The organism is Mesorhizobium sp. CA4, from assembly GCF_020165075.1.
GTDB lineage: Bacteria > Pseudomonadota > Alphaproteobacteria > Rhizobiales > Rhizobiaceae > Mesorhizobium.
In genome coordinates, this window is sequence record NZ_JAIUHK010000028.1 from 1 (window position 1) to 56604 (window position 56604).

Sequence of the window (56604 nt, forward strand, 5' to 3'; positions counted from 1 at the left end):
GATTATTATCTCTGGTCGATCCAGATCTCCGGCGTCGGCACGCTACTCACCGGCGTCAACCTAGTGACGACGATCCTCAAGATTCGCGCACCCGGCATGGGCTATCTGCGCATGCCTATGTTCTGCTGGACGTCACTCGCCTCCAACCTGCTGATCGTTGCGGCCTTCCCGATCCTGACCGCCACGCTCGCCATGCTGACGCTCGACCGCTATGTCGGCTTTCACTTTTTCACCAACGAAGCCGGCGGCAACCAGATGATGTTCGTCAACCTCATCTGGGCCTGGGGCCATCCGGAAGTCTACATCCTCGTGCTGCCCGCCTTCGGCATCTATTCGGAGATCTTCTCCACCTTCTCGTCGAAGCCGCTCTTCGGCTACCGCTCCATGGTCGCCGCGACGATGTTCATCTGCATCGTCTCCTTCACGGTGTGGCTGCATCATTTCTTCACCATGGGCGCCGGGGCCGACGTCAACGCAGCCTTCGGCATCGCCACCTCGGTCATCGCCGTCGGCACCGGGGTCAAGATCTACAACTGGCTTTTCACCATGTATGGCGGGCGGGTGCGCTTCGACACGCCGATGCTGTGGGCGCTGGCCTTTGTCACCACGTTCATCATCGGCGGCATGACGGGCGTGCTGCTCGCCGTTCCGCCGGCCGACTTCATGCTGCACAACTCGCTCTTCCTCGTGGCGCATTTCCACAACGTCATCATCTCGGGCGTCCTGTTCGCCGCGTTCGCCGGGTTCACCTACTGGTTCCCGAAGGCCTTCGGCTTCCGCTTGCATGAAGGCTGGGGCAAGGCGGCATTCTGGTTCACGCTTGCCGGTTACGTGCTGGTCTTCGTGCCGCTCTACATTGTCGGGCTGCTCGGCATGACCCGGCGCCTGCAGCACATCGACATGGACCTCTGGACGCCATGGTTGATGGTGGCGGCTTTCGGCATTGCGGTGATGATCCTCGGCGCCGCGTGCCAGGTCACGCAGCTCATCGTTTCGTTCAGGCATCGCGACGCGTTGCGCGACGAGACGGGCGACCCTTGGGACGGACGCTCGCTGGAGTGGTCGACGCCCTCCCCGCCACCCGTGTTCAACTATTCGCGGCTGCCGCATGTCGAAAACGAGGAGCCCTACTGGACCATCAAGCAAAGGGCTGTCGACGCGCAGACGCCAGAAACCGAAGAGGACTACGAACCGATCGAGATGCCGCGCAACAGCCCGACGGGATTCGTCACCGCCTTCTTCAGCACGGCGATCGGCTTTGCGCTGATCTGGCACATCTGGTGGCTGGCCATCCTCGGCTTCATCGGCGCCTACATCACTTTCGTCGTGTTCGCGTGGCGCGAGCATGGCGACTATGAAATTCCCGCCAGCGAGGTTGAACGCATCGATCGCGGCAGCCGGGCGGCGCAGCTTGCCTGGATGCGAAGCCGGGAGCGTCCGGCATGAGCGACATCACGGCTGGCAGCGCACCGCGCGATCCTTATCGGCTGGGCCGCAGCCACGGGCTTGGCCTGTTCTCGGCGACCGGGCACGGCGAGGGCGGCCCGGCCTCGAAGTTCGTCACCGTGGCCTACGGATTCTGGATCTTCCTCCTGTCCGACATCATCATGTTCTCGGCTTTCTTTGCGGCTTACGCTGTCCTCTCCAAGGCGACGGCCGACGGACCGACAGGCAAGGACCTGTTCGACCTCACGCGCGTCGCGGCGCAGACGGGTCTGCTGCTCACGTCGAGCTTCACCGGTGGCCTGGCAATGTTGGCGACTCGTCGCCGGTCGATGGCCGCCGCTCAATTCTGGCTGCTTATCACCGGCTTCTTCGGCGCGGCCTTCCTGTTCCTTGAAGTGCAGGAGTTCGCAACGATGGTGAACGAGCAGGCCGGCCCGTCGCGCAGCGCCTTCCTCTCCGCCTTCTTCGCCCTTGTCGGCTGCCACGGCACCCATGTCGCGCTCGGCCTGCTGTGGCTCGGCACAATGATGGCTCAGCTTTGGGTGAAGGGGTTCCGGCCGGAGATCTTGCGCCGGGTGCATTGCTTCAGCCTTTTCTGGCACGCGCTAGACATCATCTGGGTCGCCATCTTCACGCTGGTCTACCTGCTGGGAGCATCGTGATGAGCGAAACGGACACTCGCAACGACCAGCCGCTCGATCATCGCGACGTGGCACCGGGTGAAGAGCGCATCGAGGAACATGAGCTCGCGGGCGGCCTTACGGGTTACCTGCTCGGCTTCGGCCTGGCGATCCTGTTGACCGTCGCCTCCTTCCTCGCCGCGCAAACCGACCTGATCTACCAGCCGGCGGTGATCTCAGCCCTGACGGTGCTCGCCATCGCGCAGATGGGCGTGCACCTCGTCTTCTTCCTGCACCTCACCACAGGCCCCGACAATACCAACAATGTGCTGGCCCTCGCCTTCGGCGTCCTGATCGTGGCGCTGGTGGTTTTGGGTTCAATCTGGATCATGGGCCACCTGAACATGAACATGGCCGCCATGACGGCCCATCAGGCAGCAACGATGCCTTAGCTGAAAGTGATCAAGGTCGGCGAAGAGCAAGCTGCGCAGCATTAAGGTCGACCCAAAGCTTCATCTGCCCAGGCTTCCGGCGCGGTCGCTCCGCATCCTGGCCGAACCGTAATGGCACAGAGAGCCCAGGCCAAACGGTTCAATCCTGCGGCTTCACCGCCCACTGATTGCGACCAGCACAGCTATTGCCCCTCCGTGCGGGTAAATTCGACCGGGGATCGGGCACTAGCGATTAGTCTCGCATTTGCAGTTCAGCAGACCTTCTTGAACCGCCCCCATTCTATTCGAAAGGCACCGCGACAACCGCCCTGCCTTTCGAAGTCATCCTGCAACTCCTCCCACGTTCCAAGATATTCTCCGCAGTCACTGCAGACGATCGGAGTGCTTAGGGACACATCTTTTGGGATCCGCAGCCTGATTTTCAGGCAGCGGGGGGCACTCCAACCGTTCATTGAGATATTGATCCTGAGACATGTTGCCAGCACTCCATTGTAATTCTTATCGGGCTGTGCGGACGCGAACGTTCCCGCTTCAGAACACGCTCCTTGCAGCTGCGATTCCTGGATCCCACTGCGCTTTCGGCCAAAGCGGAGCCCCGCCCCTGAACAGTATTCGTCGAGCGCAAAAGGTCGTGAAAGCACTGCGTCCGGCCGGGAATGATCGGTGACCGTTCCCATACGGAACTTAGGTCATGCGATGTAGGGATGTAGGCCGGTAACCGCCGAACACGCAGAATTGACGGGCCAAGCGATAGCGCCCATGCAACTCTGCCAGCGCCTCAGCGCCACCACCATCTATGTCACCCACGACCAGGTCGAGGCGCTCGCTACTGGCACGTCCGCTTTGAACAGGAAGCTGGCCAGCAAGTCGAGGGCTGCTCGCGGTTTACCGGCCCGCGGCTACATCTTTTCCTTGATGCCGGCCTTGAGCAGCCACCAGTTTACGGGATAGCTGGTCAAGAAACCAGCGATCATGGCGAATTGCATCATGAACCAGAACTCGACCGAGTCAGCTGCCAGCGAGAAGCCGAGAACCGGCCGAAAGACTCCGAACTGGGCGAATGCCATGAAACCGTACATGCCGACTTGCCATGCCGTCAGCGACAGCGCGTCGGCCTTCAGCGCCTCAATCAGGCCATCCCTCACCGAGAGACCCCGCATCGGCCTGATGGTGAAATATTGAAAGGCGACGCCGAGGAGGAAGGCGAGCATGTAGTCCAAGATCCAGACAGCGAACATCTTCTCGTCAAACAAATTGCGCCATCCGAACCAGAGCGCCACGCCGGGAAAAAACGTTGCGAGCGATTCCGCCACGATGTCACCCAAGGTGCAACCGGCCCCACAATGCAGCGCGCCCTTGCCGACCATCACAGAGAAGGGTGTGTCGGGCGTGCTCCGCCGAGACTTGGTCGCGCTGCCGGCAGGAGATCTTCCGAATTTCAAGTAGCCCCACAACAACAGCACCGTTCCGAAAAGCGCGGCGACGGGCCAGACGATGTTCATGATCCACATTGGTTGCGGGCGGCGCGTCTCATCCCACCCAATCCAGCCTGCCACCAGAACGCCGCTGACCAGCGAAAGCACACAGCCAGATGGGTACCAGGTCGTTCCGGACCTTTCGCAAGCCCAATTCAGGTGGAGGTCCAAGCCGAATCCGGCTTGCGACCGCATAACCCCAGCCCTCGCGTCGGCAATCAATCGCCCACCAGGCCGGGGATCTCGTGTCACGGTGCAGCCGGCTGAACAGCAGATGCGTCGTAGCGGCCGGGCCGTTTCGTTGACGAGTGCTCACGCGTTTGGGAGCCAAGCGCCTAAAGATAGCGGCCGGATTTGTTCCAGAGAGTGTCACTCTCGAGCTGTCGTTGCACTGCATCGAAAGCAGGCCGCAACGGCACTGCCCAACCATATAGCAGCGCAACCCTGGGGCGGAATTTCGACAATGAAGGGATGCGACCGCTTCCACAGCATGATCGGGGCCAGAGGAAAAATGGTCAAATAAACTTGAGCGGTCGAACGGAACAAACGCAATCCTCTCTGGTTCGCCCCTTATAGAGCGGTATCGGGAGGAACTCATGTTAACTCGTTCTACAATCATCGGCGGCCTTGTCGTGTGCCTGCTTCTGGCACAACCCGTCGGTTCAGCTGTCGCTGCGCCGGCCGTTATCTCGAGCGCGCCGGTCCCTTCTTATGTGACGCAGGCGCGGTACCACCATAGCCATCGCTTCATACTGCGACGGAACCATGCATACTGGCACGGCCACAGAGGCTACCGGCATTATCGGCCGGGTTATCGCCGATATAGTGGATGGTGGTTTCCACCAGCGGCATTCGCCTTGGGCGCCATTGTCGGCGGCGCCCTCAACCAGCATGGCCCCGTATCCAGCCGGCACGTCCAATGGTGCTATGACCACTACCGATCTTACCGAGCATCGGACAATACATTCCGGCCCTACCACGGCCCTCGCCGGCAGTGCCGATCCCCTTATGAATAGGCTTGTAGACCGCCAAGATCAGCTGGTGGACCTCAGGCCAAGCAGGTGTGGAGCCGAACGTGACTCGCGGAATAGCAATTGCCCTGATTGTGGTCGTCGTCCTGATCGCCGGCTTTGTCGTGCTTGGGGGCGCCGGGTCTTCCGCGGGCGGATCGGGCGGAGAGACCCCGCACGCCCTTGATACGCGCCCATAGCAGCAAGTTCGCCGGCTAGCCTGGCGCACATTGCCCTTCGCCCCGCCGCGGATCGGGGCCGATCAATCATTTCCAACAGGAGGCTGCCCGATGTATCGGCTTGTGCTTTCGGCAATCATCATATTGACAGGCGCTGTCCTTGTCCTCGGAGGCCTCTGGTTGGCTGCCCTGGGCGGTAGCTGGTTTTATGTTGTGCTGGGCGCGATGCTCGCCGCGTCCGGGGTGTTGATCGCGATGCGCAGACCGGCTGGAGCGGGCCTTTACGCGGTGGCGATCCTGGCCACGCTGTGTTGGGCCTTATGGGAAGTTGGCTTCAACTGGTGGGCGCTAGCACCGCGGGGCGGGATGCTGCTGGTTCTCGGTATCCTCGTACTCCTGCCGGCCATCATAAATGGCTTCAACGCGCCCTATCGGATCACGGCCGGGTTTGACGCCAACAATGCAGCGCTCGCCGCAGTCATCGTGTTGGCGGCAGCTGTAGGCGTCTATTCGATGTTTCAGGATCCAGACGACGTTTCTGGCACATTCAATCAGGAGCGCATGGCGGCGGCGGCGGCGGCAACGGACGAGGGAATTCCGCCCGGGCAATGGGTCGCCTATGGCCGCACCTCGATGGGCCAGCGCTTCTCGCCGCTCGCTCAAATCACGCCGGCGAACGTCGACAAGCTAAAAGTCGCGTGGACCTACAAGACCGGACAGATACGTGACCAGAACGATCCCCAGGAAACGACCTATGAGGTCACTCCGCTTATGGTCAACGGCACGGTCTACATTTGCACTCCGTTCAGCACGGTGATAGCCCTCGATCCCGAGACAGGCAAAGAGAAATGGCGGTTCGACCCCAAGCTCAAGCAGCCGCCTCGGGACACCACCCAGCATATGACCTGCCGAGGCGTGGCCTACCAGGAGGTCACACCGGCCGGCCTGCCGCCGGAAGTCTCCCTCGCGCCTGACTCGGCCGCGGCCGGCGCCAAGGCTGCCGCCGATCTCCAGCAGAGCGTCGACGAAGTGACGACCCAGGCCGCTGGCGTACCGCAGAATGTGGTGACCGGGCACGCGCAAGCTGGAGCTCCCAATCCGGTGGTCGACCGCGAGCAGGCTCCAGCGCACGTGACCCTGAGCGCCGAATGTACCAGGCGACTTTTCGTCCCCACGTCGGATGGCCGACTGATCTCGATCAGCGCCGACTCCGGCAAGCTTTGTCCCGGTTTCGGCGGTGCGGACGGCACGGTAAACCTATGGGCCAACATGCCCAACGTCACGCCCGGCTCGTTTTATTCGACGTCTCCTCCAGTTGTCGCTGGGAACCTGATCGTCGTCGCCGGAGCAGTCAACGACAATGTTGCGACGACGTCGCCATCAGGCGTGATCAGGGCCTTCAACGCCTATACGGGGGCACTGGTTTGGAATTTCGACAGCAAAAACCCGGATGCGACCGCTCCAATTCCCAACGGCCAGACCTATTCCCACAATGCTCCCAACTCGTGGAGTGTCGCCAGTTATGACCCCAAGCTCGGGCTGATCTATTTTCCAATGGGGAACGAGTCGCCCGATCAGTTCGGCGCCAACCGCGGACCGAATAGCGAGCGGTTTTCGTCCTCGATCCTGGCGCTGCATGCCGACACGGGACAGGTGGCGTGGGTCTTCCAGACCGTTCATCACGACCTATGGGACTACGACGTGCCAGCTCAGCCGAGTCTGGTTGATCTGACGATCAACGGGCGAGAGGTCCCGGCCCTGGTGGCTCCCACCAAGCAGGGAGAGGTGTTCGTCCTGAACCGCCTTACCGGCGAACCCGTTTTGCCGGTCAAGGAAGAGCCTGCGCCGCAGGGCGCTGTCGGCGGGGACCACACATCGCCAACGCAGCCACACTCCGCGGTGTCGTTCAGGCCAAAACCACTTACCGGAGCAGACATGTGGGGCGCCACCCCCATAGACCAGCTTTACTGCCGCATTCGCTTCCATCAACTCCGATACGACGGTGCGTTCACCCCGCCTTCGCTCCGGGGCAGCATCGTCTATCCGGGCAACTTCGGCGTCTTCAACTGGGGCGCTCTTGCCGTCGATCCACAACACGACATTGCCTTCGCCATGCCGGTCTATCTGGCTTTCACCTCGCAACTGCTGCCCAGGCCAGACGCCACAACCCGCGTTGTCAGCAAAAAGGGCGCGCCGGTGTTCAATGAAAACTTCGGCGCTCCATTCGCCGCCAAGATGGGCCCGTTTTACTCCTTTCTCGATCTGCCGTGCCAGCGGCCACCCTGGGGGTACGTCGCTGGCGTGGATTTAAGAACGGGCAAGACGGTATACCGCCATGTCAACGGCACCGTTCGCGACCTTTCTCCTGTCCCGCTGCCGTTCAAGATGGGAGTCCCAGGCATTGGCGGCCCCATTGTCACCGCGGGCGGTGTCGCCTTCCTCAGCGGCACGATGGACAACTACGTCCGAGGCTATGATCTTCGCACAGGCCGCGAAATTTGGCGCGATCGTCTGCCGGCGGGCGGGCAGGCTACGCCGTCCACGTATCAAGCTGCGGATGGCCGGCAGTATCTGGTGGTGGTGGCCGGCGGTCATGGGTCGACTGGCACAAAGGCAGGCGATTCGATCATTGCCTACGCGCTGCCTCGTTGACTGCTGCAGTTTCAGGCTAAGGCGCGCCCCCGAGCGGCGTCCAGGCTCCGCGGTCGGCCGGGATGCATCTGCGGGCGCGGACTAGCCGGAGCCTGACGATCCCGCCGTTGAGCGAGGTTTCATCGTGCGATCCACCGAAAGCCACTTCAACCTCTCGCTCGACAACCCCGCCCCAACAGGATGCATAGGCCTCGCGGCCAGGTGGCATCCGCTCCGGACCGAGTTCGGGCGCGTAGTCGCGCACTCGTTCCAGCAGCGCCTGCCAGGGCAGCCAGCCAACAATCCAAACCGGATTTGTATGAGGGCGGCACAAGCAGAGGCAGAGAAACCGCCCCACGCCGCGAATCTGGCTTCACGCCCATCTTGTTGAAGTGCCGCCTTCGCTTCGGGACCGGTAATTCATCCACGAAGCGGGCGCTATCGAAGTCGGGGCGAGCTTTGGCAAGCTCACCGGCAAGTTCGACCAGCACTTCGTTGCGCGCAACATTGCGCCCTTCGAGCATCAGTGCTCGCCGGACCTGACGGAGATAAAGATCGCCGGCGGCGGGCGACTGCAGCCCCGCGGCGTTGACCGCAAGGCAAGCAGGCCATGAAGAGGCGGGCGGGTCGTTTGCCCAGATCATCGGCTCGACGGGCATTCCGGTCACCGCGCTGGCCTGGACCCATAGCGGCGCCATCTGGATCGGCCGATGGATGCCAATCATGCCGCCCATCCGCAGCCGCAAGGCTACCTTGCCCCGAAACCCGTAACGCAGTCGCCGTAGCTGGGCCCTTGAGCCCAGCTACGGCGACACAGCGGATCGGTGAAATAGGAAATCAATGACCGGTCGCTGCCCCGGCGGCTCGCGGTCTGCCATGGCAGTGTGCGTCACGCCATCTCAGACCTGGGAAGTGTCTGGCTTCACTGGACTCTCCAGTTTGTCCTGCGGGTATGAGGACCATTGTGCTGCGACGGAAGCCGTCTTGGATTTGACCTCTTCACTGCGATTTTTCGACATCTCCTCGTTTTTTGCGGCGACTTGCTCTGCGTCGATTTCACCCCTTTGCGACGCCCGGCTCGTCCGGTCGCGGCGAACGTGAAAACCAAACTCACAGCGCCGATCTGCGGAGCTGCGGCCGAAAAGTGCGTCGACATTCTTGGTGGGCACACGTGCTCTGCCCATGGATCCGCTTTAAGAAATCGTTACGGCAGATGAGCCAACGTAGCGGCCGGTTCGCACAGCTCCCAAATGAATATCAAACCGAGCGCAAGTAAAAATCCAGCATTGCTGCAAGTGGCTCGGGGCTTTTCCTTAGGCGGCTGCGAAGCGCGGCCCCCTCCCAGCAATCCACCAGGAGATCCGCCATCCTTGCTGTGTCGACGTCGGGCGCGATGGCGCCCTCTTCCTTGGCCGCATCGAGGCAGAGCTGGAGCCTTTGTGCAATCGAGGAGAAGCACCATTCAATCTTCTCCCTGAAGACGTCACTGATGCCTGAGAGCTCCTGTCCGAGCCCGCCCATGAGGCAGCCCAGATAGCCTTCCTGCCGATAGCTCTGCTCCACCTGCCGGAAGAAGGAGCGAATGCGTTCCAGCGGCGGCAATGCAACATCGGCAATGCAAGCATCAAGCGTGGCGTGAACGTCGGCGATGTAGGTGTCAACCTCACTTCGGGCGGCAGCGTGATCAATTGGGCTAATTTCCTATCGCAATGCTTCAACGGTCTGGTGCTTGGCGGGCTGCTGGCGCTGATTTCGTCCGGCCTGACGATCATCTACGGCACCCTCGGCGTCCTGAACCTGGCGCATGGTGCGATGTTCATGCTCGGCGGATATGCCGGCTGGGTGGCCTATGACTACACAGGCTCTTTCATCGTCGCGCTGATCGCCGGCTCGCTTTTCGTCATGCTGGTCGGCGTGCTGATGGAGAGGCTGATCATTCGCTATTTCTACTCGCGTCCGCAGGAGGATCAGATCCTGGTTACCTTCGGTCTCGGCATCGTCTTCGTCGAGACGGTACGCTTCTTCTTCGGCAGCCTGTCGAAGACGGTGCCGCCGCCGGCGCTGTTCCAGGGCATCACCAATCTCGGTTTCATGGTTTATCCGACCTATCGCCTCGCCTCGCTCGGCATTGTCACGGTGGCGCTGCTGGCGCTCTATCTCGTCCTCTACCGCACCCGCCTCGGCATGATCGTGCGTGCCGGCATAGAGGACTCCGTCATGGTCGGATCGCTGGGGATCGACGTCTACAAGGTGTTCATGCTGGTGTTCGGCATTGGCGCCATGGCGGCTGGCTTCGCCGGCATCGTCAATGCGCCGGTGGTGTCGATCGCGCCGGACGTTGGCGAGGCAATCCTGGTACAGACCTTCGTCGTCGTCGTCATCGGCGGTGTCGGATCGTTCCCGGGTGCGGTGCTGGGCGGCATCATCGCCGGCGAGATCATCTCCATCACCTCGATGTTCAACCCTGGCTATGCGTATGTCATGCTTTTCGTGGCGATGACCGTCGTGCTGGTATGGCGTCCTTACGGACTGCTTGGCGCGGCAGGGCGCGAGTGAACGCGGTCCGCTGATGAACCAGAAGCATCCCTTTCTCGTCGTCGAGGTGCTGACAGCGATCGCGTTGATCGCCGCACCCTTCATCCTGCCGCACCTCGGCTTCGCACCGACAACCATCAATCGCATCCTGATCTGGGGGCTGTTCGGGCTCGGATTCGACATCCTTTTCGGCTACACTGGCCTGCTTTCCTTCGGTCAGTCCGCCTTCTTCGGTACCGGCGGCATGTTCGCTGCCTATCTGTTGACCGAACTGGACTTTCCTTACGTCATGGGCGCAATCATCTTAGGCGCCATCGTCGCCGGCCTGGTCGGCTACCTTGTTGGGCTTGTCGCGCTCAGGCGGACAGGCATCTATTTCGCCATGATCACTGTGGCGATTTCGGAAGTTTTCTTTTTCGTCGAATTCAACCCGCTGTCTCGCTACACCGGAGGCGAGAATGGCCTGCCGGGCGTGCCGACGCCGAGTGTATTTCTTGGGTTCACCACGCTGACGTTCCATTCCGACAGGGCCATGTACGTTTTCCTGGCGTTCTGGTATTTCGTCGGCCTGGTGGTAGCGCTTCGCATCGTGCGTTCGCCGGTTGGGGCGATCCTTTCTGCCATCCGCGACAATCCGCTGCGTGCGGCGGCACTCGGCCACAACATCCACGCCTATAAGCACACTGCCTTCGTGGCAGCCGCGATCTACGCCGGCTTTGCCGGCGGACTGCTTGGCGTGATGCAGGGATTCATGCCGCCGGACGCTTTCATGTTCGACACTTCAGGCCAACTCGTCATGCAAACTGCAATAGGCGGAGCCGGGTCGTTGTTCGGGCCGCTGATCGGCGCGACGGTGTGGCTTTTCCTCAGCGATTTCTTCCAGAACACACTACACCTAGGCGCGACATGGAAGCTGGTTCTCGGCATCGTGTTCGTGCTGCTTGTCGTTTTTCTGAGGCGCGGCATCGTCGGCGCCATTGCGGATCTCTACCGCATGGCTAAAGGCGCAAGGAACGCGACGGAACCGGCCGAGAAGCCGATGGCCGCCCCGGTGATCACGCCGGTTGCCACCGAGGCGTTGCTGCCGCCACCCCGTCCGACGCACAGCGCTTCCAGCCCTATCCTTCGGGCTACGGGTTTGAGCAAGCGCTACGGTGGTCTGATGGCCAATAGCGATATCGATTTCACGGTCAATCATGGGGAAATCCGCGGTATCATCGGTCCCAACGGCGCCGGTAAAAGCACGTTCTTCAAGATGCTTACCTGTGAGGTCCCGCCAAGCTCGGGCAAGATCATGTTCGAGGATCGTGACATTACCGGCATGAGCGTGACGGACGTCTGCCAACTCGGACTGACCAAAAGCTATCAGATCAACCAGCTCTTCGATCGGCTGACCGTCGGTCAAAACCTCACGATTGCTGCACTCGGCGAAATCCGAGGCAAATTCAGACTGGACCTTTTCCGCAACATCCACAAAATCCCTGGCCTTGCCGAGCAGGTGGAGCGCACGCTGGCTCTGGTGAACCTGATGCACCGCCTGGACACGCCGGTTTCGGATCTCGCCTATGGCGAGAAGCGGCGGCTGGAGATCGGGCTAGCGCTCGCGACCTCGCCGAGCCTGCTGTTGCTGGACGAGCCGCTTGCCGGCATGAGCCCGAGCGAACGCATCGAGACGGTGGCCCTGTTGAAGTCGATCGCGCGCGGTCGCACGATGATCATCATCGATCATGACGTAGATTCCCTGTTCGAACTGGTCGAAACGGTCACTGTTCTGCAAGAGGGCCGCGTGCTCGTTCATGGCACGCCCCAAGAGATTAAGTTCAATCCCCAGGTTCAGGAAGCCTATCTCGGCGGCGTCCACGGAGAGATGGCATGAGCCTTCTCGAAGTCAAAGGACTGAATAGCTACTACGGGGACAGCCATATTCTGTTCGACGTATCGCTACGCGTGGAGAAGAACGAGGTTGTCGCGCTTCTCGGCCGCAACGGCGCCGGAAAGTCCACGACCCTCAAGAGTCTGATGGGTATCGTCGCGCCGCGTTCAGGCAGCCTCAAGCTCGGCGGCGAGGAACTGGCGGGCAAAAAGGCGCACAGCATCGCCCGGATCGGTATGCAGCTGGTGCACGAGGAGCGGCGCATTTTCGGCAGCCTGAATGTTGAGGAGAACCTGATCCTCGCCGGCCTGACAGCCGAGAACAGGTGGCCCCTCGAGAGAATTTACGAGATGTTTCCGCGTCTGAAAGAGCGGCGCGCCAGCCGCGGGACTGACCTCTCCGGCGGCGAACAGCAGATGCTGGCGATTGCCCGCGCGCTCGTACGTGACCCCAAGATCATACTGCTCGACGAGCCGTTCGAAGGGCTTGCGCCGGTGATCGTCCAGGATCTCGTCAAAGCTTGTCGCGAACTTGCCGAGGCCGGGCGGACCATGGTCCTGGTGGAACAGAATCTTGCCGCAACGCTGGCGCTTGCACAGCGCGTTTATATCATCAACAACGGGCACATCGCCCAGGAATGGACGGCAGCCGAGGTCAAGGCCAGGCCCGAACTCCTGCAACGCTACCTCGGGGTTTGATGGGAGCTGTCCGCGCAAGTAGCGGAAAACCAATTCGCTCGCAGGTCGCGTAACGCGAGTTTCCCAACCAGGCCCGAGCTTTTGCCGTGGTGTTCTTTGGAGAAGCAGGCCAGCTGTCTATCCACAGGCCTGGACCGATCCGATGAGAGCGGAAATTCTCCTTCCTGCTGTAATTCCATTCAATAGTCCCGAACGTCGACGAGACGGCTGCCTCGGACAGTAGCCACCACGAGCCGGCCGTTCGGATGGTATTTCGGTAATGCCGCCGCCTGATCTTCTATGGTTGCACCATCAATTCCGCATAACGCACCCCGAGCAACCAATTCTGGCCAATCCTGTCGCCCACGACGGCAATGTAGTCCCCGTCGGCCGGGTAACCCATCAAGCCTATCTGCTCATATTCTTCCAGTTCGCGCATGTTCGTTTACATCTCTCCGAAGGACATCGATTTCAAATCTATGGGTGGCAAGATCCCGCGCCTGTCGTGGGCGACCCGGCACCACCCCAACGGGTGCCGGGCCGCAAGGAAGTGCCCGCGCGGTCGCACTTCCTCGAACACACCTGGTGGGTCATCGAGAGCTGCTCGACCGAGGCATCGACGACTCGTTGGCGCAAGCCACGAGCGCAAGTTGTCGCGTGGCTCCGGCTTGTTGCCGGGCTTGAGACAGCGATACGGCTCTATGCTCCTGAGCAAGACCTCTCATGGCGGAGCGCGCCGCGGGGGTGATCTCGTACGCGCCGCAAAAGGCGCATTGGAACTCTGCCTGCCGGTGCGGCAGATCGGCTTCCAGGGTGGCTCCCTCACAAATCGGGCAAGTTGATGGATAATATTTACGGCCTTTGTCAAACGGCAAAACGTTCATTCGCGGGCACCGCTTTTTTAGGATTAAGTTCTGTCGTACACTTGCGCACCCTCTAGCGGCCCAGCGGTTGCATGGAGACAACAACCGCTGGGCTGACGGGAGCGTCGTTCCGAACGCAAAGCGCTCGCCGTCATGGCTCGGTCCGTTACCCCCGGTACCTCCTCCGACAGGCATGCTGGGTTTGTCGGACAGGCCGAAGGTTCGCCCTTGCTGTTCGACTTACCAGGCAGGCGGGCGAACTATTCCCGGCCTGACGACGTTTTCTTGAAAATCTTTTGCAAGGAGAGCGCCGGGCCTGATCGCAGACGCCGAGGCCGACATGAAGGCCTGGACGGCTTCCGGGCCGGCGAATAGCGAACGGTACCTTCCGGAACAGCGATGTTGCGGAGTCTCACATAATCGCGGCGGCATGGAATAGTTTCGGATCGAGCTCGGTATATGCGGCAATGAGGTGAAGTTTGTCCGTGCTCGCCACTTTGTGCAATTTTCAGGTGCTCAGGCATAGCGTTTCTGGCGCTGCAATGTGGGACACGAACCCACGAGGATCTCCATCGACGCGCTCGAGATCGAAAGTTCTGCCACTCGGACCCGGCATCCCCCTGCCCCGCCTCTTGATCTGGGTCGCCCCCGCCAAGAAGACCTCACCATGTCGGTCGCTAGGCCGATCGCCACATGATCAGCGTCCACCCGGGCGCTGGAAACCAACCTGAAACACAGGCGTCTCAAAGGGAGGAAACTATGGAACAACCGCTTTCACAACGCTTCGACGCTTACCGACCGTCCAAGACCCTGTGGTTCTGGACGGTCGTGTGTGCCGTTGTGCTGACGATGATCATCGGCTTCACGGCCGGAGGCTGGACGACGGCTGGAACGGCAGCCGAGATGGCCAAGACATCCGCCCTCAAGGCAAAGGCCGAGCTGGCAGCTAATCTCTGCGTCCAGAAATTCATTACAGCCTCCGATGCCAGCGACAACCTCGCCAAGCTGAAGGAAACCTCTTCTTATCAGCGAGACAGCTTCATCAGCGACGGCGGATGGGTGAAACTGGCCGGGATAAGGAGCGATGTGCCGGGTGCGGCGGATCTGTGTGCCGATAAACTGTCAGCGATGGACACTATCCCGACGAACGGCGTGGCTCAGGAGAACACCAAGAGCTGATGAGTTTGGTTTCGCCCGGCGGACGTTTGTCGCCGGGCGCAACTCGCGACGGAGGCGCAGCCATGTATGAAGCGTGGTTTTCAAGGCCCGTGCCAGTGGCCACCGGCGTGTCCGGTGAGATCAACAACCTTTCCAATGCCAGGCAGGCCGTCGACCTCCTTTCCAACCACTGGCGAAGTGCGGGAAGCCCGAAGCATATGGCGGCGCTCAGGGCTTGCCGGCAAGCGATGAACGGTGGTATCGCGGCTGACGTCGCCAGGGACGCCTTGGTCGACGCGGCTCGAGAGGCCCATATGCTCGTCGAGTAAGTTGCGCGTCGCCATGGCAAAACGCGGAGCTCCGTTCGGCTTCCTGCCGGCCAGACGGCAAATTAGACCTCGCGGGCGGCTTGGTTTCGTCCGTGTCACCCTTGCTATTCTGTTGGTCGCAGCGTCGGCCAACGCCACGGGGGGCCGAGCAGAAGCTGGCTCGTTTCCCCTGCCTCGTTTTGTCTCGCTAAAGGCTTCCTCCGCCAATCTGCGTGTTGGGCCAGGTGTGGGCTATAGCATCAAATGGGTCTTCAAACGACGTGGCATCCCCCTGGAGATCTATCAGGAGTACGGCAATTGGCGCCGGGTGAGAGATTGGGACGGAAGCTCCGGCTGGATCCATCACTCGCTCCTGTCAGGACGCAGAACTGGCATCGTCGCTCCCTGGTCAAAAGATCGCCTCGCTTTGTATGCGAAGCCGGCGGCGGACAGCGCCATCGTTGCTTGGCTCGAGCCTCGCGTTGAGCTCAGGCTGAGCTGGTGCGACGGACAGTGGTGCGCGGTCGCGGCCGGTCCCTCAATGGGCTTTATCAAACAAGCGGGGCTGTGGGGCGTCTACCCCGGTGAAGTGCTCTAGATTGGTGACTCTACGTGGCGGACCGAACGGTGTTGATTTCAGGTGGAGGAATTGCCGGACCGGCACTGGCCTTTTGGCTTGCAGCCGCCGGATTCCGGCCGACGCTGATCGAACAGGCGCCCCAACTGCGCACCGGGGGGTATGTCATTGATTTTTGGGGTCTTGGCTATGACATCGCCTCGTGGATGGGCCTTGAGGCAGAGATCAATCGCATAGGATATCACGTGCGCGAAATGCGCATCGTGGGTGAGAACGGCAAGCGTGTCGCAGGCTTTGGCACAGACGTCCTCAGCGAGCTGACAAACGGCCGCTACGTGACCATCGCACGCAGCGATCTCTCGCGATTGCTCTTCGAAAAGATCAAAGACACCACCGAGGTCATTTTCGGCGATGAGATCGTCGGGCTCGAACAAAACTCGGACGGTGTTCGGGCGCAATTGAAACGTGGAGGCGAACGCGACTACTCCCTGATAGTCGGCGCCGATGGCTTGCATTCAGGCGTTCGGCGGCTCGCGTTCGGGCCCCAGCACCAGTTTGAGAGGAAACTCGGCTACGCCGTCGCGGCGTTCGAGGTCGAGGGTTACCGGCCGCGCGATGAAGATCTGTATTTGATGTACGGCCTGCCGGGGCGGATGCTCGGCCGTTTTACGCTGCATGGCAACCGCACCCTTTTCCTGTTCGTCTTCACTGTTGGTGAGAGTCCTCTGCCAAGGGCCCTGGACCTGCAAAAGGAGATGCTGCGCAACGAGTATGCCGACGGCGGATGGGAATGCCCTCGCCTCCTGGAGGAACTGGGCCATACCGATGAGCTCTACTTCGACAGCGTCAGCCAGATCGCGATGAGCAGATGGTCCAAAGGTCGCGTAGCGTTGACCGGCGATGCCGCATTTTGCGTTTCCCTGCTAGCCGGACAGGGTTCGGCCCTGGCCATGATTTCCGCCTACGTCCTGGCAGGGGAGCTCTTAAAAGCCGATGCTCGACATGAAGAGGCTTTCGGCAGCTACGAAGCGCTTCTACGGAACTACATACGGACCAAGCAGCACGGAGCAGCGAGATTCGCCAGCGCCCTGGCGCCCAGAACGCGGCTCGGACTTTTGTTCCGCAATCTGGTGACAAATGCATTTATAATACCCGGCCTGGCGCGTCTGGTGGTCGGAAAAGAAATTACTGACGCACTGCACCTCCCCGACTATCACTGGCGTTAGCCGGTCCTAGCTCCGCCAGCACCGAACATCTCTCTTGGAAAGCGACTCCCAAGCCGTTGCCTGGCGGTAGATCGGGCTGCAAGCCTCCACTTCTCGGAAGGCAGGTTGCCGCTGCTCTGGTCGGTGCCCGGCATGGGTAACTCACGCGGACGACTGCCTCCAAGAGCCCAGCTGCTGAGACGGGTATTTGATCCTCGTTTCCCTTCTTTGGTCCGCTAGTTCGGCTCGGCCGATTTGATCAGCGCCGTGCCTGTGTTAGGGCAGGTTTTCCCACGAGGACAGGCATGGCAGGCATCTCACGAAAATACCCCATGCTGCGGCGCTCGCGGGCAAAGTGGACCTCGCGTCGCATCTGGCAACCGCGGCTTGTCTTCTGGGCTGGAGCCATCTCGATCGGATTGATCAGCGTGCTGTTCGCGGCACTCGCAGATCAGGCACAGGGGCTGTTTCGTGCTCTTGTCGGCAGGGACACCGGCTGGCGCTCTTACCTGCCGTTGGTGATGACGCCGCTCGGCTTCGTGCTCTGCGCCTGGTTGGCGCATGTATTCTTCCCGGGCTCGCAAGGCAGTGGCATCCCGCAGGCGATCGCCGCCCGGCACTTGCGCGACGAACACGATCGCAGCCGTATCCTGTCGCTGCGGCTGGCAGCCGGCAAGATCGCGCTTACGGTGATAGGTCTGTTCTGCGGGGCCTCGATCGGACGAGAGGGGCCGACGGTACAGGTTGGCGCCTCGCTGATGCTGCAAGCTGCGCGCTGGGGTGGCATGGCACAGGCACGCGGCCTCATCCTGGCCGGATCGGCCGCAGGCATTGCCGCGGCCTTCAATACACCACTTGCCGGCATCGTGTTTGCCATAGAGGAGATGGGGCGGACCTACGAGGCGCGTACCAACGGACTTGTGCTTACCGCGGTGATACTCGCCGGCCTTGCCTCACTCGGCCTCGTCGGCAACTACAGCTATTTTGGCATCGCCAAGGACACGGTGGCATTCGCCGCCGACTGGCCGTTGGTGATCGCCTGTGGTGTCATCGGCGGTGGCTTCGGCGCGCTGTTTTCGCTGCTTGCTTTGACGGCCACACGCCGGATCCGGCGCTGGAACGCGCTGCAACCTCTCTGGCGAACACTGGTCGTGGCAGGTGTTTGCGGGCTTGCTGTGGCGGTAACAGGAATCGCATCGGGCGGACTCACCTTCGGCACTGGCTACACGCAGGCCCGCGTGGCTATCGAGGGAACCCCTTTGCCTGCATTCTTCTTCCTGGAGAAATTCGCGGCCGGCGTCCTGTCGATGATGTCCGGTATCCGGGAGGCATCTTCGCGCCGTCGCTTGCGGTCGGAGCAGGGATCGGCAGCACACTCGGACTGGTCCTGGGCACCGGTACGGGCATCGCGGCCCTGCTCGGCATGGCTGGCTATTTCGCCGGCGTGGTGCAGGCACCAATGACGGCTTTCGTCATCATCCTCGAAATGACCGGCAACCACGACAACGTCATTGCCCTGATGTGCGCGGCGATGTTGGGCTACGGCACGGCTCGCCTCGTCTCACGCGAGCCGCTCTATCACGCGCTATCGCGTGTTCGTGGCCGAGGCGATCCGGAGGCGCAGGCTGGATGGTGCTGACGATGCAGTCAAACCTTAGCCGCCAGGGGCAATATAGTTGCGCACGAGCGATCGAAAGCCCGCACCAACCCGGGCTTCGAGGAACGGCGTCGATGGCGCCGAAGGCTGTCGGCGCGGCAGTCAACAACAGCGTGATTTTCTACCAGCCAGCGCCCGCGTCTCACTTCCAATCAAATGACGTAAAGCCTCACAGCACCCAGCGGAACGCCCGCCTCAACTCGGCAGTGCCGTCTTTGTCATACCATCGGCCATGCGAGATGATGACACGCTCCGGATGCCAGGCGAGCATCTCTTGCACTGCCATGCGCAGCGCCCTGCGGCGTCGGAAGAAGCTCAGCCGCATGTCGATGGGTGCCTTGCCGTCCGGGTCGGCGGCGCCTGCGAGTCTTACGAGCAGTCTCAAGAACCAGCTGTGCACCCGCTTTGGCTCGAAGTTCTCGATCAGGTCGGTGAGGATCAGGGTTCGCGTGGCGCGGTGGAACAAAACAGCTTCGGTGAGCACGGCGCCGCGAACCACCAAAACGTCGACTTCGCCAGGCCATGGCGAGTGCCGCCCGACCAGAAGCCGGTCCACGGCTATCGGACGTTTCGCCCGCTTCTGCAAACGGCGCACGGCCAGAACTTCGGCGCTGGGAATGGCGGCCTTCCAGTCCGGCACCCACCGGTAGTGCAATGAGTTCGGAGCAATCAGAAAACGGACCGGGCCGAGCACATCGACGGCGGATCGCAGCGCCGGGGTCAGAGGTACCGGCGAGTGGAGCGCCAGATCGCCATTGCGGAGCCGCATAACCGTCATGCGGGTACTGAAGGGAAATTTCATCAAGCCGAGGTCAAAGTCTATCCGCGGTCCATCCACGATCCACACGTCCGGTGCGACCGGCTTGAGAACATTGATCGGCTCATACAAGTTCAACGCGGACCGACCGTTCAGAGACTCCTCAGACCTCGGCATCAGCTCTCAATCCTCGGGAATGTCCCGGCGTGGTCAGCAGCCGGTTCCGCGCTGGCGCCCGCCAGCCATTCACGAACAGCAAGGCGGACGATCTCCGATTTTGCGACCCTCATTTCAGCGGCGGCTGCGACCAACGCCGCTTCGACGCCGGCGTCGAACGACATCGACCCGGATTCTCGCAGCATTGCCGCGGCGCGGATCTCGGAAGGCGCATCAAGGGCGAGCGCATCTCGGGCGTCTGATCCGGTGGTCATGACGGCAACTCCGGCCGCTCGTTGGCCTGAGTGTCATCGTAACTCCGGATGGCGACAACCCAGTCCTTCCTGATCGTGGCGAGCACGAGGCGGCAGCCTTGCGGATAATAGCGTGGCAGCGCCGCTGCCTGTTCGGCAATAACAGCACCGTTCAAGCCGCAAAGCTCGCCTCCGAGCAGCCAGTCTTCACGGGCCTTGGCGCCAACCACCGCGATGTAATCTCCATCGCAGGGATACCCGATGAGCCCAACTTCCTCGTAGTCTTCAAGCTTGCGGATCGCGTTTGCTGCACTCAAGCCAGATACCTTCGGTAGTTCAATCGGACACAACAACATCTCGAACGGCCCGGCACCACCCCACAAGGAAAGTGCCCACGCGGGCGCGCACTTCCGCACTGTCGCGGGGCGGATTCACGATCCACCCCGCGACAGCGTTTCGTTTGCACAGGCAAGGACCGGGATTGTCGAATTCTGTTGCCGAGCCTGCGACAGCCACATCCTTCGGTTCTCCTCGGAGAGCCCTTTCATTGCGGTGCGCGCTGGCGAAGTGATTTCAAAGGGGCCGCAAGAAGCGCATTGGAACTCGACCTTGCGCAGCGCGATATCTGCCTCCAAGCCGGCTCCAGCGCAGATCGGACATTTTGAGGGATAATATCTTCTCTCGAACGACAAAACGTTCATCACACGAGCTTCTTTCGGATCTTGTCGAGAGCGACGCATCGAGACTGAGGCAGCGGCGGCAGCCGATCGGTAGGACTGGAACGCGGGTCAAATGTTAGGCGACGATCAACCTCTTGTCTTCGGGGCAACATTCCTGCGCGTGGCGACTTCAATCTGCTTTGCTTCCACTTCAAGCCGGTCCGGCGCAGCGGATCCCATCAAGGCATAGGCGGTGCCTCCAGATTGCCAGTAGACCGTTGGCACGCGGCCGTCCGTCGCCGGGGTGGGAGGCACTGCGTCCTCGCCATTCATCGGGGCTGCCACCAGCGTGATGCGACCAACGCTTGGCGTATCGGCCGTGACGACGAGGCTTTGTTTCCCGTTCCACGGCTGCACCTGAACATCCCTCACCACCCACACCGACGGCAGGGTCGGCATGCTGACGTTGACGGCGCCAACCAGTCGTTCGATCTTGTCCTGCTTCGGCTCGACGCCTCTGTCCGGGCCCGCATTCAGTTGCGCGACCCGCAACGCGTCTCGCGCGGCCAAAATGAAGGTCTCATCAGCCGTCTTGCCGCCTTGGCGGAGCGGCACGGTCAAAGAGTTCGCGCCCCAGCCGATCGCAACCAGCAACACGGCGGCGACTTGGAGCCTCAGTAGGGCAAACATCTTTCCGCGGCGAAACGCACTCTCCAGGCGCTTCGCCTTCTCCACGCTCGCGGCAGGCGGAAACAGCCGCTGTGGCTGTGAGGCGCGCAACGCCTCCATGCGTTGTGCATGAGCAAAGACCTCCGCCGCCAGCTCCGGCTCACGTGCGAGGCGGGCTTGCAGCTCCGATCTCTGCGACGCGGAAAGCTCACCATCCAGAAGACGACCGATATCCTCTTCGGAAATCCCATCAGTAGGCCGCATCGCGCCCTCCCACGATCTTGAGACGGGAAGACCCGCCGTCTTTGTCTTCCAGGTTGTGCTTCAGCGCCGCTCGGGCGCGGCTGAGGCGCGACATCACGGTCCCTGCCGGCACACCCAAAAGATTGGCGGTCTCTGAATATGTGAAACCCAGCACCGCGACCAGATGCAATATCTCGGCTTGCTCGGCCGGCATTCGCGTCAACGCCCTTTGCACCTTCGCGAGTTCAGCCGAATGCTCCTGCGAGGGCGGCAAGGCCGACTCCGCTACATCTGCAATGGACGCCATGCGCTGCCGGGTGGCAACGGCCCGGCTGGCATTCGTGAGGAACGTGTTGCGGACGATGGTGATGAGCCAGGGCAGCAAGGGACGTGAGGTGTCGTAGCTGGCGGCCATCGTCAGTGCGCGGGCAAGCGCCTCCTGGACCAAATCGTCCGCGTCAGAATCGTTGCCGGTGAGGACGCGACCGTAACGCCAAAGATCCTCGAGGTGCGGTATGACGTCCAACCTGGTCTTCATATCACCAAAGATATACTCTTTTGCGTCACTTCAGGATCTCCACTTTGCATCTCGCTGACAGGTAGACGGCCCAGCGGGCAGGGACAGCTTCCGCTGGGCCGACTGGGAGCGTGCTCCTCCCGGTTCCAAGATCTGGGTGCCATGTATCCTCAGATGCTTGCGCCGCTCCCGTGTCCGATATTGGCTTGGACAGGTCTTGTGCTCCCCCTCCTTGCACCAATTACCAAGGCTGGCCGGAAACTATTCCAGGCGACAACGAAAATATTTGGAAGCGCGAGCCGACGCTCGTCGGTGTAGCAAGCTGAAATAGAATCCGCTGCTCGACGGTATCAACGTGGAGCCGGCTCGTCGACAACCCCGGCTGGAGCAAGAGTGAGGCGGGTCGGGATGCGGCTGGGCGAGATCATTGCAAACACGTTCGCCGCTATGTTGCTAATATGTGGCGTCGCCCTGATTTTCCTCGTCGGCGGCAGACCGCTCTTCCCGAGGCGCCAAGCACGAGTGGTCGTCCTTCTGCCGGCCGATCCGGACAAGACGGCTTCGATCCGCGACGCGCGCCAGCAACTGCCAGGTTACTTCGACGTTGCGCTCGCACCAAGAAGACCAACGGCGTTGCGATAGACCGTCTCCTGCGGCCAGGGGAGCGTTTGGCTGCACGCACGCATAACGCCCTACCTCCGCCGGGCGGGCAGGAAGCCGACGGCGGCACTTGCCGTCTTGGAGGCGCCGTGCGTGCGAAGGCACCGGTACCCGGCTGCATTCGCCGACGTCGGTGTCGCGTCATCAGACGGCAGGTTAAGCCGTCCTCGACGGCGAAATCGGTCGAGACCTTTCTGGCCTGTCCACGCTCTCGTGTCCACAGCTGGCGCCCATCCACGACCGCGCTTGTTGGTGACAACGGCTTTTGCTTGCCGAATCCATTCCCACCTAGCCATAATCCGGAATGGACGAACTCTCCATTCCAACGCTCGGGCTCATACTCCTGACGGCCTCGCTTGTCGCGATGATCTCGAGCCGGCTGCGCCTTCCCTACAGCGTCGGGCTGGTAGCTGCCGGCATAGCGCTCGGCTTTGTCCCGGGTGGAACCGAGCTGCCACTCAGCCGGGACCTGATCTTCACGGTATTTCTGCCGCCGCTGATTTTCCAGGCGGCGCTTGAAATCGAATGGCGCCATTTCCGCGTCAACCTGCCGGTGACTGCTTTGCTTGCCTTTCCGGGAGTGGCGATCGCTGCTGCTGTTGTAGCACTCGGGATGCATTGGCTGCTCGGATGGAGCTGGATTGGCGCAAGCCTCTTTGGCGTGCTGATCGCGGCGACGGATCCGGTCTCGGTGTTGGCTGCCTTCAAGGCGATGAAGGTGCAGCCGCGGCTTGGGCTTCTGGTCGAATCCGAAAGCCTGCTCAACGATGGCGCGGCGGCCGTCGGTTTTGCCATCCTGATTGCGATCGCATCAGGCGCAAGCGCCACGCCCGTGGCCATCGCCTCTTCCTTCGTCTGGATTGTCGCGGGCGGCATCGCGATCGGTGCGGCCGTCGCAGCGGTGCTCCTTCTCATCGCGGGGCGGACGGAGGACCATCTGGTGGAAATTACGCTAACGACGATCGCGGCCTATGGGTCATTTCTAATCGCCGAGAAATTCGGCATGTCGGGCGTTCTTGCAACGCTCACCTCCGGGCTTCTGGTTGGCAATGTGGGCTGGAAAGGCGCCATATCGGCCAACGCGCGAAGCCACGTGCTGGCATTCTGGGGCTATGCCGCCTTCCTCGCCAACTCGATCGTGTTCATCCTGATTGGCGGCCATGAGGCGCACCAGCCGCTCGGGATCTTTGCGGGTAGCTCGGCGGTCGCCGTCGTACTCGTACTGCTCGGCCGGATACTGGCCATCTACCCGCTCTGCGCGCTCCTCAAGCCGACTTCGCTGAAGGTGGATCTCAAGTACCAGCATGTCCTCGTTTGGGGCGGCCTGCGCGGCGCGCTCGCGCTTGCCCTGTCCCTTGCGCTGCCACAGGACATAGCCGAGCGTGGGGATATCATTGTCACGGCGTTTGCCGCGGTGGCATTCTCGATCTTCGTCCAGGGCCTGACAATGCCATGGCTTATCAAGAAGCTGGGACTGACTGCCGAGCAAGCTGCATGAGGGCGCGCCGGCTGCCGCGAAGGGGGACTTCGTGCTTCGGCAGCCGGCACTGCACGGGCCATGCGGGACGGCCATCCCTCCCGTGGCGGGGAGGACGAGCGTGAATTGCTTTTTCATCAAGGTCTCCCCTCGCCTAATCATAGCTGCTTTGCCTGAGGTTGAAGAGCGACCACTTGCCTATTTCGTGCCCGTGAACTCGAAAAACGGCGCTGGCATGAGGCAGCGTTTGCTGTCGGCGAAACGGCGGCCTTCGGAGCGGCAGTTAAATACCGGCCCTCCTTCGGTCCGGAGAGCGGAAAGCCGAACGTCACTGGAGCTCGATTGCATCGCCGCCACCCGCGTGATTAGCGCCGGATCGTTGATGCGAATGTCGTCGGCTTGGGGAAGATCGAATTCAATCTGATGAGCTGGAATCTGCAAGGCGCCGCCATGTCTGTACCTCGCCAACCAAGTCACAAGGGGAACATCTAGCGCCCGGCATGGTTCCCCGCCGAGCATTGGCGAAGGGGGGCTTGACCGCTGCCGAGGGTCTTACACTCTCCCAACTCTTGCTATGACGCAGGCATGAAGACGATAGCGACTTACGAGTTCGGCTGCCAGCTCCTTCACGCTGGAGAAAGGCGTCTGGCGAGGAACGTTCCCGATTGCGGACCTGCCGAAGTGGCTGAATTTCTATCGCCAGCAGATGGAGCGGTATCCTGGACAGGTAGCATCCTACGCAGAGGACGTGAAAGCCCTTGAGGCGCTCGCGACGGAATTGCGCGGGCGGCAATGAAAGAGCCCGCACCGGGGGGAACGATGCGGGCTCATGTCGGGAAAGTGCCAAACCCCGACGCGACGTCGTGGGATGCTCGGGAGGGGACGCGTCGCAGCTACTCAACATCGGCGCGACGGGAATGTTCCGTAGGGATCAATTCGCTCGCTTCAGGAAGCGCGCTTCTCGCATGAGCGATGCCCAGTCAGTGCCGATCATCTCGATAAGCTCTCGGGCTTGGTCTTTGGAAACCCCGTCTCCTCAACCAGCCGCCAAACGAATAGATCAGCCAGGTCTTTCTCGTCGTCTCTTGCTGCGCGACGCAACGGAAACTCCATGAATCGCGCCGATCTGGATGTGAGCGGGAAAGGTTTCGGGTGCGATCAGGCGAAAGTGAAAAAAGCCCGCCGACCGAAGCCAACGGGCCCTCTTCCCTCAAACTAAATTGGATTGTGCTCCGCTTCCCGGATGGTCCGCCGGATCGAGAAACCCCGCACAACGCTTTTCTAATGCAGTTCTGACCGGGCTGTAGCTCGTGTGCAACGACGAGGGGAATTCACCGCCCGCACAGAGTAAGGATACTGTCTAGCGCCCGAGCGGAAGTTTTGAAACGGACAGCAGTTCAGCCTCGTCCCTGATCCCCGCCAGGTAGTTGGCCAGAACGCGAGAAGCGAGAGCTTCGCGTCGCTTGGGGGACTGATGTTCATCTTTCAATCTGTCGAACACGCGACCGAGTAGTGCGACTTCTGACGAACTGAAGATGCCTGCTTCTCTGGCTCTCGCAATAATTGGCATGAAGTCCCTCCCTAAATAGGTCGATCCCTCAAACCCCGCAAATCTGGGCTTCATCAAAGTTAGTTGTCAACAAAAAGCCCACCGGCAGAGCCGCGCTTGCCTAGTGTACCGTCGCATTCGGGCGGCGTGTGAGACCGATGGTGCAGCCTGACGCCATCGTTCTGTCAATCCTGTTCTGGTCGGCCAGTGTCTCACCCTGCGCGGCCGCCAGGCTATTACCGAAGGCTCGATCAACGGGCTGGCACACTGTTGACGCCGGAAGTCGTACACGTCCTCAGTGCGGATGCGGCCGGATTTCACCGCGTCGTCGAAAACGACATAGTCGACGCCGGCCGGCAGTTGGTCGCACTCCACAGCGTCCCAACACTGGCGCTCGTAGATTTCGAAGAGCTCGTCGCTCGAAGTGCCCCCCAGGCCTCGCTTGGCCCTCGCCCTTCCGATAGGCATCATAAACCAGCTGGGTCATCCCTTCACGGTGATGCCGCCCGGATCGGTCGGATGATTGCTGTAGCCGCCCTCATGCGCGAGCACCCGGGCGAGCGATTCCTGCTCGCGAGATGCGGTCATCGAACTTTTGTTTCGCTTGGGAACTTTCCGGCTCGTCGACGATTGAGGGTCGCCGCAGGGGGACTTCAGATTTGGACTGCTTCAGTAAGCTTGAGGGGCTGATCGAGGACGGCGGCGCCAACCCTGGTCGCGGAGTCACGCGCGCTGCTTGCTCAAATCAAAGGCAAGTCGCACGAACTGGCTGAAGCCGTGGATGAATTCCTGCTTGACATGATGACGCTTGAATTTCTGCTCGAAGCCGAGCGGGAGGCATTCCATAGTTCGGCACGAAGACTGGCGCGCATGCGCCTGACGATGGTGAAACTGCTCTCGAACTAGCGACTGTCCGCCCCGGCCGAGCCTTGCGGGTTGCCGAGCGAGATCTGGTTGGTGCAGCCGCTGCCTCGGTCGAGCGTGTTGGTGATCGGTGCGATGGTGTCGCCGCCATCGACGCCGGCCCGCAGGTTGATGATCGCCGTGCCTTCCGGCCCGGCGGTGGGCTCGCCTTCGATGGTGACCGAGCCGGGACCCCTTGCCGCGCGCCGTCGTTTTGTAACTTCCCTCTTCGACTAGGAACGGGTCGCAACGCTTCGTCCTGGGGTGTAGATTGAAAAAGTCGTCCGCACCCAGCCGGGGCACACGGACGCTTGGGAGAGTAGATCACGCTTCCGCCCATCTGAGGGAGGAAGCTGCGTGGTTTTTACGCGATACAGCGGCATTTTCACGCCGTCCGAACTGACGCTTCTCCAAACTGTCTTTGATAGGCTCTGCAAAGAGCGCCGTCTGGCCCTTAGAGACAAAGATCAGAGGGACGATCTCGCACGCGAGGTTATCCAAAAGTTCGAGAGCGGCTGATCCAACGAAGACGACCTGTTGCAATCGCTCTCAAAGCGCTCAAGGGTTTGCGGCGCCGCTTTGCAAACGGGGTTTTCGGCCCTGCCTTCAGGGATTTCTCCTTGCCATCCGGGGTTGAGCAGGACGGCCTCAGTTTCGGCGCCCTTTCCAGCTATTACGGACGAAGGCGGATGACCGTCTTTCCCGCGCGCCGCTCGGTCGAATTGAAAGCTGCGACGGCATCGTCGAGAGATGCTACCTTGCCGATATTGGTCCGCAATCTTCCATCTCGTATCCGCTGGACTATCTCGGACAGCTGGGCGCGATCGGCCTCAACGACGAAGTCGATCGCCAGGCCGTCAGCGGGTCGAACATCCGTCGGTCCGACGACTGTCACAAGCGCTCCTCCGGCCCGGATCAACGCTGCCGACCGCTTCTGGATGTCGCCGCCGATGACGTCGAAAACCAGATCGACGCCGCCGATGTCCTCCAGAGTGTCGTTCCCAAGGTCGATGAATTCATTTGCACCGAAGTCGAGAGCCTTCTGGCGGTCGGCGGCGCGTCCGGTGCCGATGACATAGGCTCCGGCTTCCCGTGCGAGCTGCGCCACGATCGAACCGACGGCACCGGCCGCGCCATGCGCAAGCACGCTCTGCCCCGCCTGAAGGCGGCCGTGCTGGAACAGCCCCTGCCATGCAGTCAAGCCCGAGATCGGCAGGCTTGCGCCCACCGTGAAGTCGACATCGCCGGGCAGTGGCGCAAGGTTGCGTGCCTCCATTGCGACGTACTCGGCGAGCGTGCCGTCGCGATGCCAGTCCGACAGGCCGAACACTCGCTGACCGATCGACAGCCCCGTGGTACCGTAGCCACGCGCGGTAACCACACCCGCCAGTTCATGGCCGAGGATCGATGGTGTCCGGTCACGAAAGCCCCGATCCGACCAGGTCGAAGGCCACTCCAGTTCGGTGTTGACGAAGCCCGCCGCGTGCACCTGAACGACAACGTCGTTTATCGCTGCCTGTGGTTCGGGCCGCTCCACCAGTGTCATGCCGGCCGTTCCCTCCGCCTGGTCCGTTACAACGATTGCTTTCATGGGAATTGTCTCCTCAGATATATTTCTGGTTTGGCTGAATTGCAGGCGTAACGCGTTTTCGGTTCTCAGGCAGTCGATGTCTCGGCTCGGCGCCTTCCGGGCTTGATATCGACTGCCGTGCGACGGCGGCGGGCGCTTCAACAGTTAGGCGCCGTCACGTCGTGCAGCTCATCTGTCGATGAGACGGCAACCGTCAGCCATCCGGCTGATGTATGTCGTGGCTTTATCGCAGAGCTTGACCAGCTGCGGGCGCCAGACATAGCGCCACTCCTCCAACTTCTCTGGTTCCACCCACACAGTCGAACCAGCCGGCATTCCCGACGCGCAGGGATCCAATCGGTCCAGGCCTCGAGCAGCGAGCGAACGAGCCGTTCGAGCCTCGTGTTGGGCCGTAACCATCGACAGGAGAGCTCCTATCGTCGTCTCGGCTCAAGGCGCTCGCCGGTTGGCGGCCGTCGGAAAGCTCGGTTCAGGCCTGCTCCTTCTTCGCTTTCGCAAAGCCGCGGTCGGTTGCGATGAACCGTTCAAGCATCGGAGCGATCAAGCGCGATGGATCGGCAGATGGCCGCCCGGTCTCGCGCCCGAGGATCTCTGCGTATTTCACCAGATCGCGATGCAGGGGCGCCGGGAGTTCCACCGTAATCTTGACTGGCTTGTCGTCGGCAATCGTTGCGAGTCTCAAATTGGCCATATCAGCCTCCGTAGGGTTCAAGGGTAAGGTCGCGGGTAACGAGGACGCGAACGGGAAACCCCGGCCGGATCGTGAGCGTCGGGGCGATAGCGAGTTGCCGCTGAACGACCTGTTGGCCTACCTGGCTGACGCTGTCGGAAGCGCCGCTTCGCAAAGCACGCGCGATATCGCTGCCTTGATCGGAAGAACCGGCCTGCGCGCCAACGCTTAAAACGGTCGACAAGGCAGCAGCCTTGAACAACTCGCCCCAGTGATAGTCGACGGCATCCTCCAGGCCGGCATAGCCCTGAGCGTCCGCGCCAGGCTGCCGCTCCAGCACGATGGAGCGTCCGTCGGGAAAGATCAGCCTGTTCCAGACAAGCAGCACCCGGCGCTGCCCGGAGCCGATCCCGCTATCGTACTGCCCAAAAATTCGAGTGCCTTGCGGGATGAGCAGCGAGCGGCCGGTGGGACTGTCATAGACATTTTCGGTCACCTGAGCGCTGATCTGCCCGGGAAGGTCCGACCGGATACCCGTAATGAGCGCGGCCGGGATGACGGCACCGGCTTGAAGCATATAGGGCGACGCGGGAGGCGTGATGTGATCCGGGGCCACGGTCCGCCGGTCAGCGGCGGCGGACAGGAAGGAAAGCTGGCGATCCTGCGCACTTGGTTGACCGTACTGACCGGCAACGTCGTTAACAGCAGGAGCGGACGCTTCGGCGATCCTGCGATCTCCTTGCGCTGTCTGGAAGAACACGCGCGAGTTTCTGGCCGCTTCCTCTTCGGCTCGCCGGCGCTGCTCGGCTTCGTCAATCGCGGGGCTTGCGATTGAGGGCGGCTCGACGGCCTGCCCCTTGTTCTGAGCATCGAGGATCGGCCTGCCGAGATCGCCAGGCAGCGGCGGCCCAAGGATCGGGCCTGCATAATCGCGCGGCAGTCTTGCCAACCCGTCGGCGGGCGGCCGATTGGAGGTAGGGTAGAGCTCCTCGCCTTGCTTGAACGTGTTGGCGTCCTGCAGAGCATAAATCAACGCGCCGCCTAGACCGAGTGAGGCGACGAAGCCGATGCCTGCGAGCACCTTGCGCGACAGACGCGTCACACGAGGGGGGGCGGCACGAAGCCGCATGGGTTCGACGGCCATATTCTTTTCGTTCATGGCTGCAGCGCTCCCTCGTGCGCTGCGCTCGGCAGCTTCGACGCGTCGCTGTCGCTTAGGCCGCGCCACAACCCATCGGTTCTTCCATCGACGCGCACGACCCTGACCGTCTGCTGCCGCTTGCCGGCGCCAAGACGCAGTTCGGCCGCACCAAAAAGGCGGTCGACGATGAGAATGTTCTGATAGACGCGGCTGTTGGTGATTTCAGCCTCGCCGTCCGGACCGATGACGAAAATCGGCGGCATCTCGCCTTGCACGATGCCGCGCGGAAACTCGATATAGACCCTGCGGCCATCGTCGTAGGCGCTCACCGGCTTCCAGGGCGGGCTGTCGCCGGTGAGGCCGTAGCGATAGTTTCGCGCCCTAACCTCCGGTATGACCGGCGTTGTGGGGATCGTCTGCAGGAGGCTCGCCTTCAGAGCCGGATAGGACCACGCAACGGCGGGCATGTAGGGCTTCGCGCCTGAGCGTAGCTCAAGCATATAGCTGCGCCGGTCCGTGGCGATGATAAGGTTCGTTGTGATGTCTGCCCGCGAGGGTTTCACCAGGACGTGGACGCGACGGGCAATGCCGGACCCGCTTTCGGTGTTGCCGATGATCCAGCGCGCGGTGTCACCCGCCGCGATCGGACCATCACCGGTCAGGCTCTCGCCCGGCTCAAGCGCGATGTCCGTTATCTGGCCAGGTGAGGCATAGACCTGATAGAGCGCTCCTTCACTCCATGGGTAGATCTGAATCGCGTTGTAGTAGCCCTCACGGCGGGGCTCCACGCGCGCCGCGACGTTTGCGTTCTCGACACGAGCTGCCGGCGTTTGCCCGATGGCGCCGCCCCGCGCGGGCGCCCAGCCTGGCGGCACGCGAAGAGGTTTCGGCCTTTGGTCGGTCGCGGCGGCCGGAGCCGGCGGCAAGGGCGGAACGTAGGTATCGTAGCTGATCTTCGGCGGCTTCTTCGCAGGGGTCGCGCAACCCGCAACCAGCGTCGTCCCCGAGACCAGCGCCGACAGCAGATATCTCGAGAAAGTCGTGCCGGCAACAAGACGCGATCTCGGGCTCATTGGCTCATCTCCCGCGACCAGTTGATGGCGTTGACGTAAATGCCAAGGGGATTGGCGCGAAGACGTTCGGCGTCGCTTGGCATCTGCGTCACGATCGTCAGGATCGCGGTCCAGCGCTCGGTGCCTGAAAGCTGACCGTTTTCGTAGTGGTGTTCGATCCAGGCGACACGAAAGGAGCCCGGCGAGGCTCTGATGACGGAGGAAACGTCCACCGCGACCTGCTGCTTGCCGATCTTGGAGAAAGGATCCGCAGCGCGAGCGTAGTCGTTGAGCGCCGCGGCACCCTGGTCGGTGGTCCAATCATAGGCGCGCAGCCAGTCCTGGCGCAGGATTATCGGGTCAGCGGGGATGGAGCGTACCTGCTCGATAAAGCGGGCGAGATGCCACGCGATCTGCGGATCGGTCGGCTTATAGTCGGCGGTTGCGGGCCCGATCGCTTGAGCCTGGCCGAGCTTGTCGACCTGCACGACCCAGGGCACGACAGTGCCGCGGCCCGACTGCCAGACCAGTGAAGTGGCGAGCCCCGCCGACAGGATGAGCGACCCGAACGCCATGGCGCGCCAGTTGCGTGCCTGCACGCGTGCGGAGCCGATGCGTTCATCCCAGATCTGCTCCGCTTTTTGGTAAGGGGTCTCCGGTCGAGGGCTCTTGCCGTAGTGGACGGCGGGGCGCCTGAAGATGTTCATGGGTCATTCGCCTTCAGAAAGAGAAATCGAAGCTCCGCCCCCATGGCTGTCACCGGCGCGCACCGCATGAGCGGCGGTCTGGACGCCATGGGCGAGGCGTTGGGAGCGATGCAGGCGCCTGGCCCATTCCGGCTGTCCTCGAGCGCCGGATGGTTTTCCCGCGCCGGACGCAGCCGCAGCTGTTGGAGCAGCGGCGCCGCCGATCGTTCCCATGGTCGACGAACCGCCGGTGATTTCAGCGGCCGAACCCGCGCCAGAGGCGAAGTTTGACTTAAGCGATTGAGCGGCGTTTGCGGCGGCGCGCTTGAGTGGAGAGGCTGCCGCCGAAGCGCCAGCGCGCGCAATGCCGCCCAAACCGGAGGCGACGCCTGCCACGCCAGACTGGCCGGCGGCGCCGAGCCTATAAGCGGCCGAGCCGCCGCCAGCGAGTGACGTCCCGCCACGCGCGGCTGACATCGCTCGCGAGACTGCGGATGTCCCGCCTCGCGCCGCGAGGCTGGCTGCTCCGTAACCTGCAACTGCGATGCCGCCCGCGGCCAGGCCAGTCCCGACGGCCGCACCAGCGCCGAGCTGCGGTCCACCCGCGACGAGCCCGTTGGCGATGCCGGGACCGAAGATGCCGAGGCCAAGCAGCGATAGCGCCGCCAGCACGATAGCCATCGCCTGGTCGATGGTGGGGTTCTCGCCGCCGAAGCCTTGGGTGAATTCGCCAAAGAGCGTGGATCCGATGCCGATGACCACGGCAAGCACCAGAACCTTGATGCCGGACGAGATGACGTTGCCGAGCACGCGTTCGGCCATGAAGGCCGTCTTGCCGAAGAGGCCGAAGGGGATCAGCACGAAGCCTGCCAGCGTCGCCAGCTTGAACTCGATCAGCGTCACAAAGAGCTGCACCGCCAGGACGAAGAAGGCGAGCAGGACGAGCGCCCAGGCAAAGAGCAGGCAAGCGATCTGGATGAAGTTTTCAAAGAAGGAGATGTAGCCCATCAAACCGGAGATCGCCTCAAGCAATGGTCGTCCGGCGTCGAGACCGGTTTGCGCCACCTTGCCGGGGTGCAGCAGATCCTGTGCCGAAAAGCCGGTTCCACTCGCCTTGAGACCAAGGCCGGAGAAACTCTCGAAGACGATTTGGGCGAGACCGTTCCAGTTGGAAATCAGGTAGGCGAAGACACCGACGAAGAGCGTCTTCTTGACAAGCCGCGCGAGGATGTCGTCATCGGCGCCCCAGCTCCAGAAGAGCGCGGCAAGCGTCACGTCGATAACAATCAACGTGGTGGCGACGAAGGCGACCTCGCCGCCGAGCAGGCCGAAGCCGCTGTCGATATAACGGGTGAAGGTGGCCAGGAATTGGTCGATGACGCCGGTATTGCCCATGTCTACCGGGCCTCGTGCAGGGCGGCATCCGGCGACCGAGAAGCGGCCGGCCCCATTGTCGAACGCCCCGAGCGCTTGTCGAGACCGAGGAAGCGATCACGCTGCTCGGCCCACAGCCGCGCACATCCATCATCGCGCAGGGCAGCCTCGCCGAGGCTCTGGCAGCGGCGCAGGCCGTCGCGAAGCGGATTCGGAACGGAGGCCGCCGCAGTGCGCGGGCCCTCCCCCACCCGCTTGTCTTCCTTCCGGCTCATCTCGAGCGCCGTCGCCGTCATTGCGACGGCGACGAAGACGACGGCCACGACGCGAGCGAGGGTTTTGCCGTCCATGGCGATCGACCTCAGCGGTTGAATATCTGGACCGAGCCGGCCTGGTAGCCGGAGCCAGGCGCCAGGAAGCGGCGCCGTTGCTCGCGGCCCTGGTCGGCCGCCGCGGCACGTTCGGCTTCGGTCAGCGCCTGGGCGCGTCCGTTGGCGGCTATCAGGGCGGTCAGGTCCGCAAGCTGCTGGCCCTGAAGCGCAAGCAACTGGTTGCCGGCTTGCGTCGCCTGCAGCGCACCGGTCGCCGATTGGCTGGCGCCGACCAACGCCGACATCTGCGCGCGGCCGGTGTCGATGTTTTTGACGACGCCCGCCTGGACGCGCATTGCGTCCTGGAGACCGCCCACCGTGTTTTGCCAGCGCGAGCGCGCGTCAGCGACGAGTTGCTGGTCGGAAGCAGAGAGCGAGACGCTGCTGTAGTGCTGCTGAAATGCCTTGTCGACCTGCTGGACGTCGAAGGCGATGTTCTGTGCTTCGCCGAGAAGCTGTTGCGTGCGATGCACCGACTGTTGCAGTTGCTGCAGCGAGGACAAAGGTAGGCTCGCCAGGTTGCGCGCCTGGTTGATCAGCATCTGGGCCTGGTTCTGTAGCGAGGTGATCTGGTTCGTGATCTGCTGCAGTGAGCGCGCAGCCGTCAGGACATTCTGGGAATAGTTCGACGGATCAAACACGATCAGGGCATGGGCAGGCGCAGTCATCATCGGCGAGATCGCGATCGGCGTGGCGAGCGTCGCCGCGACCAGAAGAAGGACGCGCCGGCGGCTTTGATGAACAGTCATGGTTTGGAATCCTTTGCAGGTTCGGGAACGGTGAGGTTAGGAATGAGGTCGGCGGCCCAGCCGACGTCGCGGGCACGCAGCCAGGCCGATAGGAACCCCTCGCGGCCATGCTCAGCGATGATGCTGCCGATCAGGGCCTGATCGCTCTTCGAGGACGCGGCGCAAAGCGCAAGCCCGACCTCGGACAGGCCGAGCTCGAAGAGACGATTGCCGCGACGGGACTGGCAGTAATAATCGCGCTTGGGTATGGCTCGGGCCAGGATCTCGATCTGGCGGTCGTTCAGGCCGAAGCGGCGATATATGGCGGTAATTTGCGGCTCAATCGCGCGTTCATTGGGCAACAGCAGCCTGGTTGGACAGCTTTCGATGATCGCCGGCGCGATAGCCGAATTGTCGATGTCGGAGAGTGACTGGGTGGCGAAGACGACGCTGGCATTCTTCTTGCGGAGCGTCTTCAGCCATTCGCGCAACTGCCCGGCGAACGCGTCGTCGTCGAGGGCAAGCCAGCCTTCGTCGATGATCAGCAGGGTCGGGCGACCGTCGAGCCGGTCGCCGATGCGATGAAACAGATAGGACAGGACGGCCGGCGCGGCCAGCGTGCCCACCAGACCTTCGATTTCGAATGACTGCACTGATGCCTGGCCGAGCTGTTCGGCCTCTGCGTCGAGCAGCCGGCCGTTCGGGCCCCCAACACAATAGGGACGAAGCGCCTGTTTCAGGTCATTGGCCTGCAAAAGCACGCTGAGCCCGGTGATGGTGCGCTCCTCGACCGGAGCCGAGGCGAGCGAGGTCAGCGCCGCCCAGATATGCTCCTTTGCGTCCGGCGTGATCTGGATGCCCTCGCGCGTCAGGATCGCGACGATCCAATCAGCCGCCCAGGCGCGCTCGTATGTATCGTCAACGCGGGCGAGCGGCTGCAGCGAAACGGAAGCGCCCATCCCTTCGGTGAGATGACCGCCGAGATCGTGCCAGTCGCCGCCCATGGCGAGCGTCGCCGCGCGGATCGAGCCGCCGTAGTCGAAAGCAAAGATCTGAGCGTTTCGATAACGGCAGAATTGCAGCGCCATCAACGCCAGCAGCACCGACTTGCCGGCGCCGGTCGGGCCGACGACCAGCGTGTGACCGACATCGCCGACATGAAGAACCAACCGGAACGGGGTCGAGCCTTCGGTCTTGCCGTAAAGCAAGGGAGGACTGAGCAGATGCTCGTCCCGTTCCGGCCCCGCCCACACGGCAGAAAGCGGGATCATGTGGGCGAGATTGAGCGTCGAGATAGGCGGCTGACGGACATTGGCATAAGCATGCCCGGGCAACGAGCCGAGCCAGGCGTCGACGGCGTTGACGGTCTCGACGATCGCCGTGAAGTCGCGGCCCTGGATGATTTTCTCGACGAGCCGCAATTTCTCGTCGGCCACGCGCGGGTCGCTGTCCCATATGGCGACGGTCGCGGTGACATAGGCCATGCCCGCCATGTCGGCGCCGAGCTCCTGCAACGCGGTGTCGGCGTCAGCCGCCTTGTTGGCGGCGTCGGTGTCGAGGAGTGCCGATGCCTCATTGGTCATCGCCTCCTTCAGGATTGAGGCGATGCTCTTGCGCTTGGCGAACCATTGCCGTCGTATCCGGGTCAGAAGGCGCACAGCGTCGACCTTGTCGAGCAGGATCGCGCGGGTCGACCAGCGGTACGGGAAAGCCAGCCTGTTGAGGTCGTCAAGCAGGCCAGGTGTCGTGGCGGTCGGGAAGCCGATGATGGTGAGCACGCGAAGATGCTTGTCGCCAAGCCGCGGTTCGAGCCCGCCGGCGAGCGGCTCGTCGGCAAGCAGCGCATCGAGATAGATCGGGGTCTCGGGGACGCGCACCGAATGGCGCTTGGTCGAGATGGTGGAATGCAGGTAGGTCAGCGTTTGGCCGTCGTCGAGCCAGTGGCATTCAGGCATGAACCCGTCGAACAGGGAGAGCACACGCTCAGTCCTGTCGACAAAGGCGCGGACGATCTCGCCCGGATCCGCGTGCGACTGGTCGCGACCCTCATAGAGCCAGCCTTCGGCGCGAGTGGCGTCTTCGGGCGGCGGCAGGAACACGAATGTGAGAAAGTAGCTCGATACGAAATGAACCCCCTCCTCCTCGAAATCGGCTTTGCGCTCGGCATCGAGCAGGCCGGAGGCCGCATTGGGAAACCGGCTTTCGGGATAGGAAGCCGCTTCGTGGCGCTGCGCTTCAACGAAGATGCTCCAGCCCGAGCCGAGACGACGAAGGGCATTGTTGATGCGCGATGCCACCGCGACAAGTTCGGCCGCTACGGCGGAGTCGAGATCGGGTCCGCGAAACCTCGCGGTGCGCTGAAAGCTGCCGTCCTTGTTGAGCACGACCCCGGGGGCGACGAGTGCCGCCCAAGGCAGAAAGTCGGCAAGGCGAGCAGCAGTCCGGCGGTATTCGGCAAGGCTCATCATGGCGGCGTCCCTCAAACCGACAGATGTCCGGGCAGCCGCAGGTGCCGGCGGCCGACTTCGAAAAAAAGCGGATCGCGCCTGGCAGCCCACACCGCCGTAAAATGACCGATCGCCCACATGAGAAAGCCGACCAGCCAGAGCCGCAGCCCAAGACCGACAGCGCCCGCCAGCGTGCCGTTCAGGATCGCGATTGCACGCGGTGCGCCCCCGAGCAGGATCTGCTCGGTCAAGGCCCGGTGCACGGGCACCGTCCACCCCGGCACTGCGTCGAGCTGTTCGAAAGCGGTTGTCATCAGATCAACGCTCCGCCGCCGAACGAGAAGAACGAAAGGAAAAAGCTCGACGCAGCGAAGGCGATCGAAAGGCCGAAGACGATCTGGATCAGCCGCCTGAAACCTCCCGAACTGTCGCCGAAGGCCAGCGTCAGGCCGGTGACGATGATGATGATGACGGCGATGATCTTGGAGACCGGTCCTTCGACCGACTGCAGGATCTTCTCGAGCGGCTGTTCCCACGGCATCGAGGAGCCCGACGCGAAGGCTGCCGGCGCGAGCATGAAGTTGAAGGCGACGGCGGCGCTGGCCGCGGCAAGGCTGGCCCGGCCGCGCGAAGAGAGGCGGATCATGAAATTTCTCCTGTGTTGATCGGTGTGGCTTCGGCGATGCGATAGTCGCCATCGGGGCCCAGGCCCTCGACCCTGACCAGCTCGACAAGCTGTCGCGCGGCGCCGCGACCGGCGAGCACGGCGACCACACCGATCGTCTCGGCGATCAGCGCACGCGGCACAGTGACGACGGCCTCCTGAATCAGCTGCTCAAGCCGGCGCAGAGCGCCGATGCCGGAGCCGGCATGAAGGGTGCCGATGCCACCGGGATGCCCGGTGCCCCATGCCTTCAAGAGGTCAAGCGCTTCGGCGCCGCGCACCTCGCCGATCGGAATGCGATCGGGCCGCAGGCGCAGCGAGGAACGAACCAGGTCCGAAAGCGTGGCGACGCCATCCTTGGTGCGCATCGCGACGAGGTTGGGGGCAGCGCATTGCAGTTCGCGGGTGTCCTCGATGATGACGACCCGGTCCGTCCCTTTCGCCACTTCGGCGAGCAGCGCGTTGGTCAAGGTCGTCTTGCCGGTCGAGGTGCCGCCGGCAACGAGGATGTTTGCGCGGCCGGCAACGGCGGCGAGCAACACGGCGGCCTGACAAGACGTCATGATGCCCGCCGCGACATAGTCATCGAGCGTGAAGAGGGCGACCGCGGGCTTGCGGATCGCGAAGGCCGGCGCGGCGACCACCGGCGGCAGCAAGCCTTCGAAACGCTCACCGGTTTGCGGCAACTCGGCCGAGACGCGCGGGGAACGGGAATGGACCTCGGCGCCGACATGATGGGCAACCAGCCGCACGATCCGCTCGCCAGCGGCAGGCGCGAGCCTTTCCCCCGTATCGGCCAAACCTTCCGAAAGCCGATCGACCCAGATCCGGCCATCCGGGTTCAGCATGACCTCGATGATGGCGGGGTCATCCAGGAACCGGGCGATGGCGGGCCCGAGCGCGGTGCGCAGCATACGCGAGCTGCGCGCGCGTCGCTCGGTATCGTTGTTCAAGACAGCCATCGGGTCTCCGTTTGGCCCGGGAACTCGTCGAGCAGTTCTCGGTCGCAGACAAGCAAGAGCGGCCTGGAGCAGCCCGATTCAACAGCTTTCGACCGCCGTCGTAGCGCAGCGAAGAAAAACCGGCGAACGGCGGGGCCGACCTCAGGAAGCGTCATGGCGGCGGATCGCGGCGCTCCGGCGCCGGCAGAATGTAAACTGTCGCAATATTATGTACATGTTTATTGACACCCGGCTCCCGCCGGGTTTATGAAACGCCTGGCAGTGGCGGCGATCGCCCTTTCCACGGCGCGGAGGATTGTCATGCGGTTCGGTCCCGAGGGCTCGGTTTCGCGGCGCCAAATGGGCGTTTCCAAATACGTTCGAAGCGCCCCGCCAGCCGCTACGCCGCGCCCCTTGCCGGCAAAGGGCGGCGAAGCCGCATGAGCATGTTCGACATCTGGCTTGGGATCCTGCAAGGGCTGCGCATAACGGCAGCGGTCACCGCCTATGGTCTGGTCTTCGCGGTGCCCTTCGCGCTTGTTTTCGGCGTCGCGCAGTTTCTGACCACCGGGTTGACGCGCGTTATGGTGACAGCAGTCATCGAATTCTGGCGCAGTTCGGCGGTCGTGGTCCTGCTGTTCGTCTTTTACTATGTTCTGCCGGTCATAGGGGTCACTCTGTCGGCGATGACCGTCAGTGCATTGGTGCTCGGCCTCAATAGCGGCGGCTATGCCAGCCAGGCGGTGCGGGCCGGGCTCCAATCTCTTCCTGCCGGCCAACGCGAGGCAGGCATGGCGCTCGGCCTCTCGCGCCCGGCGATCCTGCTTCTGGTCGAGCTGCCCCAGGCATTGGTCGCCATGAGTCCCACATTCGTCAACAACCTTATTCAGCTGGTCAAGGCGACTTCCCTTGTCTCCTTGGTCACGCTGACGGACATGACCTTCCGCGCCAAGGAAATCTCGCAGACCGAATACAACCCGGTCGCGATCTATTCGGCGCTACTGCTGGCCTTCTTCGTCGTCTGTTATCCGATCGCGCTCGCCGGCCGCTGGCTCGAGGCACGGGTCAGTCCCGAAAGAGGAGCGCCTCGTGGGATTTGACCTCGATTTCGCGCTCTCGACTATCCCGATCATAGTCGGTGCGATCGGGACTACCCTGCTCGCAACGGTCTTAAGTTGCCTCGGCGCGTCGGCGCTTGGCTTCACTTTCGAAATGATCCGCCGCGGGGGCGGTGCGCCTGGCCTCGTCGTGCGCTTCCTGATCGATTTCATCCGCTCGACGCCGGTCTTGGCCTGGCTCTATTTCCTGTATTTCGTCATGCCTTTCTACGGGATCCGGCTCGGCGCCATGACGGTGGGCATAGTGGGGCTAAGCCTGTATTACAGCGGCTATCTGGCAGAGGTGTTCAAGGCCGGCATCGACGCTATTCCTAAGGGCCAGCAGGAAGCAGCCAGAGCCCTGTCGCTCACCCGCCGCGACACGGTCATCTTCGTCATCGCACCCCAGATGCTGCGCAACATCGCCGCGCCCCTGGGCAACTACCTGGTCTCGATCCTAAAGGCGACGCCTTATCTCGCGATCCTGGCCGTGCCGGAAATGCTCGGGCGTGCCTTCGATATCGCTTCCGAGACCTACCGCTACGCGGAGCCGCTGACCGTCGCCGGCGTTCTGTTTCTTGCCCTGGCGCTGATCGTTTCGTATGGAGTGAAGCGCATGGAGAAGCTCCTGCTTGCGAGCGGGCGCCGCTGATGCTCGACCGGCGCGCGCCTGCGACCTCGACGCTTCAATCCGTCCCGCTCGTGCGGATCGATGGTCTCAACAAGTGGTTCGGCGCCCTGCACGTTTTGAAAGACATCGATCTGACCTTACGGCCGGGTGCGCGCGTCGTCGTCTGCGGACCGTCCGGGTCCGGCAAGTCGACATTGATACGCTGCATCAACGGCCTCGAGCCTTTCCAAAAGGGGACGATAGAGCTTGAAGGGAGAAGTCTGGGAAAAAGCGATCGCGATGCCGCAATTGCGCGCCGTCTGACAGGCATGGTGTTCCAAAGCTTCAACCTCTTCCCCCACCTCAGCGTGCTTGCCAACTGCACGCTGGCGCTGCGCCGGGTCCTCCTGAAATCGGCGCAGGAGGCCGAAGAGATCGCCATGCGGCATCTGACGGCGGTGCACATCCCCGAAAAGGCGCGAGCCTATCCGGCCCAGCTGTCGGGCGGCCAACAACAGCGGGCGGCGATCGCGCGCGCTCTCTGTCTCGACCCCCGCATCATGCTTTTCGATGAACCCACCTCGGCGCTCGATCCGGAAATGATCAAGGAAGTGCTCGACGTGATGATCGCGCTCGCGAAAACCGGAGTGACCATGATCTGCGTGACGCATGAAATGGGCTTTGCACGCGAAGTCGCGGATGAGATCGTTTTCATGGACCAAGGCAGCATCGTCGAGCACGCGTCTTGCAGTGATTTCTTCTCTGGAGCGGCTCGTCCACGCGCCAGGCTGTTCCTCGATACCATTCTTAGCCATTGAGAGCTGATACCTCTCAAGATCGCGAACGCAACCGCGGCGCGATCGGCAACATGACGATTGGTGCCGAATTGCCGCGCGGATTACCAGTCCGGCGCGAATGCGTAACCGGCAGAGCGGACGGTCCGGATCACATCGCTTCCCACAGATGCCCGAAGCCTTTTTCGCAACCTGGCAATATGAACGTCAACACCGCGCACATCGGTCGCGGCGGCGTGTTCAGGCCATGCGGTCGCGACCAGTTCCTCTCGGCTGAGGACCTTGCCGGGTTGCGCCAGAAGGCTGCGCAAAAGCTTGAATTCGATCGGCGGCATAACGATTTCTTTTTGCTTGAAGAATGTCCGGTGGGTGTGTCGGTCCAACCGGAAATCGCCCTGCACCAGATCGCCTGTCTTGGTTTCGCGCGCGAGCTTCGCAATACCTGCCTTGCCATGCAGCCAGGTCAGAAGCTGCTCGGGGGCAAACGGACGCGAAAATATCTCATCGACGCCCGCCTTTATGAGGTCCAGGTGCAGTTTACCGGAACGAGGCGCAACCAAACCTGCAAGGGGCGTTGCTTTTGTCGCTTCGGACGACTTCAGCGACTGGCATTGCTTGGCGATTGCGCGGTCGCCCGGATGACAGTCCAGGATAACGGCAAGCGGCGTGTCGACCTTGATGGCACGCGCAATCTCCTTGTCTGCCGTGATCAGGCGGGTTTCGAAGCCGGCTACTGAAAGGATATGCCCGAAAACCAGAAAGAAATCCGGGTCCTTCGAAGAGATCAGGACCAGCGGCGTCATGAGTCCATCAACCGAATGCGGTGCATCATAGGGCTGACTACCGCGCAAATGGGCGCGATGACAATATCCCCTGGCGGGCGACCCTCAGTTGCCGGTAGCAATCCGCCTAGATTTTATCCGCAAGTATGACGCCGCTGATGCCATAAGCGCGGCGCGTCTGCTCGATGGCCTCAGGCGTGACATCGATTAGCAGCGCGATGATATCGCCATCCGGATGCTCAAGCGCGTTGCCGAGTTCGAAAAGCGTCCAGCCAAGCGCACGCAGGCGTTTCGGCCAGAATGTTTCGCACACCACGCTGATCTGTCGAATCCCCAGCCTTTGCGCCGTTTCAAGAAGGCCGCACAGCACGACGCCGGCGACTGGAGAAGAAGCTCCCTGAGTGCGAAGCGAAGGAATGATGAAGAAGCGGGTCCATTCGAAAATATCAGCCGCTCTCGGAGGCGTGCCGCCGGCGAGAACCGGGAAGACCTCGCTCATCAGATGCGGCTGCAGCGTCGGAACAAGACGGGAGCCGCCGACGATCTTGCCGTTGGTGTCGAGCGCCAGAACATAAAGCGCATGCTCGTTGTCAAAGGCGTCGATCTCGATGTTGATGGGCCGCGCAACGGCGCGCCACCGTCTATGCTTGACGTAAATGTCGTACCGGATGCGAAAATAGCGCTCCAGCACTTTTCTATACTGCTTCCTGTTTTCCCAGGTGACCAGATGAATACGGACCATGACGCCTCCAAAAGTGGAGGTCGTAAGAAAACACGCTTCGTGCCCGTATGATGGTATTCAGGTATTGCTAAATCTGGATTTCCTGTCGTCGCAGAGCTTTGACGATGGCATGCGAGACGTTGGCTGCGTCGAGCTTGCCTCGAATGTTGCGCTGATGGCTTTCAACTGTGTTCCTTGTGACGCCCAGGATGCAGGCGATGTCTTCGTTCGATTTGCCTTCGGCACTCCACTCCAGGAGTTCGCGCTCGCGCGGCGTCAAGGGCGCGGGCTCAACAGCCTGGCCGGATTCTTCCAGCCCTGACAGGCGTCGGAAGGTATGCACGCAAAGTGTCTCGATGAATGGCAAGACGCTCGGGGCTATTTCAATTCGATCGCCCGCTGCCGTGACGACGCCTGGCCCCGCCAACGGCACGTGGACGGGAACGCAGAGACCTTGGCCCATTCCGAAGTCCGTCGCTTCATCCATCACCAGCTTTGCGCGCGCAAAAAGCTTTGCCGGCGGAAGTTCGTGCCACAGGAATGGCTTCGACGAATGCCGGCACTGCGCGACGCAGGGATCATGCGAAAAGTAATCCTCTGACATGTAGCGAAGGTACCATTCGGGCGGCCAGCCATCGACCAGGATCTCTCGCCTCCAGTCGGTGTCATGCGGCACGGGTAGACCGGTGATCAGAAAGTAGCGCAATCCGTAGCGCTCGATGGCAGAGCGGAATTCCTGGAGGATACCATCCACCGAGCACGCGGCGTCGATCCTCGAGATCGCTGCAAACAACCCAGCAAGACTATCGATCTCCATCGGCAGACCTCGACAAGCGTCAGGCCCCATCCCAGCAAGAACTTACTGTCACAAATGCGATATATTCAATGGGACTTGCGCCGAATGTACACTTCAGGAGTCAATTAGCGGGCGCAAAGATAAAGCACCTGAAAGCCGGACCAATGTTTCGTGAACAGACCGCGCTTCATTCATCTGACTTTGACGCCGTCTGCTTTGTGCCGCGGGCTGCTCGCCCATTCGATGGAACGGCCGTGATCAACTCTTGCGGCTCGACATCCAATGCCTTCGCCAGGATCTCGACTGTGTCCAGCGTGGCGTTGCGCCGACCGGCCTCGACGCTGCTGATGTAGGCCCGCGTGCGGCCCGAAACGAAAGACAACTGCTCCTGAGACAGTCTTCTTTCTCTCCGTAGCCGCTGCACGTTCAAACCAAAAACGCCGCGAAGTTTCATCAATCAACGGATGCTACGACGCGCACTATGGTGCGACACACTATAGTGCACATTCCGCATTGACAGCGGTGCTGTTGGCTGTTTGAAACAACCAGCGAATTCATCGTTTCCTGACACAGGAATAGCCATGCCGAGCCGGCCGTTTCGCGACCTCACGCACGACGCATCAGTGCATTCCTCAGGCGAGATCAGCCGACCCGGAACGGAAGAAGGCCGGGTCCTGGAATTCGTCTGCATCCGATGCGATGCCTCCTACCCCGCCGACATCACCATCGACTCCAAGGGGTGCCCGCGGTGTCGGGAGACCGCACCGGCAAATCTTCGGCCGGTTTATGCGGATCCTCCCCCTTATCCCTTGCAGGGCGCCACCCCCTCGCGCTCGCTATGGCGTTTTGCGCATATGCTGCCCTGCACAGCCGCGGATGCGGTGAGCCTTGGCGAGGGTTTGACACCGTTGCTTGCAGCGCCGCGCATCGGCGCGTTTCTCGGTGTGCCCAACCTCGCAATCAAGGACGAAGGCCAAAACCCGACCTGGTCGCACAAGGACCGCTTCTCGACCGTCGCGGTGAGCGTGGCGCGCACACGTGGCGCGAAGATCGTCGCGACCGCCTCCTCTGGCAACGCCGGCGCTTCGCTGGCGGCCTACGCTTCCAGAGCCGGGCTGAAGTGCGTTGTCACAACTTTCGCAGGGTCTGCCGGCGCGATGCTGGCGCAGATCCGAAAATATGGTGCGACGGTGCTGCCCTTGGTCAACAAAATGGACCGATGGTCCCTGCTGGAACAGGCGGCTGCCCGCTACGACTGGTTCATCGCCTCGCCCTATCACGGTCCGGTGGTCGGCAGCCATCCACTCGGCATCGAGGGTTACAAGACGATCGCCTACGAGATCGTCGAGCAATCGGATGGCAGGGCGCCGGACTGGTGCGTCCTGCCGGTCTGCTATGGCGATGCGTTGTCCGGCGTGTGGGCGGGCTTTTGCGAGTTGTACGGGCAAGGGACTATCACGCAGCTGCCCCGTCTCGTCGCCGCGGAGGTGCATGGGTCGTTGGCGGATGCGCTTGCCAGCGGCGCCGATGCCTTGAGTGAACGCAAGATGCTCTTCGACAGCCTTGCGGTATCGATCGGCACGCCGCGCAGCACCTTTCAGGCTCTGAAGGCTCTGCGCGAATCCGGCGGGTACGCGGTCCCCGTCGACAATCACGGCCTGATCGCGATGCAGGAACGCCTTGCGCAGGATGAAGGGATCTTTGCCGAACTGGCGTCGGTCACGCCGCTGATCGCAATATCCACGTTGAAGGCTCAAGGTATCATCGCAGCCACAGACCGCGTCGTGGCCGTCGTGACCGCCAGCGGTCTCAAGGACCTTGATCGGTCCACCCGGTCGAATGACCACGGCGAGATCTTCCAGACGACGCAAGACGCCTGGCGCTGGCTCGACAAAAGCGGGCCGGATCTCGTCTCATAGATTCTCCGCCGCACCAATAGCCGATGGCACCGCAGTTGCTGCCTGGGTTTTGAGCACATTGTCGAGACTGCGCCGCATCCAAAGAAATCGCGTCCATTGCGTCTCTGCGGCCGGTGCGATTGTCGTCAGCGTCCTCGGCCCCGACGGTTCCTTGCAGGGCCAGCCGGGCAGGGTTGCAAGCCAGTCGTCATTGTAGACGGTCTCGGCATGGCGATGGCCTTCGTCAGGCATGATGACCGCGACCTGTGCGTCCGGAAGGGTCTCTGCAACCCATCGCGCCACCAACGCGGCGGCGCCGCTGGTCGGCCCCATGAAAATCCCGTGCTCGCGCAGCAAACGGTGCGCGCTCAGATACGCCGGATAGGCGCCGACCCAATGGATCTCGTCGACAAGCTCATGCCTGACGTTTTTCGGCAGAACGCTGTTGCCCAGGCCCCGCAGCATGCGTTTGCCGACGGGCTGTCCGAACAGAATGCTGCAATGGGTATCGACGGCAAACACCGTCAGGTGGGGAAAGACCGTTCGCAGAAAGGACGCCGTGCCGCATAACGAACCGCCAGTCCCTATGCAGCCGACCAGACAATCAACCTTTCCCATCGCCCGGATGAAAAGTTCAGCCAGTCGCGCATAGGCAAGCCAGTTTCCCGGACTGTCGTATTGGCGGGTCCAGAAGCCGTCCGGCTCCGTGGCCAGGATTTCCTGCAGGCGCTCAAGCCGGCCAGGTTGATTGCCGTCCCCGCGCGGATCGTCAAGCGCGATCACGTTGGCGCCGATGCGCTCCAGTCGAGCCTTGTATTTGGCGTCGATAAGCGTCGAAGCGGTGACGAGGGTAAGGCGATAGCCACGCGCGGCCGCCAGCAGCGCCACCGCCATGCCGAACGTGCCCGACGTCGTCTCGACAATGCGGGAGCCTGCCCTGAGTTCGCCATTCGACGCTGCCCGATCCAGAATGTAGCGGGCCGGCATCAGCTTCATCAACGGAAAAGCCGCCGCCAACAAATTTGGCGCCAAGCGAGCCAGGCGTGGGGTCTCGAGGTCCGTGAAATAGTCAACTGGGACGGTTACCATGTCCAGCCCTCCGCATTGACCAGATGGACCTCGACGTCCTTGAAGCCGGCGCGTCTTATCTGTTGTGCGACCAGAGCTGCCCGTCGCTTCAGATTCGATGCGAAAAGATCGAAAATCAGACCAAACAACGACCCGCTATGGGCGACTTGGACTCCGCACGCCCCGGCCCGCCTGGCGATTTCAGCGATCTCGTCGAAACCCTGTTTCGGCAAGTGCCGTTGACTGATCAAGGCACTGGCCGAGGCGGCACGTCCAAGAAGATTGGGATCCTGAAGGTAAACCGCCCGTGCGACCAGCGCCCGAAGCACGCCGAATTCCTGGATTTCGGCACTGTCGTAGCGCGCCGGCGGCAGCTGCAATGTGTCGACCGGGAGACCGCCATTCGCCTTGAACCCGACCAGTAGCAGCGGCGGCAGCGAGCCGCCGAAATTCTCAATCACCGTGCCCTCGCGTTGGGCGAACAAGACGGCATGCTCATCGAATGCGATCGCGTCGCTGGCGTGCTCGGCGGCAACGGCCAGACGCCCGATGCTCGAGGGCCGTAACTGGACCTTGAGGGCTGCGGCTACAGCGCGAATGGAAGCGACGACGTCCGCGGTCGACGAGCCGTAGCCGTGCCCCACGGGAATCGAGCTTTGCAGTGTCAGCACCCCACCGCCGGTTACCTTCAAGAAATCGAGCGTGAGCCGCGCGGCTGACGATGCCTTGACCTTATGATCGGGGTGGACAATGACCGCATCGCCGTCGGTTCTGGCAAAGGTGGCCTCGGACCTCAAACCGGCGACCGGCAGCGTGACGAGCCCGCGATGAAGGCGCCCGCCATCATCCTTGAAGACGCCCTGGATGAGTTCGCCGTGATGTCCAATCGCCGCTCCCATCCCGATCCAAGGCCGCAGCGTTTCACGGCTCATAAGGTCGCCGGCGCCAGCCATTTTCATCTCCCCACGCTTTGTCGCAGCGGAGGAGGATGGCGCTGACAACTGACACCCGCCCTCAAGGAATTCCGGTATTGACTGCCATCGAACGAGCCGGCCGGGAGGCGCGCCGCCGACCGTCAGGCGGCGGAGCCGAGGTGCCTCAGCGGCCGGCCAACCGAAACAGATTGCGCCGCAGCCATGATGCCCTCTGCATCGATCGCGTAATGCCGGTAGAGATCCGCGATCGTGCCGGTCTGGCCGAAGTGCTCGACCCCCAAAGCGCGTGTACGGTGGCCATGGACCGACCCCAGCCAGGCGAGCGTCGCGGGATGCCCATCCAGCACCGTCACGATGGCGCAGGAAGCCGGAAGGCCGGCCAGAAGCCGCTCGACATGACTTGAGGCGTGCGGCTGGCCGTACTGGCGTGCCCGGGCCGCGGCTGACCAGCCGGCGTTCAGCCGATCGGCCGAGGTCACGGCCAGAAGTCCAACGTCGCGGCGATCGCCGGCCATCAGCCCCAGCGCCTGTACCGCTTCGGGCGCGACTGCCCCGGAGTAAGCTATCACCAGCTCGGCGTTCGGCCCGGGCTTGCGCAGCCAGTAGGCGCCATCGACGATGTCGCGCGCCAGCTTGCTTTCCATCGCGCGTGTCGGCTGCCCGATCGAGCGCGTCGAGAGCCTCAAGTAGACCGAACCTCCGGTCTGATCGCGCAGCCAGGTGTGGTCGTCAGGCTCGGCTTCGCCGGTGCGCTGCATGTAGTCGAATGCCCAACGCAGGATGACTGCCAGTTCATCGACATAGGCCGGCTCGAACGTCGCCAGCCCGTCCTGCGCCATGCCGATCAGCGGGGTGGCGATCGACTGATGCGCTCCGCCTTCGGGAGCCAGCGTCACGCCGGAGGGCGTCGCCGCCAGGATAAAGCGGGCGTCCTGGTAACAGGCATAGTTGAGCGCATCGAGGCCGCGCTCGATGAAGGGATCATAGAGCGTGCCGACGGGAAGCAGGCGCTCGCCGTGGAGCGAATGCGACAGGCCGAGCGCCGAAAGCATCGTGAAAAGGTTCATCTCGGAGATGCCCAGCTCGATATGCTGTCCGGACGGCGCAAACGTCCAGTTGAAGGTGGAGGGGATGCGCTCCTCGCGGAAAATGTCCGCCTGATCGCCGCGCGCGAACAGACCCCGCTTGTTTACCCAGGCGCCGAGATTGGTCGAGACGGTCACGTCGGGTGACGTCGTGACGACACGGCTTGCGAAATCGCTGTCCGACTTTGCGATCTCGTGCATCAAGAGCCCGAAGCCTTGTTGTGTCGACATGAACGGCTGAGCGGCGAAGCCGATGCGCGCCGGCACCGGAATAGCAGGGGCTTCGTGACGACGCGGCGCTGCCTGCGCGAAAGGCGAGGACGCAAGGAAAGATCGTATAGCAGCCTCGTCATAGGCGAGGCCCTCGAACATGTCCCATTCGCGGCCCTCGCGCACCCCCATGCCTTGCCGCAGGGCCTCGACTTGCGCCGGCGTCATCAACCCGGCGTGGTTGTCTTTGTGGCCGGCGAGCGGCAGGCCGAAGCCCTTGATCGTATAAGCGATGAAGCAGGTCGGGCGATCATGCCCGCGCGCTTGCTCGAAGGCATCGATGATGGTCTCAAGATCGTGGCCGCCGAGGTTTGCCATCAATGCCGCAAGCTCATCGTCGCTGCGTTTCTCGATCAGGCGGCTGACCGGTCCCTGATCGCCGAGATCGTCCAGCAGGTGCCTGCGCCATGCAGCGCCGCCCTGGAAGGTCAGCGCGGAATAGAGCTGATTGGGACATGCGTCGATCCAGGCCCGCAGCTTTTCGCCGCCCTCCTCCTCGAAGGCGGACTGTTGCAATGTCCCGTGTTTGAGGATCACCACATCCCAGCCGAAGTTGCGAAAGATGGTTTCGAAACGCTGCCACAGGCCTTCGCGCACCACCGCGTCCAGGCTCTGCCTGTTGTAGTCAACGATCCACCAGGTGTTGCGCAGGCCGTGCTTCCAGCCCTCGAGAAGCGCCTCGAAGATATTGCCTTCATCCATTTCGGCGTCGCCGAGCAGAGCGACCATCCGGCCTTCCGGCTGATCGGTCTTCCATCCTTTTGCGCTGACATAATCTTGGACCAGGGAGGAGAACAGGCTCTGCGCGACTCCCAGTCCAACCGACCCGGTCGAGAAATCGACATCGTCGATATCCTTGGTTCGGGACGGATAGGACTGCGCGCCGCGATAGCCACGAAAATTCTGCAGCTGCTCGAGCGTCTGCTTGCCGAACAAATACTGGATGGCATGGAAAACCGGGCTGGCATGCGGCTTGACGGCGACGCGGTCCTGCGGCCTCAGGGTCTTGAAGTAGAGCGCCGTCATCAAGGTCGAGGCGGACGCCGAAGACGCCTGGTGGCCGCCGACCTTGAGGCCGTCCGTCGACTCGCGAAGATGATTGGCGTGATGGATCATCCAGACGGCCAGCCAGAGGACCTTGCGCTCAAGCTCGGAAAGGATCGTCATCGTCGGCTCCTGTGAAATCGCGCCTCAACGATACCTGCGTCGATCTTCCGAATGTGGCTATTCTTGCACAAAGTGATCGATGATATTGGCTGATCCAGCCAATTATGGCCCACCGACGAGGGAAACATGCCAAATCCGGCGCTTGACGCAATCGACCTGAAGATCATCGCTGCGCTGCAGAAGAACGCCAAGGCGACCTCGAACGACCTCGCCGAAGCCGTCGGACTTTCGCCCTCCCCTTGCGCGCGGCGCGTCAGGCTCCTGGAGAACGCCGGCGTCATCAAGGGCTACACCGTGGTGGTCGACCAGAAGAAGCTCGGCCTGCCGATCAGCGCTTTCGCATCGATCAAGCTTGAAAGGCAACGCGAGGACGATCTCGACCGGTTCTCGCAAGCCGTGCTTCGCTGGCCGGAGGTGGTCGACTGTTATCTGATGACCGGGCAGCGCGACTACCTGATGCGCATCGTGGTGCGCGACCTCGAGGCCTATGAGCGGTTCATCAAGGACAAGCTGACGCGGCTGGACAATATCGCTTCGATCGAAAGCAGTTTCGCCCTGGGCCAGGTCAAGCGCTCGGAAGTCCTGCCCATATGATCGAGCGAGTATTCTGGGACGCCCATCGCGGCGGCAGCCGGTCTGCGTGCCCTTGCGCTGATCGAGGGCAGATGCGCCTCAAGATCGGCCGTCCCTGGCCGCATCCTCGATCAATTTCGCCAGCAAGTGGCGGAATCTTTGGTCAGACTTGTCCGCGATGCTGCCTATATCTTCCGCCACCATGCCGGGTGCAGAAACTGACGCCTCCCCACTTATCGAAACGCTGACCCTGAACGCCCTTGCGTGGCTTTTCTCGCCTGCTCCGTTCCGGTAAATTCGGAATTCAACAGACGGCGCAATGGCGCTAGCCTCGCGGCGCGGCATGGGGTTTACATCGATGGTCACCTCTCCCGCCACGTCTGCCTTGGCCGCTTCCAACGACGCGACGACGACCTCCGTTAGCCAAGCTCTGGCCCGGGCGCCAAAGTCCGCGTTTGAAGTAGTCCCATCCGCGCGCTCGTCCTGCCGATGGCGAGCTTTCTTGCCCCGCTCAAGGGCCTCTTTGAACTTGGACATTTCTGGCCGCCTCCGACCGGTCAACGCATGAGGATGCGGCAGATCGGCCGCAGCTCTCCAATCTAAAGAACGCACGCAATCCTCGGATGTTGCGCCTAGACGAAATTGGTGCTTTGGGCACGCATACCTGATGACGCTCGTCAGGCTAGCTTACTGAGTGCAAGGCTGGACCCCGGTTCTGATGGCCTTTCGCAAGCGCACGTCGGCATCGAAGTGGGCGGAGGTCTTAAATGTGATTTGGGCCGCGTGGTTACTCGCCTTCGCTTCCAAGAAGGATGAACTAAGCGCCGCAAGTTAAGCGGCTTCTCACTACGCTGCCTTTCGAACAGCAGCCCTGAATGGATGGTCGATGGTGAAGGCGTCCGGCCGGATTCCCCGCTCGATCTGCGTCCATGTGACAGGATGGGCAATAGGAAAGCCGGGCCGCGCTCGTGGCGAGAACGTACCGACTGCAGTATTGCCGCGCCCGTTGCGAAGATAGTCGAGGAAGATGCGACCCCGTCGGGCTGCTGGATCGGCTGACAAGAGGTAACGGTCCGGCTTAGCATCGATGAGGCACTGGGCGAGCGATTTGGCCAGTTGCCGCGCCCTGTCGTGGGTCACACCCGAAGCCAGCGGAGCCATCAGGTGAATGCCTTTGCCCCCGGTGACCTTCGGCCAGCTCCGCAACCCAGCAGCTTCCATGATGTGACGTAGCGACAGCGCCGTCTCGATCACCGCATCCCATGGCACGCCTTCGCCAGGATCGAGGTCGAGCACGAGCTGGTCAGCATGCTCGATATCGTCAACCGTAGCGTTCCAAGGATGTAGCTCGACGGCATCCATTTCGACCAACCCAAGCAGCCCGTCGAGACCATCTACCCAGACCCGAACACCTTCGCCGCCCTCGCGCTTCTGAACGCGTAGCTGGTGCACCGGTCCTGGTATCGATGGCAGCGGGCCCTTGTGATAGAAGGTGGCCCCCTGCGCATGACGTACCAGCTTCAGTGGTCTTCGTCCCAGATGGATCAGCGCTCGGTCAGCCACCCGCCGCCAGTAGCCCATCAGCTCTTCCCTGGAAGGTACAACAGCATCGGGTAACAGCTGGAGAATGTTCTCGCGAGGAACGCCATGTTGGCCCTCCAACCTGCGCTTGGAGGGGGACGGCGGCTTCGCCGGGTTCACCTGGAGATCCTCGCGCAATCCCTTGAACACGGCCTCGCGCAAGATGCCTCGGTCCGTCACGCCACTGAATTGCACCTCCGCCAGCACCTCCGGCCGGACCCACGTTGCCTTGGGTTTTTTGATGGGCTCCGAGAGAGGTGATTTGCTGATGATAAGCGGATCAAGCCGCTCGCGAACCCGCCGGGCTGCCTCCAGCGTATAGCCGCTTTGCGCCTTTCCAGCATAGAGCAGCCGCTCGCCCTGCCATCTGCCTATATAGAGCGAAGCAATGCGGCGTGGCTGCGCGCCGAGCTTTTCGACGAAAGCGACAATCGGGAACGTGTCGCTCTTGACGCATTTCACCTTGAGCCAGCTCGTTTGGACACCGGAGCGGTAGGGAGAGTCAGCTCGCTTTGAGACCACCCCCTCCAGGCCCATGCGGCAGGCATGATCGAACACGTCCTTGCCGGTTACGTCTAGATGTTCGGCATAGGTCAGCGTTGGAGCCGTGCCTTGCAGCAGGGCCTGCAGCGCGGCTTTGCGCTTAATCAGCGGCTGCTGTCGAAGGTCGCGGCCGTTGAGGTGCAAAAGATCGAATGCAAAGAACATGAGCTTCGGCGAGTTCGGGTTTCCCAGCTCCCGCTCGAGCGCTTGGAAATCCGGCAGGCCGGTGTTGCCGAGAACCACAGCTTCTCCGTCAATGATCGCGGATCGGACCTGCAGGTTCGCCGCCGCCTGGACGATACGCTTGTATCGATGCGACCAGTCATAGCCGCGACGAGTGAAGGCACGTGCCGCGCCACCTTCAACGATAAGCTCGGTCCGGTAGCCATCGTATTTGATTTCGTGCAGCCAGTCCGCGTCGGCAGGAGCGTTCTCAACCAGCGTCGGTGATTGGAATTCGATGAAGGCTAGGTGACCGGTCGATTTACGCATGCACTCGAACTCCTGAACCGGGATTCAAACCGGGCCGGAGCAATCGGTTCCGAAGATTTTAGCAAAATTGAATATGATTGCGGGCCGCCGGCGCGGTCGGCTGCCTCTGAAGCTCTACGATACCTTGTAGGCGATGATCGTGCGCTGAGCCTTATTCGCTCAACGGCAAATCCAGCGGTGAGCCGCCTCCTGTTGTGTCGCGTCGGCAATATTTTGTACATATTTCGTATATCTATATTGACGCGCTGGCGGCCCTCAACGTAGCGTTGAAGGGCTGGGGCCGAACCCCTGCGCGCAACTCAATCTCACGGGAGGACTGCACGATGAAATTTCGAGCCCGATCGGCCGCCATTGGCCTGGCCTGCGTTGCCTATGCCGCGATTGTCGGATCTGTGCTGCCGGCTACGGCGGAAACGACAAAGGAACGCGTCTTGAGAGAGGGCAGGATCGTGATCGGCATCCACAACCGCGCGCCATGGGGCTACAAGAAGGAGGAAACCGGCGAGTTGCTCGGCTGGCATCCCGACCTTCTCAGAGCTGCGTTCGCCGATCTCGGCGTCAAGCAGATCGACTTCCAGGTCACCGAGTTCGGCGCGTTGATCCCTGGCTTGATGGCCGGGCGTTTCGATGCCGTGGCGTCCGGCTTGTCGATAACGCCGCCGCGATGCCAGCAGGTCGCCTTCGGCGCTCCCGACCTGAGGCAGGACGACGCGGCGATCGTACTCGCCGGCAACCCCAAGGCGATCCATAGCTATGCGGATCTTGCCAAGAAGGCCGACACCATCATGGGTGGCGGCCGCGGCAGCAACGTAATCCAGAACGCCATCGCCGAGGGCGTCCCGGCTGATCGCATCCTGCAGTTTCCCGACATCGAGACGAACATCGCGGCTCTGCGCGCCGGCCGCATCGACGCCGCGGTATTTTCGTCCCCGACGGCGATCGGGCTGCTGGCCGGCAAAAAGAGCCCCGATCTGGAGCGCGCCGATCCATTCACGACCGACGAGAAGTCGATCAGCTACGTCGCGATCGCGTTCAGGAAGGATGATGGTGACCTGCGCGACCTTTACAATCAGGGGCTGGCCAAGGTCATGTCCAACGGCACGATTGCCTCCATCATGGCGAAGTACGGATTTGGCCCCACGGAAAACGTGCCGTCAGGATTGACGACCTCCCAGTTGTGCGGAGCCGCCAACTGACCGGGTCGGCACGAGAAGACGTCCAGCAATCAACAGGACCTGAAGGCGTCGCGCGAGCTCGCGCGGCGCCTCCGCCACATGCCCTCACATCACTGTCGCTCAGCAGCGCCGGATGGCGCGATGTCTTCGGGGATTTCCTGTCGCAAGCTCGGCCCCTTGGCGAGCCGCCTGCCAAGCGCGGAAACGAAAGCTTCATAACGCTCGCTTGCCTTGGCGCGCGCTGCCTGGGCCATTGGCTCAGGCAACGCCGGCGTGGTGGCAAGCCAGAAGCGGATGAAGACCGCATGGGTTTCAACCGAGATGCCGACGTCGCGCTCCAGCCGCGCGATCCGGCGATCGATCCGGTCGAGACGTTTGGAGATCGCCGCCTCGCGTTGCGCGTCGGCATCCGGAGAGAGGAACGAGGCGATCGCCGCCTCAGCAATGAGCGACTGCGAGCGATCGCGCCGGGCGGCATAATCGACCAGCAAGGCCATCACGGCAGGGTCGAGATAGACGGAAATCTGGACCTTTTTCTTTCTTGCCGTCACAACCTTCACAGCTCCATGCCGTCGTCCGGATCGAGCGCGATCTGACGCGCCACGCCCCGAACAAGACGAGCCATGCGGCTGCTGCTCGCGGCGAGATCATCCGCCTCGTCAGGCGCTTCGATCTCGAATTCGTTGACGGGCGGCAGCTCCGCCGCAGCCGGCAGAAGTGGATCGAGCTCGGGCTGACGTCGCAATTCGGACTCGGTCGATTCGCCATGGACTTTCACCACGGCAGTTGCGGCTGTCGTCCCGGGTGGCGGAAGCGGCGACGGAAGCGCCGTCCAATCGTCAGGCTCCGCCTCGGCTCGAGTCGCGACAGCCGGTGGCGGCATGATGCGCTCCCGCAACCGCGGGTCTTCGAAATAGCGCGCCTTCTTCGCCCGGATCGGCGGCGTCCCCGCCAGCATGACGATCTCGTCGCCTGCCGGCAGTTGCATGATCTCGCCGGGTGTCAGCAATGGCCGCGCCGTCTCCGAGCGCGAGACCATGAGATGACCGAGCCATGGCGAGAGCCGGTGACCGGCATAGTTCTTCATCGCCTTCAGCTCGGTCGCCGTACCAAGGGCGTCCGAGACGCGCTTGGCGGTGCGCTCGTCATTGGTCGCGAAGCTGACCCGTACATGACAGTTGTCCAGAATAGAGTTGTTCGGGCCGTAGGCCTTCTCGATCTGGTTGAGGGACTGGGCGATCAGGAAGCTTTTCAACCCATAGCCGGCCATGAAAGCGAGCGCGGATTCGAAGAAATCGAGCCGTCCGAGCGCCGGGAACTCGTCCAGCATCAGAAGCAGGCGATGGCGGTCCGTCCTGGCCTGCAGATCCTCGGTCAGACGGCGGCCGATCTGGTTGAGGATGAGACGGATCAGCGGCTTGGTGCGGCTGATGTCGGAGGGTGGAACGACGAGATAGAGCGTCGCCGGGCGAGGATCGGCGACCAGGTCGGCGATGCGCCAGCCGCATGCGCGCGTCACCTGTGCCACCACAGGATCGCGATAGAGCCCAAGGAAGGACATGGCGGTCGAGAGCACGCCGGAGCGTTCATTGTCCGACTTGTTCAACAACTCACGGGCTGCGCTGGCGATGACCGGGTGCGGACCACCCTTCCCAAGATGCGGAGTCGTCATCATCGCGGCCAGGATCGATTCGATCGGCCGCTTCGGATCGGACAGGAATGCCGCGACGCCGGCAAGCGTCTTGTCCGGTCCGGCATACAGCACATGCAGGATCGCGCCGACCAGCAGCGCGTGGCTCGTCTTTTCCCAATGATTGCGCCTTTCGAGCGAGCCTTCGGGGTCGACCAGGATGTCGGCGATGTTTTGCACATCGCGGACTTCCCATTCACCGCGACGAACCTCGAGCAAAGGGTTGTATGCATCCGATCTTGCATTGGTCGGATCAAACAGCAGAACCCGGCCGTGGCGGGCGCGGAAGCCGGCGGTCAGACCCCAGTTCTCGCCCTTGATGTCATGGACGATCGCCGAGCCAGGCCAGGTCAGCAGCGACGGCACAACAAGGCCGACACCCTTTCCCGAACGAGTCGGCGCAAAGCAAAGCACATGCTCGGGCCCGTCGTGGCGCAGATAATGAGTTCCATAGCGCCCCAGCACCACGCCGTCGGGGGCAAGCAGGCCTGCCGCCTGCACCTCGCTTCTTTCGGCCCAGCGCGCGGAGCCATAGGTCGCGACCTCCCTCGCCTCGCGGGCACGCCAGAGCGACATGCCGATCGCTACGGCGATCGCGATGAAGCCGCCCGAGGCGGCAATCAGACCGCCGCGCGCGAAGATGGCTGGTGCGTAGGCGTCGTAGAAATACCACCACCAGAAGATGGCGGGCGGATAATAGACTGGCATGCCGCCAATGACGAACCAAGGCGCTCCCAGCCGTTCCTGATATCCCAGCTGCCAGGCGGACCATTGCGTCGAGGCCCAGATCGTGAAGAGCACGATCAAGATGACCACGACAATCTGTCCCCAAAGGACTTTCGTTCCCGACATTCGCTTCTCCTTGTGGCGAGAGGTCAGCAAGGTTGGCGCGAGATTCAACAGCGGGCTCACGCCGATCGCGTCGCGTCGTACTGTCGGCAAGGAAGACAGGGAATCGGGAAGCCCAAGAGCCCGGGGCGTGAGCGAGGGCGCCGTCCTCCTGGATTGCGCATTTGAGCAGCAACCATCATACGCGATCGCGTATATCTGACCTCTATACGCATTTGCGTATACGGTGGATTTATACGCGACCGCGTATATTGCCAAGTCATACGCGATCGCGTATATCTGCCCCAGGAGACTATCATGACC

At 62.2% G+C, this 56604-nt stretch carries 56 protein-coding genes and 2 pseudogenes (1 of these 58 only partly in view); 23 read left to right on the forward strand and 35 right to left on the reverse strand.

The window, feature by feature from the left end; translation table 11 throughout:
* The 3 genes from LB528_RS21375 to cyoD all read left to right on the forward strand — a co-directional run.
* Positions 1 to 1446, forward strand: a 1446-nt coding sequence (locus LB528_RS21375) for a cbb3-type cytochrome c oxidase subunit I (protein ID WP_224716216.1), incomplete at its 5' end; no start/stop codon positions are given.
* Positions 1443 to 2108, forward strand: a complete 666-nt coding sequence (gene cyoC, locus LB528_RS21380) for a cytochrome o ubiquinol oxidase subunit III (RefSeq protein WP_224716217.1) — start codon at positions 1443 to 1445, stop codon at positions 2106 to 2108. The genes LB528_RS21375 and cyoC, both read left to right, overlap by 4 nt.
* Complete coding sequence (gene cyoD / locus LB528_RS21385; RefSeq protein ID WP_224517391.1) at positions 2108 to 2518, forward strand: cytochrome o ubiquinol oxidase subunit IV; 411 nt, start codon at positions 2108 to 2110, stop codon at positions 2516 to 2518. Before cyoC ends, cyoD begins: the two co-directional genes overlap by 1 nt.
* Before the next feature lie 899 nt (positions 2519 to 3417).
* On the opposite strand, the gene LB528_RS21390 is transcribed toward cyoD, so the two are convergent.
* Entirely contained in the window at positions 3418 to 4101 is a 684-nt protein-coding gene (locus LB528_RS21390; RefSeq protein WP_224716218.1) for a DUF4396 domain-containing protein, read from the reverse strand.
* A 488-nt stretch (positions 4102 to 4589) separates the two neighbouring features.
* Between LB528_RS21390 and LB528_RS30605 the strand changes: the two genes are divergently transcribed.
* Together LB528_RS30605 and LB528_RS21400 are read left to right on the forward strand one after the other, a co-directional pair.
* Complete coding sequence (locus tag LB528_RS30605) at positions 4590 to 5009, forward strand: BA14K family protein (RefSeq protein ID WP_411962229.1); 420 nt, start codon at positions 4590 to 4592, stop codon at positions 5007 to 5009.
* Positions 5010 to 5293: 284 nt separating this feature from the next.
* Positions 5294 to 7834: a membrane-bound PQQ-dependent dehydrogenase, glucose/quinate/shikimate family gene (locus tag LB528_RS21400; RefSeq protein ID WP_224517395.1), complete on the forward strand. Its 2541-nt coding sequence runs from the start codon at positions 5294 to 5296 to the stop codon at positions 7832 to 7834.
* Between the two features lie 146 nt (positions 7835 to 7980).
* On the opposite strand, the gene LB528_RS21405 is transcribed toward LB528_RS21400, so the two are convergent.
* Both LB528_RS21405 and LB528_RS21410 read right to left on the reverse strand, forming a co-directional pair.
* Positions 7981 to 8616, reverse strand: a complete 636-nt coding sequence (locus tag LB528_RS21405; protein ID WP_224517521.1) for a DsbA family protein — start codon at positions 8614 to 8616, stop codon at positions 7981 to 7983.
* Positions 8617 to 9070: 454 nt separating this feature from the next.
* On the reverse strand, positions 9071 to 9415 hold the full coding sequence (locus LB528_RS21410) for a TetR family transcriptional regulator C-terminal domain-containing protein (protein ID WP_224716219.1): 345 nt from the start codon (positions 9413 to 9415) through the stop codon (positions 9071 to 9073).
* Between the two features lie 78 nt (positions 9416 to 9493).
* On the opposite strand from LB528_RS21410, the gene LB528_RS21415 reads away from it, so the two are divergent.
* The 3 genes from LB528_RS21415 to LB528_RS21425 are packed head-to-tail and all read left to right on the forward strand — an operon-like array spanning position 9494 to position 12919.
* Positions 9494 to 10369 carry a branched-chain amino acid ABC transporter permease gene (locus tag LB528_RS21415; RefSeq protein ID WP_224517406.1) on the forward strand — a complete coding sequence of 292 codons (876 nt, stop codon included), beginning with the start codon at positions 9494 to 9496 and terminating at the stop codon, positions 10367 to 10369.
* A 13-nt stretch (positions 10370 to 10382) separates the two neighbouring features.
* A complete protein-coding gene (locus LB528_RS21420; RefSeq protein ID WP_224716220.1) occupies positions 10383 to 12224 on the forward strand; it encodes an ABC transporter permease subunit in 1842 nt (613 codons plus the stop codon).
* The gene (locus LB528_RS21425) at positions 12221 to 12919 is read left to right on the forward strand and encodes an ABC transporter ATP-binding protein (RefSeq protein WP_224517410.1); all 699 of its coding nucleotides are present in this window, start codon (positions 12221 to 12223) and stop codon (positions 12917 to 12919) included. The genes LB528_RS21420 and LB528_RS21425 overlap by 4 nt, the downstream gene beginning before the upstream one ends.
* A 277-nt stretch (positions 12920 to 13196) precedes the next feature.
* Here LB528_RS21425 and LB528_RS21430 read toward each other — a convergent pair whose 3' ends face one another.
* Positions 13197 to 13337: a hypothetical protein gene (locus LB528_RS21430; RefSeq protein ID WP_224517412.1), complete on the reverse strand. Its 141-nt coding sequence runs from the start codon at positions 13335 to 13337 to the stop codon at positions 13197 to 13199.
* A gap of 1183 nt (positions 13338 to 14520) precedes the next feature.
* Here LB528_RS21430 and LB528_RS21435 point away from each other — a divergent pair.
* From LB528_RS21435 to LB528_RS21455, 5 genes and pseudogenes are all read left to right on the forward strand, one after another.
* Positions 14521 to 14940 carry a hypothetical protein gene (locus LB528_RS21435; protein WP_224517413.1) on the forward strand — a complete coding sequence of 140 codons (420 nt, stop codon included), beginning with the start codon at positions 14521 to 14523 and terminating at the stop codon, positions 14938 to 14940.
* Between the two features lie 62 nt (positions 14941 to 15002).
* A complete protein-coding gene (locus LB528_RS21440; RefSeq protein ID WP_224716221.1) occupies positions 15003 to 15248 on the forward strand; it encodes a DUF982 domain-containing protein in 246 nt (81 codons plus the stop codon).
* A 13-nt stretch (positions 15249 to 15261) separates the two neighbouring features.
* Positions 15262 to 15825 carry an SH3 domain-containing protein gene (locus LB528_RS21445; RefSeq protein WP_224716222.1) on the forward strand — a complete coding sequence of 188 codons (564 nt, stop codon included), beginning with the start codon at positions 15262 to 15264 and terminating at the stop codon, positions 15823 to 15825.
* Between the two features lie 14 nt (positions 15826 to 15839).
* The gene (locus LB528_RS21450) at positions 15840 to 17030 is read left to right on the forward strand and encodes an FAD-binding domain (RefSeq protein ID WP_224716223.1); all 1191 of its coding nucleotides are present in this window, start codon (positions 15840 to 15842) and stop codon (positions 17028 to 17030) included.
* Positions 17031 to 17314: 284 nt separating this feature from the next.
* A pseudogene (locus LB528_RS21455) lies at positions 17315 to 18667 on the forward strand (chloride channel protein).
* 168 nt (positions 18668 to 18835) lie between these two features.
* On the opposite strand, the gene LB528_RS21460 reads toward LB528_RS21455, so the two are convergent.
* The 5 genes from LB528_RS21460 to LB528_RS21480 form a co-directional block, all read right to left on the reverse strand.
* Entirely contained in the window at positions 18836 to 19555 is a 720-nt protein-coding gene (locus LB528_RS21460; protein ID WP_224517420.1) for a DUF4336 domain-containing protein, read from the reverse strand.
* A 44-nt stretch (positions 19556 to 19599) separates the two neighbouring features.
* A complete protein-coding gene (locus LB528_RS21465; protein ID WP_224517423.1) occupies positions 19600 to 19854 on the reverse strand; it encodes a hypothetical protein in 255 nt (84 codons plus the stop codon).
* Complete coding sequence (locus LB528_RS21470) at positions 19851 to 20150, reverse strand: hypothetical protein (RefSeq protein WP_224517425.1); 300 nt, start codon at positions 20148 to 20150, stop codon at positions 19851 to 19853. Before LB528_RS21470 ends, LB528_RS21465 begins: the two co-directional genes overlap by 4 nt.
* Positions 20151 to 20639: 489 nt before the next feature.
* Positions 20640 to 21425, reverse strand: a complete 786-nt coding sequence (locus tag LB528_RS21475; RefSeq protein WP_224517427.1) for an anti-sigma factor family protein — start codon at positions 21423 to 21425, stop codon at positions 20640 to 20642.
* Positions 21412 to 21930: a sigma-70 family RNA polymerase sigma factor gene (locus LB528_RS21480; protein WP_224517429.1), complete on the reverse strand. Its 519-nt coding sequence runs from the start codon at positions 21928 to 21930 to the stop codon at positions 21412 to 21414. Before LB528_RS21480 ends, LB528_RS21475 begins: the two co-directional genes overlap by 14 nt.
* A 399-nt stretch (positions 21931 to 22329) precedes the next feature.
* Between LB528_RS21480 and LB528_RS21485 the strand changes: the two genes are divergently transcribed.
* On the forward strand, positions 22330 to 22563 hold the full coding sequence (locus tag LB528_RS21485; RefSeq protein WP_224517431.1) for a polymerase: 234 nt from the start codon (positions 22330 to 22332) through the stop codon (positions 22561 to 22563).
* Between the two features lie 322 nt (positions 22564 to 22885).
* Positions 22886 to 24079: a cation:proton antiporter gene (locus tag LB528_RS21490; RefSeq protein WP_224517434.1), complete on the forward strand. Its 1194-nt coding sequence runs from the start codon at positions 22886 to 22888 to the stop codon at positions 24077 to 24079.
* 177 nt (positions 24080 to 24256) lie between these two features.
* Here the strand turns inward: LB528_RS21490 and LB528_RS21495 are convergent, their stop codons facing one another.
* The 3 genes and pseudogenes from LB528_RS21495 to LB528_RS21505 form a co-directional block, all read right to left on the reverse strand.
* Positions 24257 to 24499: a hypothetical protein gene (locus tag LB528_RS21495; protein WP_224517435.1), complete on the reverse strand. Its 243-nt coding sequence runs from the start codon at positions 24497 to 24499 to the stop codon at positions 24257 to 24259.
* A gap of 919 nt (positions 24500 to 25418) precedes the next feature.
* Entirely contained in the window at positions 25419 to 25628 is a 210-nt protein-coding gene (locus LB528_RS21500) for a hypothetical protein (protein WP_224716224.1), read from the reverse strand.
* 66 nt (positions 25629 to 25694) lie between these two features.
* A pseudogene (locus LB528_RS21505) lies at positions 25695 to 26195 on the reverse strand (glycosyl hydrolase 108 family protein).
* Positions 26196 to 26384: 189 nt separating this feature from the next.
* Here LB528_RS21505 and LB528_RS30280 point away from each other — a divergent pair.
* Complete coding sequence (locus LB528_RS30280; RefSeq protein ID WP_263487400.1) at positions 26385 to 26513, forward strand: hypothetical protein; 129 nt, start codon at positions 26385 to 26387, stop codon at positions 26511 to 26513.
* A 670-nt stretch (positions 26514 to 27183) separates the two neighbouring features.
* On the opposite strand, the gene LB528_RS21515 is transcribed toward LB528_RS30280, so the two are convergent.
* From LB528_RS21515 to trbB, 12 genes are all read right to left on the reverse strand, one after another.
* Complete coding sequence (locus tag LB528_RS21515; RefSeq protein WP_224517444.1) at positions 27184 to 28101, reverse strand: NADP-dependent oxidoreductase; 918 nt, start codon at positions 28099 to 28101, stop codon at positions 27184 to 27186.
* Between the two features lie 469 nt (positions 28102 to 28570).
* Positions 28571 to 28792: a DUF2274 domain-containing protein gene (locus LB528_RS21520; protein ID WP_224716226.1), complete on the reverse strand. Its 222-nt coding sequence runs from the start codon at positions 28790 to 28792 to the stop codon at positions 28571 to 28573.
* A 1-nt stretch (position 28793) separates the two neighbouring features.
* Entirely contained in the window at positions 28794 to 29930 is a 1137-nt protein-coding gene (locus LB528_RS21525) for a TrbI/VirB10 family protein (protein WP_224716227.1), read from the reverse strand.
* Complete coding sequence (gene trbG / locus LB528_RS21530) at positions 29927 to 30985, reverse strand: P-type conjugative transfer protein TrbG (protein ID WP_224716228.1); 1059 nt, start codon at positions 30983 to 30985, stop codon at positions 29927 to 29929. The genes LB528_RS21525 and trbG overlap by 4 nt, the downstream gene beginning before the upstream one ends.
* Complete coding sequence (trbF, locus tag LB528_RS21535) at positions 30982 to 31671, reverse strand: conjugal transfer protein TrbF (RefSeq protein ID WP_224716229.1); 690 nt, start codon at positions 31669 to 31671, stop codon at positions 30982 to 30984. Before trbF ends, trbG begins: the two co-directional genes overlap by 4 nt.
* A 3-nt stretch (positions 31672 to 31674) precedes the next feature.
* On the reverse strand, positions 31675 to 33045 hold the full coding sequence (gene trbL, locus LB528_RS21540; protein ID WP_224716230.1) for a P-type conjugative transfer protein TrbL: 1371 nt from the start codon (positions 33043 to 33045) through the stop codon (positions 31675 to 31677).
* A gap of 2 nt (positions 33046 to 33047) precedes the next feature.
* The gene (gene trbK-alt / locus LB528_RS21545) at positions 33048 to 33374 is read right to left on the reverse strand and encodes a putative entry exclusion protein TrbK-alt (protein ID WP_224716231.1); all 327 of its coding nucleotides are present in this window, start codon (positions 33372 to 33374) and stop codon (positions 33048 to 33050) included.
* An 11-nt stretch (positions 33375 to 33385) separates the two neighbouring features.
* A complete protein-coding gene (trbJ, locus tag LB528_RS21550) occupies positions 33386 to 34144 on the reverse strand; it encodes a P-type conjugative transfer protein TrbJ (RefSeq protein WP_224716232.1) in 759 nt (252 codons plus the stop codon).
* A complete protein-coding gene (trbE, locus tag LB528_RS21555) occupies positions 34141 to 36591 on the reverse strand; it encodes a conjugal transfer protein TrbE (RefSeq protein WP_224716233.1) in 2451 nt (816 codons plus the stop codon). Before trbE ends, trbJ begins: the two co-directional genes overlap by 4 nt.
* Before the next feature lie 11 nt (positions 36592 to 36602).
* A complete protein-coding gene (locus LB528_RS21560) occupies positions 36603 to 36884 on the reverse strand; it encodes a VirB3 family type IV secretion system protein (protein WP_224716234.1) in 282 nt (93 codons plus the stop codon).
* Positions 36884 to 37216 carry a TrbC/VirB2 family protein gene (locus tag LB528_RS21565; protein WP_224716235.1) on the reverse strand — a complete coding sequence of 111 codons (333 nt, stop codon included), beginning with the start codon at positions 37214 to 37216 and terminating at the stop codon, positions 36884 to 36886. Before LB528_RS21565 ends, LB528_RS21560 begins: the two co-directional genes overlap by 1 nt.
* Positions 37213 to 38196, reverse strand: coding sequence for a P-type conjugative transfer ATPase TrbB (gene trbB / locus LB528_RS21570; RefSeq protein WP_224716236.1), 984 nt, complete (start codon positions 38194 to 38196; stop codon positions 37213 to 37215). Before trbB ends, LB528_RS21565 begins: the two co-directional genes overlap by 4 nt.
* Before the next feature lie 419 nt (positions 38197 to 38615).
* Between trbB and LB528_RS21575 the strand changes: the two genes are divergently transcribed.
* The 3 genes from LB528_RS21575 to LB528_RS21585 are packed head-to-tail and all read left to right on the forward strand — an operon-like array spanning position 38616 to position 40700.
* A complete protein-coding gene (locus LB528_RS21575; protein WP_224716237.1) occupies positions 38616 to 39275 on the forward strand; it encodes an amino acid ABC transporter permease in 660 nt (219 codons plus the stop codon).
* Positions 39265 to 39924, forward strand: coding sequence for an amino acid ABC transporter permease (locus tag LB528_RS21580; protein ID WP_224716238.1), 660 nt, complete (start codon positions 39265 to 39267; stop codon positions 39922 to 39924). Before LB528_RS21575 ends, LB528_RS21580 begins: the two co-directional genes overlap by 11 nt.
* Positions 39924 to 40700, forward strand: coding sequence for an amino acid ABC transporter ATP-binding protein (locus tag LB528_RS21585; protein WP_224716239.1), 777 nt, complete (start codon positions 39924 to 39926; stop codon positions 40698 to 40700). The genes LB528_RS21580 and LB528_RS21585 overlap by 1 nt, the downstream gene beginning before the upstream one ends.
* 80 nt (positions 40701 to 40780) lie before the next feature.
* Here the strand turns inward: LB528_RS21585 and LB528_RS21590 are convergent, their stop codons facing one another.
* The 4 genes from LB528_RS21590 to LB528_RS21605 form a co-directional block, all read right to left on the reverse strand.
* Positions 40781 to 41479, reverse strand: a complete 699-nt coding sequence (locus LB528_RS21590) for a winged-helix domain-containing protein (protein WP_224716240.1) — start codon at positions 41477 to 41479, stop codon at positions 40781 to 40783.
* Positions 41480 to 41585: 106 nt separating this feature from the next.
* Complete coding sequence (locus tag LB528_RS21595) at positions 41586 to 42200, reverse strand: acyl-homoserine-lactone synthase (RefSeq protein ID WP_224716241.1); 615 nt, start codon at positions 42198 to 42200, stop codon at positions 41586 to 41588.
* Between the two features lie 67 nt (positions 42201 to 42267).
* Positions 42268 to 42996 carry a LuxR family transcriptional regulator gene (locus LB528_RS21600; RefSeq protein WP_224716242.1) on the reverse strand — a complete coding sequence of 243 codons (729 nt, stop codon included), beginning with the start codon at positions 42994 to 42996 and terminating at the stop codon, positions 42268 to 42270.
* Between the two features lie 166 nt (positions 42997 to 43162).
* Positions 43163 to 43429 (reverse strand): helix-turn-helix domain-containing protein, encoded by a 267-nt coding sequence (locus LB528_RS21605; RefSeq protein WP_224716243.1) that lies wholly within the window; start codon positions 43427 to 43429, stop codon positions 43163 to 43165.
* A 127-nt stretch (positions 43430 to 43556) separates the two neighbouring features.
* Between LB528_RS21605 and LB528_RS21610 the strand changes: the two genes are divergently transcribed.
* Positions 43557 to 44894 (forward strand): threonine synthase, encoded by a 1338-nt coding sequence (locus LB528_RS21610; protein WP_224716244.1) that lies wholly within the window; start codon positions 43557 to 43559, stop codon positions 44892 to 44894.
* Here the strand turns inward: LB528_RS21610 and LB528_RS21615 are convergent.
* The 3 genes from LB528_RS21615 to LB528_RS21625 form a co-directional block, all read right to left on the reverse strand.
* The gene (locus LB528_RS21615; protein WP_224716245.1) at positions 44889 to 45962 is read right to left on the reverse strand and encodes a PLP-dependent cysteine synthase family protein; all 1074 of its coding nucleotides are present in this window, start codon (positions 45960 to 45962) and stop codon (positions 44889 to 44891) included. The genes LB528_RS21610 and LB528_RS21615 overlap by 6 nt on opposite strands.
* Positions 45956 to 46894, reverse strand: a complete 939-nt coding sequence (locus tag LB528_RS21620) for a kinase (protein WP_224716246.1) — start codon at positions 46892 to 46894, stop codon at positions 45956 to 45958. The genes LB528_RS21615 and LB528_RS21620 overlap by 7 nt, the downstream gene beginning before the upstream one ends.
* A 122-nt stretch (positions 46895 to 47016) precedes the next feature.
* Complete coding sequence (locus LB528_RS21625) at positions 47017 to 49398, reverse strand: transketolase (RefSeq protein WP_224716247.1); 2382 nt, start codon at positions 49396 to 49398, stop codon at positions 47017 to 47019.
* Between the two features lie 126 nt (positions 49399 to 49524).
* On the opposite strand from LB528_RS21625, the gene LB528_RS21630 reads away from it, so the two are divergent.
* Positions 49525 to 49992, forward strand: a complete 468-nt coding sequence (locus LB528_RS21630) for an Lrp/AsnC family transcriptional regulator (RefSeq protein WP_041002492.1) — start codon at positions 49525 to 49527, stop codon at positions 49990 to 49992.
* A 78-nt stretch (positions 49993 to 50070) separates the two neighbouring features.
* Here LB528_RS21630 and LB528_RS21635 read toward each other — a convergent pair whose 3' ends face one another.
* Positions 50071 to 50508 (reverse strand): hypothetical protein, encoded by a 438-nt coding sequence (locus LB528_RS21635; RefSeq protein WP_224716248.1) that lies wholly within the window; start codon positions 50506 to 50508, stop codon positions 50071 to 50073.
* 309 nt (positions 50509 to 50817) lie between these two features.
* Positions 50818 to 52587, reverse strand: coding sequence for a DNA ligase D (ligD, locus tag LB528_RS21640; protein ID WP_224716249.1), 1770 nt, complete (start codon positions 52585 to 52587; stop codon positions 50818 to 50820).
* A gap of 323 nt (positions 52588 to 52910) precedes the next feature.
* Between ligD and ehuB the strand changes: the two genes are divergently transcribed.
* The gene (ehuB, locus tag LB528_RS21645; RefSeq protein ID WP_224716250.1) at positions 52911 to 53783 is read left to right on the forward strand and encodes an ectoine/hydroxyectoine ABC transporter substrate-binding protein EhuB; all 873 of its coding nucleotides are present in this window, start codon (positions 52911 to 52913) and stop codon (positions 53781 to 53783) included.
* Between the two features lie 89 nt (positions 53784 to 53872).
* On the opposite strand, the gene LB528_RS21650 is transcribed toward ehuB, so the two are convergent.
* Both LB528_RS21650 and LB528_RS21655 read right to left on the reverse strand, forming a co-directional pair.
* Positions 53873 to 54313 carry a CopG family transcriptional regulator gene (locus LB528_RS21650; protein ID WP_224716251.1) on the reverse strand — a complete coding sequence of 147 codons (441 nt, stop codon included), beginning with the start codon at positions 54311 to 54313 and terminating at the stop codon, positions 53873 to 53875.
* 5 nt (positions 54314 to 54318) lie between these two features.
* The gene (locus LB528_RS21655) at positions 54319 to 56304 is read right to left on the reverse strand and encodes a conjugal transfer protein TraG (protein ID WP_224716252.1); all 1986 of its coding nucleotides are present in this window, start codon (positions 56302 to 56304) and stop codon (positions 54319 to 54321) included.
* Between the two features lie 294 nt (positions 56305 to 56598).
* On the opposite strand from LB528_RS21655, the gene LB528_RS21660 reads away from it, so the two are divergent.
* Positions 56599 to 56604, forward strand: partial view of a helix-turn-helix domain-containing protein gene (locus LB528_RS21660; protein WP_224716253.1) — the 5' portion only. It continues 249 nt past the right edge of the window; 6 of the gene's 255 nt are visible here — the first part of the coding sequence; it begins with the start codon at positions 56599 to 56601; its stop codon lies off the right edge, out of view.

Bases quoted from the DNA above. Each gene is read 5' to 3' on its own strand.
- cyoC (WP_224716217.1), top strand. From the start codon at position 1,443: ATGAGCGACATCACGGCTGGCAGCGCACCGCGCGATCCTTATCGGCTG.
- cyoD (WP_224517391.1), top strand. From the start codon at position 2,108: ATGAGCGAAACGGACACTCGCAACGACCAGCCGCTCGATCATCGCGAC.
- LB528_RS30605 (WP_411962229.1), top strand. From the start codon at position 4,590: ATGTTAACTCGTTCTACAATCATCGGCGGCCTTGTCGTGTGCCTGCTT.
- LB528_RS21400 (WP_224517395.1), top strand. From the start codon at position 5,294: ATGTATCGGCTTGTGCTTTCGGCAATCATCATATTGACAGGCGCTGTC.
- LB528_RS21420 (WP_224716220.1), top strand. From the start codon at position 10,383: ATGAACCAGAAGCATCCCTTTCTCGTCGTCGAGGTGCTGACAGCGATC.
- LB528_RS21425 (WP_224517410.1), top strand. From the start codon at position 12,221: ATGAGCCTTCTCGAAGTCAAAGGACTGAATAGCTACTACGGGGACAGC.
- LB528_RS21430 (WP_224517412.1), bottom strand. From the start codon at position 13,337: ATGCGCGAACTGGAAGAATATGAGCAGATAGGCTTGATGGGTTACCCG.
- LB528_RS21435 (WP_224517413.1), top strand. From the start codon at position 14,521: ATGGAACAACCGCTTTCACAACGCTTCGACGCTTACCGACCGTCCAAG.
- LB528_RS21440 (WP_224716221.1), top strand. From the start codon at position 15,003: ATGTATGAAGCGTGGTTTTCAAGGCCCGTGCCAGTGGCCACCGGCGTG.
- LB528_RS21445 (WP_224716222.1), top strand. From the start codon at position 15,262: ATGGCAAAACGCGGAGCTCCGTTCGGCTTCCTGCCGGCCAGACGGCAA.
- LB528_RS21465 (WP_224517423.1), bottom strand. From the start codon at position 19,854: ATGACCACCGGATCAGACGCCCGAGATGCGCTCGCCCTTGATGCGCCT.
- LB528_RS21475 (WP_224517427.1), bottom strand. From the start codon at position 21,425: ATGCGGCCTACTGATGGGATTTCCGAAGAGGATATCGGTCGTCTTCTG.
- LB528_RS21485 (WP_224517431.1), top strand. From the start codon at position 22,330: ATGCGGCTGGGCGAGATCATTGCAAACACGTTCGCCGCTATGTTGCTA.
- LB528_RS21490 (WP_224517434.1), top strand. From the start codon at position 22,886: ATGGACGAACTCTCCATTCCAACGCTCGGGCTCATACTCCTGACGGCC.
- LB528_RS21500 (WP_224716224.1), bottom strand. From the start codon at position 25,628: ATGCCAATTATTGCGAGAGCCAGAGAAGCAGGCATCTTCAGTTCGTCA.
- LB528_RS21515 (WP_224517444.1), bottom strand. From the start codon at position 28,101: ATGAAAGCAATCGTTGTAACGGACCAGGCGGAGGGAACGGCCGGCATG.
- LB528_RS21520 (WP_224716226.1), bottom strand. From the start codon at position 28,792: ATGGCCAATTTGAGACTCGCAACGATTGCCGACGACAAGCCAGTCAAG.
- LB528_RS21525 (WP_224716227.1), bottom strand. From the start codon at position 29,930: ATGAACGAAAAGAATATGGCCGTCGAACCCATGCGGCTTCGTGCCGCC.
- trbG (WP_224716228.1), bottom strand. From the start codon at position 30,985: ATGAGCCCGAGATCGCGTCTTGTTGCCGGCACGACTTTCTCGAGATAT.
- trbF (WP_224716229.1), bottom strand. From the start codon at position 31,671: ATGAACATCTTCAGGCGCCCCGCCGTCCACTACGGCAAGAGCCCTCGA.
- trbL (WP_224716230.1), bottom strand. From the start codon at position 33,045: ATGGGCAATACCGGCGTCATCGACCAATTCCTGGCCACCTTCACCCGT.
- trbK-alt (WP_224716231.1), bottom strand. From the start codon at position 33,374: ATGGACGGCAAAACCCTCGCTCGCGTCGTGGCCGTCGTCTTCGTCGCC.
- trbJ (WP_224716232.1), bottom strand. From the start codon at position 34,144: ATGACTGTTCATCAAAGCCGCCGGCGCGTCCTTCTTCTGGTCGCGGCG.
- trbE (WP_224716233.1), bottom strand. From the start codon at position 36,591: ATGATGAGCCTTGCCGAATACCGCCGGACTGCTGCTCGCCTTGCCGAC.
- LB528_RS21560 (WP_224716234.1), bottom strand. From the start codon at position 36,884: ATGACAACCGCTTTCGAACAGCTCGACGCAGTGCCGGGGTGGACGGTG.
- LB528_RS21565 (WP_224716235.1), bottom strand. From the start codon at position 37,216: ATGATCCGCCTCTCTTCGCGCGGCCGGGCCAGCCTTGCCGCGGCCAGC.
- trbB (WP_224716236.1), bottom strand. From the start codon at position 38,196: ATGGCTGTCTTGAACAACGATACCGAGCGACGCGCGCGCAGCTCGCGT.
- LB528_RS21575 (WP_224716237.1), top strand. From the start codon at position 38,616: ATGAGCATGTTCGACATCTGGCTTGGGATCCTGCAAGGGCTGCGCATA.
- LB528_RS21585 (WP_224716239.1), top strand. From the start codon at position 39,924: ATGCTCGACCGGCGCGCGCCTGCGACCTCGACGCTTCAATCCGTCCCG.
- LB528_RS21590 (WP_224716240.1), bottom strand. From the start codon at position 41,479: ATGACGCCGCTGGTCCTGATCTCTTCGAAGGACCCGGATTTCTTTCTG.
- LB528_RS21595 (WP_224716241.1), bottom strand. From the start codon at position 42,200: ATGGTCCGTATTCATCTGGTCACCTGGGAAAACAGGAAGCAGTATAGA.
- LB528_RS21600 (WP_224716242.1), bottom strand. From the start codon at position 42,996: ATGGAGATCGATAGTCTTGCTGGGTTGTTTGCAGCGATCTCGAGGATC.
- LB528_RS21605 (WP_224716243.1), bottom strand. From the start codon at position 43,429: ATGAAACTTCGCGGCGTTTTTGGTTTGAACGTGCAGCGGCTACGGAGA.
- LB528_RS21610 (WP_224716244.1), top strand. From the start codon at position 43,557: ATGCCGAGCCGGCCGTTTCGCGACCTCACGCACGACGCATCAGTGCAT.
- LB528_RS21615 (WP_224716245.1), bottom strand. From the start codon at position 45,962: ATGGTAACCGTCCCAGTTGACTATTTCACGGACCTCGAGACCCCACGC.
- LB528_RS21620 (WP_224716246.1), bottom strand. From the start codon at position 46,894: ATGGCTGGCGCCGGCGACCTTATGAGCCGTGAAACGCTGCGGCCTTGG.
- LB528_RS21625 (WP_224716247.1), bottom strand. From the start codon at position 49,398: ATGACGATCCTTTCCGAGCTTGAGCGCAAGGTCCTCTGGCTGGCCGTC.
- LB528_RS21630 (WP_041002492.1), top strand. From the start codon at position 49,525: ATGCCAAATCCGGCGCTTGACGCAATCGACCTGAAGATCATCGCTGCG.
- LB528_RS21635 (WP_224716248.1), bottom strand. From the start codon at position 50,508: ATGTCCAAGTTCAAAGAGGCCCTTGAGCGGGGCAAGAAAGCTCGCCAT.
- ligD (WP_224716249.1), bottom strand. From the start codon at position 52,587: ATGCGTAAATCGACCGGTCACCTAGCCTTCATCGAATTCCAATCACCG.
- ehuB (WP_224716250.1), top strand. From the start codon at position 52,911: ATGAAATTTCGAGCCCGATCGGCCGCCATTGGCCTGGCCTGCGTTGCC.
- LB528_RS21655 (WP_224716252.1), bottom strand. From the start codon at position 56,304: ATGTCGGGAACGAAAGTCCTTTGGGGACAGATTGTCGTGGTCATCTTG.